Annotated in this window: 49 protein-coding genes, 3 tRNA genes and 1 pseudogene (1 of these 53 cut by a window edge); 25 read left to right on the forward strand and 28 right to left on the reverse strand. The window is 69.7% G+C overall.

Annotated elements, in window-relative coordinates:
* Nucleotides 1–711: 711 nt before the first annotated feature.
* Nucleotides 712–966: a hypothetical protein gene (locus ABZU43_RS00005; RefSeq protein WP_355004402.1), complete on the reverse strand. Its 255-nt coding sequence runs from the start codon at nt 964–966 to the stop codon at nt 712–714.
* A gap of 168 nt (nt 967–1,134) precedes the next feature.
* Here ABZU43_RS00005 and ABZU43_RS00010 point away from each other — a divergent pair, with 168 nt between their 5' ends.
* The 6 genes from ABZU43_RS00010 to ABZU43_RS00035 all read left to right on the forward strand — a co-directional run bounded on the left by ABZU43_RS00010 (nt 1,135) and on the right by ABZU43_RS00035 (nt 6,533).
* Nucleotides 1,135–1,605: a PRC-barrel domain-containing protein gene (locus ABZU43_RS00010; RefSeq protein WP_355004403.1), complete on the forward strand. Its 471-nt coding sequence runs from the start codon at nt 1,135–1,137 to the stop codon at nt 1,603–1,605.
* A gap of 269 nt (nt 1,606–1,874) precedes the next feature.
* Complete coding sequence (gene trpS, locus ABZU43_RS00015; protein WP_355004404.1) at nt 1,875–2,933, forward strand: tryptophan--tRNA ligase; 1,059 nt, start codon at nt 1,875–1,877, stop codon at nt 2,931–2,933.
* 103 nt (nt 2,934–3,036) lie between these two features.
* Nucleotides 3,037–4,233 carry a low temperature requirement protein A gene (locus ABZU43_RS00020; protein ID WP_355004405.1) on the forward strand — a complete coding sequence of 399 codons (1,197 nt, stop codon included), beginning with the start codon at nt 3,037–3,039 and terminating at the stop codon, nt 4,231–4,233.
* Between the two features lie 86 nt (nt 4,234–4,319).
* Nucleotides 4,320–4,667 carry a YciI family protein gene (locus tag ABZU43_RS00025; protein ID WP_355005149.1) on the forward strand — a complete coding sequence of 116 codons (348 nt, stop codon included), beginning with the start codon at nt 4,320–4,322 and terminating at the stop codon, nt 4,665–4,667.
* 2 nt (nt 4,668–4,669) lie between these two features.
* A complete protein-coding gene (locus ABZU43_RS00030; protein ID WP_355004406.1) occupies nt 4,670–5,926 on the forward strand; it encodes a sigma-70 family RNA polymerase sigma factor in 1,257 nt (418 codons plus the stop codon).
* Nucleotides 5,927–5,942: 16 nt separating this feature from the next.
* A complete protein-coding gene (locus tag ABZU43_RS00035) occupies nt 5,943–6,533 on the forward strand; it encodes an HAD-IA family hydrolase (RefSeq protein WP_355004407.1) in 591 nt (196 codons plus the stop codon).
* Nucleotides 6,534–6,537: 4 nt separating this feature from the next.
* Here ABZU43_RS00035 and ABZU43_RS00040 read toward each other — a convergent pair whose 3' ends face one another.
* The 4 genes from ABZU43_RS00040 to ABZU43_RS00055 form a co-directional block, all read right to left on the reverse strand.
* Nucleotides 6,538–7,509: an NADP-dependent oxidoreductase gene (locus ABZU43_RS00040; protein WP_355004408.1), complete on the reverse strand. Its 972-nt coding sequence runs from the start codon at nt 7,507–7,509 to the stop codon at nt 6,538–6,540.
* Between the two features lie 166 nt (nt 7,510–7,675).
* Entirely contained in the window at nt 7,676–8,743 is a 1,068-nt protein-coding gene (locus ABZU43_RS00045; protein ID WP_355004409.1) for a DUF916 domain-containing protein, read from the reverse strand.
* Nucleotides 8,744–8,832: 89 nt separating this feature from the next.
* On the reverse strand, nt 8,833–10,812 hold the full coding sequence (locus tag ABZU43_RS00050; RefSeq protein WP_355004410.1) for a metallophosphoesterase family protein: 1,980 nt from the start codon (nt 10,810–10,812) through the stop codon (nt 8,833–8,835).
* Nucleotides 10,813–10,956: 144 nt separating this feature from the next.
* On the reverse strand, nt 10,957–12,015 hold the full coding sequence (locus ABZU43_RS00055) for a HupE/UreJ family protein (RefSeq protein WP_355004411.1): 1,059 nt from the start codon (nt 12,013–12,015) through the stop codon (nt 10,957–10,959).
* Nucleotides 12,016–12,355: 340 nt separating this feature from the next.
* Between ABZU43_RS00055 and ABZU43_RS00060 the strand changes: the two genes are divergently transcribed.
* On the forward strand, nt 12,356–13,018 hold the full coding sequence (locus tag ABZU43_RS00060) for a hypothetical protein (protein ID WP_355004412.1): 663 nt from the start codon (nt 12,356–12,358) through the stop codon (nt 13,016–13,018).
* 64 nt (nt 13,019–13,082) lie between these two features.
* Here the strand turns inward: ABZU43_RS00060 and ABZU43_RS00065 are convergent, their stop codons facing one another.
* Entirely contained in the window at nt 13,083–13,778 is a 696-nt protein-coding gene (locus ABZU43_RS00065; RefSeq protein WP_355004413.1) for a hypothetical protein, read from the reverse strand.
* Nucleotides 13,771–14,271: a sigma-70 family RNA polymerase sigma factor gene (locus tag ABZU43_RS00070; RefSeq protein WP_091396991.1), complete on the reverse strand. Its 501-nt coding sequence runs from the start codon at nt 14,269–14,271 to the stop codon at nt 13,771–13,773. Before ABZU43_RS00070 ends, ABZU43_RS00065 begins: the two co-directional genes overlap by 8 nt.
* A gap of 181 nt (nt 14,272–14,452) precedes the next feature.
* Between ABZU43_RS00070 and ABZU43_RS00075 the strand changes: the two genes are divergently transcribed.
* Together ABZU43_RS00075 and ABZU43_RS00080 are read left to right on the forward strand one after the other, a co-directional pair.
* On the forward strand, nt 14,453–17,683 hold the full coding sequence (locus ABZU43_RS00075; protein ID WP_355004414.1) for a S8 family serine peptidase: 3,231 nt from the start codon (nt 14,453–14,455) through the stop codon (nt 17,681–17,683).
* Nucleotides 17,684–17,855: 172 nt separating this feature from the next.
* Nucleotides 17,856–18,455, forward strand: a complete 600-nt coding sequence (locus ABZU43_RS00080; RefSeq protein WP_355004415.1) for a methyltransferase domain-containing protein — start codon at nt 17,856–17,858, stop codon at nt 18,453–18,455.
* Between the two features lie 94 nt (nt 18,456–18,549).
* Here ABZU43_RS00080 and ABZU43_RS00085 read toward each other — a convergent pair whose 3' ends face one another.
* The 5 genes from ABZU43_RS00085 to ABZU43_RS00105 form a co-directional block, all read right to left on the reverse strand.
* Complete coding sequence (locus tag ABZU43_RS00085) at nt 18,550–20,094, reverse strand: non-reducing end alpha-L-arabinofuranosidase family hydrolase (protein WP_355004416.1); 1,545 nt, start codon at nt 20,092–20,094, stop codon at nt 18,550–18,552.
* A 526-nt stretch (nt 20,095–20,620) separates the two neighbouring features.
* Nucleotides 20,621–22,231, reverse strand: coding sequence for a serine/threonine-protein kinase (locus tag ABZU43_RS00090; RefSeq protein WP_355004417.1), 1,611 nt, complete (start codon nt 22,229–22,231; stop codon nt 20,621–20,623).
* Between the two features lie 168 nt (nt 22,232–22,399).
* Nucleotides 22,400–22,783, reverse strand: a complete 384-nt coding sequence (locus tag ABZU43_RS00095; RefSeq protein WP_355004418.1) for a DUF3455 domain-containing protein — start codon at nt 22,781–22,783, stop codon at nt 22,400–22,402.
* A gap of 174 nt (nt 22,784–22,957) precedes the next feature.
* Entirely contained in the window at nt 22,958–24,073 is a 1,116-nt protein-coding gene (locus ABZU43_RS00100; protein ID WP_355004419.1) for a ricin-type beta-trefoil lectin domain protein, read from the reverse strand.
* Between the two features lie 358 nt (nt 24,074–24,431).
* A complete protein-coding gene (locus ABZU43_RS00105; RefSeq protein ID WP_355004420.1) occupies nt 24,432–24,713 on the reverse strand; it encodes a hypothetical protein in 282 nt (93 codons plus the stop codon).
* Nucleotides 24,714–25,250: 537 nt separating this feature from the next.
* Here ABZU43_RS00105 and ABZU43_RS00110 point away from each other — a divergent pair.
* The gene (locus tag ABZU43_RS00110) at nt 25,251–27,035 is read left to right on the forward strand and encodes an AIPR family protein (RefSeq protein ID WP_355004421.1); all 1,785 of its coding nucleotides are present in this window, start codon (nt 25,251–25,253) and stop codon (nt 27,033–27,035) included.
* A gap of 1,223 nt (nt 27,036–28,258) precedes the next feature.
* Here ABZU43_RS00110 and ABZU43_RS00115 read toward each other — a convergent pair.
* A tRNA-Arg gene (locus ABZU43_RS00115) sits at nt 28,259–28,331 on the reverse strand.
* Nucleotides 28,332–28,366: 35 nt separating this feature from the next.
* A tRNA-Ser gene (locus ABZU43_RS00120) sits at nt 28,367–28,457 on the reverse strand.
* A gap of 239 nt (nt 28,458–28,696) precedes the next feature.
* Here ABZU43_RS00120 and ABZU43_RS00125 point away from each other — a divergent pair.
* Nucleotides 28,697–29,998 (forward strand): hypothetical protein, encoded by a 1,302-nt coding sequence (locus ABZU43_RS00125; RefSeq protein WP_355004422.1) that lies wholly within the window; start codon nt 28,697–28,699, stop codon nt 29,996–29,998.
* Nucleotides 29,999–30,002: 4 nt separating this feature from the next.
* On the opposite strand, the gene ABZU43_RS00130 is transcribed toward ABZU43_RS00125, so the two are convergent.
* On the reverse strand, nt 30,003–30,773 hold the full coding sequence (locus ABZU43_RS00130) for a CPBP family intramembrane glutamic endopeptidase (protein WP_355004423.1): 771 nt from the start codon (nt 30,771–30,773) through the stop codon (nt 30,003–30,005).
* A gap of 144 nt (nt 30,774–30,917) precedes the next feature.
* On the opposite strand from ABZU43_RS00130, the gene ABZU43_RS00135 reads away from it, so the two are divergent.
* Nucleotides 30,918–32,033, forward strand: coding sequence for a globin domain-containing protein (locus ABZU43_RS00135; protein ID WP_355004424.1), 1,116 nt, complete (start codon nt 30,918–30,920; stop codon nt 32,031–32,033).
* A gap of 68 nt (nt 32,034–32,101) precedes the next feature.
* Here ABZU43_RS00135 and ABZU43_RS00140 read toward each other — a convergent pair whose 3' ends face one another.
* Nucleotides 32,102–33,631: a peptide deformylase gene (locus ABZU43_RS00140; protein WP_355004425.1), complete on the reverse strand. Its 1,530-nt coding sequence runs from the start codon at nt 33,629–33,631 to the stop codon at nt 32,102–32,104.
* 328 nt (nt 33,632–33,959) lie between these two features.
* On the opposite strand from ABZU43_RS00140, the gene ABZU43_RS00145 reads away from it, so the two are divergent.
* Complete coding sequence (locus ABZU43_RS00145) at nt 33,960–34,736, forward strand: hypothetical protein (protein WP_355004426.1); 777 nt, start codon at nt 33,960–33,962, stop codon at nt 34,734–34,736.
* A 21-nt stretch (nt 34,737–34,757) separates the two neighbouring features.
* On the opposite strand, the gene ABZU43_RS00150 is transcribed toward ABZU43_RS00145, so the two are convergent.
* Nucleotides 34,758–36,491 (reverse strand): hypothetical protein, encoded by a 1,734-nt coding sequence (locus tag ABZU43_RS00150; RefSeq protein WP_355004427.1) that lies wholly within the window; start codon nt 36,489–36,491, stop codon nt 34,758–34,760.
* A gap of 314 nt (nt 36,492–36,805) precedes the next feature.
* Between ABZU43_RS00150 and ABZU43_RS00155 the strand changes: the two genes are divergently transcribed.
* On the forward strand, nt 36,806–37,516 hold the full coding sequence (locus ABZU43_RS00155; RefSeq protein ID WP_355004428.1) for a class I SAM-dependent methyltransferase: 711 nt from the start codon (nt 36,806–36,808) through the stop codon (nt 37,514–37,516).
* A 137-nt stretch (nt 37,517–37,653) separates the two neighbouring features.
* Here ABZU43_RS00155 and ABZU43_RS00160 read toward each other — a convergent pair whose 3' ends face one another.
* Entirely contained in the window at nt 37,654–38,196 is a 543-nt protein-coding gene (locus ABZU43_RS00160; RefSeq protein WP_354943924.1) for a YbhB/YbcL family Raf kinase inhibitor-like protein, read from the reverse strand.
* A gap of 109 nt (nt 38,197–38,305) precedes the next feature.
* On the opposite strand from ABZU43_RS00160, the gene ABZU43_RS00165 reads away from it, so the two are divergent.
* Together ABZU43_RS00165 and ABZU43_RS00170 are read left to right on the forward strand one after the other, a co-directional pair.
* A complete protein-coding gene (locus ABZU43_RS00165) occupies nt 38,306–38,494 on the forward strand; it encodes a hypothetical protein (RefSeq protein WP_355004429.1) in 189 nt (62 codons plus the stop codon).
* Nucleotides 38,495–38,545: 51 nt separating this feature from the next.
* Entirely contained in the window at nt 38,546–39,730 is a 1,185-nt protein-coding gene (locus ABZU43_RS00170) for a low temperature requirement protein A (protein ID WP_355004430.1), read from the forward strand.
* Between the two features lie 9 nt (nt 39,731–39,739).
* On the opposite strand, the gene ABZU43_RS00175 is transcribed toward ABZU43_RS00170, so the two are convergent.
* Both ABZU43_RS00175 and ABZU43_RS00180 read right to left on the reverse strand, forming a co-directional pair.
* The gene (locus ABZU43_RS00175; protein ID WP_355004431.1) at nt 39,740–39,880 is read right to left on the reverse strand and encodes a hypothetical protein; all 141 of its coding nucleotides are present in this window, start codon (nt 39,878–39,880) and stop codon (nt 39,740–39,742) included.
* Nucleotides 39,881–40,372: 492 nt separating this feature from the next.
* Entirely contained in the window at nt 40,373–41,584 is a 1,212-nt protein-coding gene (locus ABZU43_RS00180; RefSeq protein WP_355004432.1) for a helix-turn-helix transcriptional regulator, read from the reverse strand.
* A 433-nt stretch (nt 41,585–42,017) separates the two neighbouring features.
* Between ABZU43_RS00180 and ABZU43_RS00185 the strand changes: the two genes are divergently transcribed.
* Nucleotides 42,018–42,239 carry a hypothetical protein gene (locus ABZU43_RS00185; RefSeq protein WP_355004433.1) on the forward strand — a complete coding sequence of 74 codons (222 nt, stop codon included), beginning with the start codon at nt 42,018–42,020 and terminating at the stop codon, nt 42,237–42,239.
* A 2-nt stretch (nt 42,240–42,241) separates the two neighbouring features.
* Complete coding sequence (locus ABZU43_RS00190; protein ID WP_355004434.1) at nt 42,242–42,556, forward strand: hypothetical protein; 315 nt, start codon at nt 42,242–42,244, stop codon at nt 42,554–42,556.
* Nucleotides 42,557–42,793: 237 nt separating this feature from the next.
* Here ABZU43_RS00190 and ABZU43_RS00195 read toward each other — a convergent pair.
* Nucleotides 42,794–42,880, reverse strand: a tRNA-Ser gene (locus tag ABZU43_RS00195).
* Between the two features lie 161 nt (nt 42,881–43,041).
* Here ABZU43_RS00195 and ABZU43_RS00200 point away from each other — a divergent pair.
* Entirely contained in the window at nt 43,042–44,040 is a 999-nt protein-coding gene (locus ABZU43_RS00200) for an NAD(P)H-quinone oxidoreductase (protein ID WP_355004435.1), read from the forward strand.
* A 48-nt stretch (nt 44,041–44,088) separates the two neighbouring features.
* Here ABZU43_RS00200 and soxR read toward each other — a convergent pair whose 3' ends face one another.
* Nucleotides 44,089–44,562 carry a redox-sensitive transcriptional activator SoxR gene (gene soxR, locus ABZU43_RS00205; protein WP_355004436.1) on the reverse strand — a complete coding sequence of 158 codons (474 nt, stop codon included), beginning with the start codon at nt 44,560–44,562 and terminating at the stop codon, nt 44,089–44,091.
* Between the two features lie 47 nt (nt 44,563–44,609).
* On the opposite strand from soxR, the gene ABZU43_RS00210 reads away from it, so the two are divergent.
* Both ABZU43_RS00210 and ABZU43_RS00215 read left to right on the forward strand, forming a co-directional pair.
* A complete protein-coding gene (locus ABZU43_RS00210) occupies nt 44,610–45,305 on the forward strand; it encodes a transketolase (protein ID WP_355004437.1) in 696 nt (231 codons plus the stop codon).
* A gap of 5 nt (nt 45,306–45,310) precedes the next feature.
* Nucleotides 45,311–46,204, forward strand: a pseudogene (locus ABZU43_RS00215) (transketolase).
* On the opposite strand, the gene ABZU43_RS00220 reads toward ABZU43_RS00215, so the two are convergent.
* Entirely contained in the window at nt 46,190–46,897 is a 708-nt protein-coding gene (locus ABZU43_RS00220; RefSeq protein ID WP_091397575.1) for a glycosyltransferase family 2 protein, read from the reverse strand. The pseudogene ABZU43_RS00215 and the gene ABZU43_RS00220 sit on opposite strands and share 15 nt — an antisense overlap.
* A 192-nt stretch (nt 46,898–47,089) precedes the next feature.
* Between ABZU43_RS00220 and ABZU43_RS00225 the strand changes: the two genes are divergently transcribed.
* Nucleotides 47,090–49,240, forward strand: a complete 2,151-nt coding sequence (locus tag ABZU43_RS00225) for a glycosyltransferase family 39 protein (protein ID WP_355004438.1) — start codon at nt 47,090–47,092, stop codon at nt 49,238–49,240.
* 147 nt (nt 49,241–49,387) lie between these two features.
* Nucleotides 49,388–50,989, forward strand: a complete 1,602-nt coding sequence (locus tag ABZU43_RS00230; protein WP_355004439.1) for a ricin-type beta-trefoil lectin domain protein — start codon at nt 49,388–49,390, stop codon at nt 50,987–50,989.
* 45 nt (nt 50,990–51,034) lie between these two features.
* On the opposite strand, the gene ABZU43_RS00235 is transcribed toward ABZU43_RS00230, so the two are convergent.
* From ABZU43_RS00235 to ABZU43_RS00255, 5 genes are all read right to left on the reverse strand, one after another.
* Complete coding sequence (locus tag ABZU43_RS00235; protein ID WP_355004440.1) at nt 51,035–51,634, reverse strand: hypothetical protein; 600 nt, start codon at nt 51,632–51,634, stop codon at nt 51,035–51,037.
* 57 nt (nt 51,635–51,691) lie between these two features.
* Nucleotides 51,692–53,155, reverse strand: a complete 1,464-nt coding sequence (locus tag ABZU43_RS00240; protein ID WP_355004441.1) for a HAMP domain-containing sensor histidine kinase — start codon at nt 53,153–53,155, stop codon at nt 51,692–51,694.
* Nucleotides 53,148–53,840 carry a response regulator transcription factor gene (locus ABZU43_RS00245; protein WP_328651712.1) on the reverse strand — a complete coding sequence of 231 codons (693 nt, stop codon included), beginning with the start codon at nt 53,838–53,840 and terminating at the stop codon, nt 53,148–53,150. The genes ABZU43_RS00240 and ABZU43_RS00245 overlap by 8 nt, the downstream gene beginning before the upstream one ends.
* A gap of 73 nt (nt 53,841–53,913) precedes the next feature.
* Entirely contained in the window at nt 53,914–54,420 is a 507-nt protein-coding gene (locus tag ABZU43_RS00250) for a hypothetical protein (protein ID WP_355004442.1), read from the reverse strand.
* 111 nt (nt 54,421–54,531) lie between these two features.
* Nucleotides 54,532–55,545 carry an aminoglycoside phosphotransferase family protein gene (locus ABZU43_RS00255; RefSeq protein WP_355004443.1) on the reverse strand — a complete coding sequence of 338 codons (1,014 nt, stop codon included), beginning with the start codon at nt 55,543–55,545 and terminating at the stop codon, nt 54,532–54,534.
* Between the two features lie 181 nt (nt 55,546–55,726).
* Here ABZU43_RS00255 and ABZU43_RS00260 point away from each other — a divergent pair, with 181 nt between their 5' ends.
* Nucleotides 55,727–56,665, forward strand: coding sequence for a hypothetical protein (locus ABZU43_RS00260; protein ID WP_355004444.1), 939 nt, complete (start codon nt 55,727–55,729; stop codon nt 56,663–56,665).
* 81 nt (nt 56,666–56,746) lie between these two features.
* Nucleotides 56,747–56,962, forward strand: partial view of a maleylpyruvate isomerase N-terminal domain-containing protein gene (locus ABZU43_RS00265; protein WP_355004445.1) — the start only. 669 nt of this gene lie beyond the right edge of the window; 216 of the gene's 885 nt are visible here — the first part of the coding sequence; it begins with the start codon at nt 56,747–56,749; its stop codon lies beyond the right edge, outside the window.

Consider the following 56,962-nt stretch of genomic DNA (forward strand, 5'->3'; position numbering starts at 1 on the left):
AGCCAGCAAAAACTGACCAGTCCGGGGTATAAATCATAATTGGCACTGGCTTTACAAGCACCCTGTTGAGTTCTCAAAGAACAACCACACACCGACCAGAAGCCCCACCTCAGTGGAACCCCAACCGGGGCTTTTCGTACCGCGTCCCCGTCGCTCTCGCGCCGGGCACTTTTACTACGTTACCTCACCGTCTTCGCCGTGTCAAACCGTGTGTCCCGGTCTGTCATGCTTCGTACGGGTCAGCGCCGGCGCACTCACGCAGCAGCGAACCGCTGCGTCAGGTCGTCGGATTCGGCAGACCGGCCGCTGCGGTTTCCCGCAGTCTCGCCCGGTTCCCTGCCGGTCGTGAACCTTACCCGGTCGGCTTCGCCGCACCAAATCCGCCTCGCGGCCGATCCGGCGAGCCCCGCCCGGACCGCGTCTCCCAGGAGCGAACCCCTGCTTGACCCGGCTTGCCATCCCGTTTCGGCGCTCTAGGACTTTCGTCCCGTTTGCCCCGTTCCGCGCTGGCAGAGAGAAAGTTACGCGTCTGCGGGTTTGATCGTCAAATCCACGGGTAGCGGCGCGCGTCACATTCGTTCGTCTGAGGAGTTTCCCCAGGTCAGGCCCGTTCCGCAGAAACCGGGGCTCGGCGACCATCCGTAGTGGGGGGCTCGCGCGGCCTGATCCGCAGGAGCGGCGGCGATCAGGACGGCCGCCGGGAAGCGGCGATCAGGACGGCTGCCGCCGCCGAGCGGCGAGCCAGGCCCGGACGCCGAGAACACCGGCGGTGGTGCCGATCGCCAGGGACGCAGCGATCAGCAGCGCGTGCACCCACAGGAAGCTGGTGGCCGCACCCTCGGCCACCGTGCCGGACGCCCAGGACCGCGGGTCCTGCCAGATGGCCACCGCGAACCTCGGCCAGATCACCCAGGTCCAGACGCCGACTCCGACCAGGAAGAGACTCCACCCTCGCGACAGCACCATGGCAGCCGAGTATGCCAGCGCACCTGCTCACCGGGCCGGCGACGCGGACGCGGCGCTCTGCCGCACGCGGGCAGGAGCACCCCCGCGTCGAGTGCCCGCTGTTTCCGGCGTCAGCGGGATGGGCACTGCGAAGGGGGACAGCTGAGGACCGTCCTTCGGAGGTGCCCCATGCAAACCTCGATCTTCAACCCCTGGGCCTGGCGTGATCCGTCCGCCCTGGCCGGCGGGTACACGCAGACCACCCCCTCGGTCACCCCTCCGGAGGGTCAGGAGGGTGGACACGACGGCCCGGACGCCCCCGGCCCGGGTACGCCCGTCGACCTGGTGGGTTATCAGGTGCAGGCGAGCGACGGGCGCATCGGCGCCATCGACGAGACGAGCGACGAGGCGGACGCCGGGCACCTGGTGGTGGACACCGGGCCCTGGATCTTCGGCCAGAAGGTGTTGCTGCCGGCCGGAACGGTCGACCGGGTGGATCACCAGGAGCGCGTCGTGCACGTCGACCGGACCCGCCAGCAGATCAAGGACGCGCCACCGTTCGATCCGGCAGCCGCCGACCAGGAGTACCGGGAACGCGTCGGCGCCTACTACGCCGACAGCTACCTTCCGCCTCCCGGCGCCATCCCGCGGGTAATCTGAGGCCGTGGTCCGGACGGGCAACTGCGCATCCGAGGCGGTCGACCTGGTCGACGGCCGCTCCCTCGGTGCCGTGTCCGAGATCCCGCCCAGCTCCGGCGATGGCCGTGAGCAACTTCTGAACGTCCTCCGTGCCGGTGGTCTGCGGTTTCGCGCCGGCGCGCGATGGCGGGCGACTCGCTGAGTCGATCCCGCTGACCGAGCAGGGCTGAGCCAGCCCTGCTCGGCGCGCGCCCACGCGTGACCCACCTTCGGATACGAGAGGCACCACCATGTCCGTCGCACGAATGCTCACCGGGGACCGGCCCACCGGCCGTCTGCACCTCGGCCACTACGTCGGCAGCATCGCCAACCGGGTACGGCTGCACCGGCGCTACGAGAGCTTCTTCATCATCGCCGACCTGCACATGCTCACCACCCGCAACCGCCGCGAGGACATCGACCAGGTCGCCGGCAACGCCCGCGAGATGGTGACCGACATCCTCGCCGCCGGCGTCGACCCGGACCGGGCCACCTTCTACCTCCAGTCGGCCATCCCCGAGGTCGGCGACCTCAACACCCTCCTCCAGAACCTGGTGACAGTCCCCCGGCTGGAACGGGTGCCCTCGCTCAAGGACATGGCCCGCGACGCCGGCAAGGAGGAGATGCCGTACGGGCTGCTGGGTTATCCGGTGCTCCAGGCCGCGGACATCCTCTGCGTGAAGGGGGAGGTGGTTCCGGTCGGCCGGGACAACGCCGCACACGTCGAGGTGACCAGGGAGATCGCCCGGCGGTTCAACCACCTGTACGGCCCCGTCTTCCCGGTGCCGGAGTTGATCCCGGCGGACACACCGAGCCTGGTGGGGACCGATGGCGCCGCCAAGATGAGCAAGAGCCGGGGCAACTCGATCGCGCTCTCCGACGACGCGGCGACTGTGCGTCGCAAGGTGCTCGGCATGTACACCGACCCGAACCGGGTGCGGGCCGACGTGCCGGGCACTGTGGAGGGGAACCCGGTCTTCGCGTACCACGAGGTTTTCAATCCGGACCGCGACGAGGTGGCCGACCTGGCCCGGCGTTACCGGGCCGGGCGGGTGGGCGACGTGGAGGTCAAGGAACGGCTGATCGTCGCGCTGGAGGGGTTCCTGGCGCCGATCCGGCAGCGGCGGGCCGAGATCGAAGCCGACCGGGGCCTGGTCGACCGACTGATCGTGGAGGGTACGGAACGGACCCGCCAGGAGGTACGCCAGACGGTGCTCGAGGTACGCCGGGCGATGGGGCTGACCGGCGCGTACCAGCAGGTGCGGCGGCGGGCTGAGCGGAGCCGACGTCGGACGGACGCCTCGACCTGAGACCGGGGCGTCCGGTAGGCGGCGTGGCGCCGGGTCCGCTGCGACACCGTCGGGGTCTCAGCGGATCCGGGCGTCAGCCAGGTCCAGGGCGCAGAATGCGAGGGTGAGGAGGATTTTCGACATTCGTCCGGTGCCGGCGGGGCTGACGCACCGGACCACGATGTTCGAGATCTTCTTCGACCTGGTCTTCGTCTTCGCGCTCACCCGGGTCATCACGTTCATGGCGGGTTCCCCGGGCGCGCTCACCCTGGCCCAGGGGCTGCTCCTCCTGCTCCTGCTGCTGTACTCCTGGTCGCCGTACATCTGGGTGGGAAACCTGGTGCGGCCGGACGTCGGCCCGGTCCGCGCGGTCACCCTGGTCGCGATGGCGGCGATCTTCGTGGCCGCGCTGGTGTTGCCGGACGCCTGGCAGCAGAGCCCGAAACTGTTCGACGCGCCGCTGACTCTCGCCCTGGCCTACGTGGTCGGCCGGGCCGTGCAGCTCGTGATCCTGTTCTGGGCGAGCGCGACGAACCCGCCACTGCGCTCGACGCTGCGGTTCTTCACAGTGCCGGTGGTGCTGGGCTGGGTGCCGCTGATCATCGGTGCCCTGCTCGGCGGTGCAGCCCAGACGGCGCTCTGGACGGTCGCGTTTCTGCTGAACATCGGCGGCGCCCGGATCGCGTCCACCTTCCGGCCGTGGCAACTGCGCAGCGTGGACCACTTCAGCGAGCGGTTCGGCCTGGTGCTCATCATCGCGCTGGGTGAGTCCCTGATCTCCGCCGGCGCAGGCCCGAGGGCGATGGCACCGGTCGGCCCCGCCCTACTGGCCGCTCTGCTCGGCCTCACCAGCACGGTCTGCCTGTGGTGGCTCTACTTCGATCGGCTGGCGTCCGCCGCCCGAGAGGCGGTCGGCACCGTGCCGGATGAGCGACGGGCCCGCGTCGCCGGCGACGCGTACGGCCTCGGGCACTCCACGCTGATCATCGGCGCCATCTACGTCGCGCTCGGTATCGAGGAGGTGATCGCCCAGCTCACCGAGGAGTCCGCGCACCCCGGCCGGCTCGGCTGGGAGGCCGCGACCGCGCTCCACGGCGGTGCCGCCCTCTACCTGCTCAGCAGGTTGGTCTTCCGCCGGCTGACCGTCGGCGTGGTGTACCCGCCGCAGGTCGTCGCCGCGCTGCTGCCGCTGGCCCTGCTGCCGATCGGCCGGTACCTGCCGCCACTGGTGGCGCTCACCCTGCTGACCGCTCTCCTGATCGGGGTGACCTGGTTCGAGCGACGAATGGACCGACGCGACGAACGCCCAGGAAAGAGCTGATGCGCCGTGTCGATATCCCCGTCCCGCGTTCGTCGTCATGCTGTACGGCGACCCGCCGCACCGAGAGGAGCCGAAACGTGAAGTACATGCTGCTGTTCATGAGCCCCATGGTTGACGGGGAGGTCGTCGACAACGGGTGCAGCTTCGAGGACTGGATCCGCTACGACCGGGAGATGAAGGACGCCGGGGTCTGGGTCTCCGGGCATCCCCTGCAGGACCTGACCACCTGCACCACCGTGCAGGTCAACCCGGACGGCGAGCGCACGATCACCGACGGGCCGTTCGCCGAGACCCGGGAGCTGCTCGGCGGGTACGACGTCATCGACGTGCCGGACCTCGACGCCGCGCTGGAGTGGGCGGCCCGCAGCCCCGGAGCCGTCGGCACCGGATCGGTCCAGGTCCGTCCGATCTTCGAGATCGACATGCAGGTGTGACAGTGCCGGGTGAGGGGGCAGCCGTCGGGTCGTCGGTGGAGGCGGTGTTCCGGGAGGAACGCGGCCGGCTGCTCGCCTCGCTCGTGCGCCGCTTCGGTGACCTCGACCTGGCCGAGGAGGTCACCTCCGAGGCCATCGAGGCGGCGCTGACGCACTGGCCGACCGACGGCGTCCCGAGCCGGCCGGGCGCCTGGCTGCTCACCACGGCTCGGCGTCGGGCAGTGGACCGGCTGCGTCGCGACCGGGTGTTGGCGACCCGGCTCGCCGTACTGCAGGCGGAGGCCGAGCGGGCCGATCCCGCGCCGCCCGCCGACGCGGACCGCGACCTGCCCGACGACCGCTTGGCGCTCTTCTTCACCTGTGCGCACCCGGCGCTGGCCGCGCAGGATCGGGGCGCGCTCACCCTGCGGTTCCTGGCCGGCCTCACGACCACCGAGGTCGCGCGGGCCTTCCTGGTGCCGCCGGCCACCATGGCCCAGCGACTCGTCCGCGCCAAACGGAAGATCCGCGACGCGCGCATCCCGTTCCGGGTGCCGGGGCCCGACGAGCTGCCCGGTCGTCTGCCCACGGTGCTCCAGGCCGTGTACTCGGTCTTCACCGAGGGGTACGCGGCCAGCTCCGGCCCGGATCTGCAACGGATCGACCTGGCCGAGGAGGCCATCCGGCTGGGCCGGATCCTGCGTCGGCTGCTGCCGGCCGAGCGGGAGGTCGCCGGGCTGCTCGGTCTGATGCTGCTGGTCCACGCCCGCCGGGACGCGCGTACCGGACCGGACGGCACCATGATCCTTCTCGACGACCAGGACCGTGGACGCTGGGACGGTCAGCTGATCGAGGAGGGGCGGGGCCTGGTGGTGGTCGCGCTGACCGGCCGAGCGCCCGGCCCGTACGGCGTGCAGGCCGCCATCGCCGCTCTGCACGACGAGGCCGCCGACGTGGCCAGCACCGACTGGCCGCAGGTGGTGGCCCTCTACGACGTGTTGCTCGGCCTGGTGCCCTCACCGATCGTGGCGCTCAACCGGGCCGCCGCGGTCGCCATGCGGGACGGGCCGGCGGCGGGGCTCGCGCTGCTCGACGAGTTGGCCGACGAGCCTCGGCTGCGCGGCTACCACCCCTATCCGGCGGCGCGGGCCGCCCTGCTGCGCCGGCTCGGCCGGTACGACGAGGCCGCGGCCGCGTACCGCAGCGCGTTGACGCTGGTCGGCACCGAACCGGAGCGCGCGTACCTGCTCAGCCAGCTGAGAGCCGTCACGAACGAGTGAGCTGTACCCTTCCCGGGTGAGTCTGCCGCTGCCCCCCGGGCCGTTCGCCGCGTACCTGTTCGACTGCGACGGCACCATCGTCGACTCGATGCCGCTGCACTACCTGGCCTGGCAGCGGGCCCTTGAGGAGTGGGGCTGCGAGTTCCCCGAGGACCTCTTCTACGCCTGGGGTGGGCGGCCCACCGCCGACATCATCGTCGCCCTGAACGAGCAGCAGGGTCTCACCATGCCGGTGGAGGCCGTCGTCGAGCGCCGGGAGAGCTACTACCAGGAGTTGCTACCGCAGCTCGCCGCCGTGCCCGAGGTGCTGGCGCACATCCACGACGCGCACCGGCGGGTCCCGTTCGCCGTCGTCTCCGGCAGCACCCGCGCGTCGGTCACCGCCTCCCTGGACGCGCTCGGTCTGCTGGACCGGTTCGACGTGCTGGTCTGCGCCGACGACTACACCCGGGCCAAGCCCGACCCGGAGGCGTTCCTGCTCGCGGCGGAGCAGCTCGGCGTACCCCCGGAGTCCTGCCTGGTCTTCGAGGACACCGACCTGGGCATCCAGGCCGCGACGGCGGCCGGCATGGCGTCGGTACGCGTGCCGCAACAGCGCACGCCCTGACGTCTCAGGCCACCGTCAGCAGGAGCTTGCCGGCGTACGACGTCTGTAGGCGCTGGTGCGCGTCGCGCACCTTGCCCAGCGGGAACTTCTCCGCGACGTGCACCACGAACGGCCCCGCCTCGATGAGTTCGTTGAGGCGTTGCAACTGTCGAGGGCTCGATTCGCCGTCGTACGCGCGGACCATGACGCCCGGCCGTTCCTGCGGCTCCGGCCGCACCCCGTGGGCGAACGCGACCACCCCGCCGTCGGCCAGCGCTTCGGTGAGCTGGTCCAGCGTCGCGCCACCGGCCATCGCCAGGATGGCGTTCACCCCGCCCGGCGCCGCGTCCCGGATCCGGGCCAGCACGTCGGTCATGTCGCCGTGGCCGTCGAGGGACACGTCGGCGCCGAGCCGGGTGACCAGCGCGACGCCGTCCGCCCCGGACGCCACCGCGATCACGTTCAGCCCCTGCCGCTTCGCCAACTGCACGGCCAGGTGGCCCTGACCGCCGCTCGCACCGAAGATCAGCAGCCAGGCACCGGCCGACAGGCTGATCGCGTCGAGCCCGGCCAGCGCGGTCAGCGCGTCGGTGGGCATGGCACCCGCGTGCTGGGCGGGCACACCATCGGGCACCTTCGCCACGTACTCCGCCTTGACCGACGCGTACTCGGCGTAGAGGCCGCCCTTCGGCCGCGTGGTGGCGGAGACGTAGACCAGGTCACCCGCGGCCAGGCCGGTCACCTTGCTGCCGGCCGCGACGACGGTTCCGGCGCCGTCGGAGCCGGGCACGATCGGGAGCGCCGAGCCCTCCGGCACCAGCATGCCCTGCCGCTCGTACGCGTCCCACACCCCGACACCGGCGCTCAAGACCTTGATCAGCACCTCGTCGTCGGCGACCTGCGGGATCGGCAGCTTTCGCAGGGTGATCACCTCCGGCCCGCCGAACTCGTCGAAGGCCGCTGCCTGCATCCGCTCTGGCAGATCTCCGTCAACCATGTGGATTCCCTCTCCGTGCCGGCGTCACCGTCGCAGCATGCCGGCTGGAGAACAGGCGTGGCCCGGAGCTGAGCGCCGTTCACCCACAAGGACGAACGCCCACGCCCTGGCCCAGCGGGCGAGAACCGCCGCCGGCCGACGCCAGCCGAGGTGGCCGGTGCCGTGATCAGGAGGTCTGCGGCTCCGGGCCCCGAAGCGCCTGCTCGACGGCGTCGCGTACGCGGGCGTCCTCGCGCGCCTTGCTCTGCGCCCGGTTGCGGCGTCGGTACACGTACGCCCCGACGAGCACGGCGATCAGCACGACGAGCACCAGCAACAGCATCCAGGGCAGGGCCCAGCCGTGCGCGGTGACCTGGACCGGCTTGAGCGAGGTGGTGGAGCCCGAGGCGTCGGTGAGCAGGGGTGCCACTGTCGCTGTAGCGGCCAGCGAGATGGCGGGAGCCACCCCGTGTACGGGCACCGACACGTCCCAGCTCTCACCCGGAAGCAGCTCCGGCGGCGCGGCGACATCCTCGGCCCGTACCCGCAGCAGGCCGAACGGGCCCGAGACGGTCACCGACTGCTTCCCGGACAGGGCCGCGTTGCCGACGTTGTGGACCTGGTAGGTGATGGTGGCGTCACCCTTGCTGAACGGGTTGGTCGGTCCGGCGTACGTGACCTGGAGGTTCTCGATCGCGAGGTTCGGCTTCAGCTCGCCGCCCACCCGCAACTTGATCCGGATGCCGAGGCGCCGGTCGACGTTGATCCCCTCAGCCTGGTCGGCCTGGGTCAGCGTGGTGAGGATGCCGCCGACGTAGTCCCCGGGCGTGGCGTTCTGCGGAACGTCGACAGTGAAGGGGACCTGGGCGGTCTTTCCGGGCTGGATCACGACGCTGCCGGCGTTCGGCTTCACCCAGGCGCCGATCGCGATCGACTTCTTGTCCCTGGTGAGCAGGTCGAGCTGGCCGGCGTCGGTGGTGAAGCCGTCGGCCGCGTACACGGTGAGGGTGAGCGGCGCCGGGCCGCGGTTGGCCACGACCATGGCGTCCTCGACGGCACCGCCCGGGTTGACGTTGTAGCTGTAGCTGGACCTGGCCTCGCCGTAGCCGTTGGAGGCCGTCCGGACCGTCCAGGCGACGTTACCGTCCGCCGCCAGGGCGGGACCGGCACCGACACCGACGGCCGCGACGACGGCGAACAGGGACAGTGCTGTCGTACGGAGGCGTGTCTTCCAGCGCGTTACGGGCGGGTACATGTCAGTTCCTTGAGGTGATCTTGGGAGGGGTGCAATGGGTGGCGGGGTAGGCCCCGAAGGTGCCTACCCCGCCGCATGGATCCGTTCGGTCAGCTGCTCAGCGCAGTGATCGTGAGGGTGGTGCGGTAGCTGCCCTTCGCGATGCTGTCCGGGATCTTCAGATCCAGGTCAGCGCCGAGCTTGGCGCCGCCACGCGGGTGACCCTGCGCGGCCGCGGCGAGCGCGCTGGAGACCGAGAGGCCCTTGCCCTGGTCGTCGAGCGACGACAGGACCGGGGCACCGGCCTCGGCACCCGCGCCGGCGTCGAGCACGTACGGGTTCCAGCCGAGGTAGGAGCCGGAGAACTTCTTGTCGGCGTCGGAGAAGTCGCCGACGTTGGCCGAGATCGACCACGGGGCGAGCGACCGGCGGCTGTCCGACACGAGGATCGGGTTGATCTTGCCGTTGGCCTGGAAGTAGGTGCCGTTGCGCTCCTGCGCGGTGCCCAGGTCGACCAGACCGTTGTAGCCGTCGATCGTCCAGCCGAACTCGCCCGGGGCCGGGTTCGGCACGTTGACCTGGATGGCCTGACCGTCACCGTGGAACGGGTGCACCGTCACGTTGTCGACGATCGAGCCGACCGGCTGACCCTCGGGGGTGTTGACGCAGGAGAGGCCGGCCTCGACCGACGCGTTCGGTGCCGCGCAGGTGCCGCTGCGCACGTTCGCCAGGACCAGCTTGTCGCCGCGCACCTGCACCTTGACGTAGCTGCGGACGTGCTCCTGGTTCTGCACCGAGTTGTACCAGTACTTGTCCGGGTCCAGCGGGTCCGGACCGTTGCCCTTGATGCCGGTGCCGGTGGCGTCCGGCTTCTTGATGTCGTAGTACTTCGAGCCGGAGGCCGAGTTGGCGGTCACGTAGATGACGCCGCCCGGGCCGGGGAAGACATCGGCGGCACCCGGCTTCTCGGCCGGGTTCTCCTTCTGGCCGTTCTTGATGGAGTAGCTGCGCGAGTAGCTGTGGTCGTGACCCTGGAGCACCATGTCGATGCCGAGGTTCGAGAAGGCCGTGGTGAAGTCTTCCCGGCGCTGCTTGTTGTCGGTGTCCGTCGCGTGGCTGGCCGGCGAGTAGATGGAGTGGTGGTAGACCAGCACCTTCCACTTGGCCTCGGAGCCGTGCTTGTTCACCACGTCGGTGATGTACGAGACGTGCGCGGCGTCGCCGGCGTTGCTGCCGTCGGTCGGCAGCTTGTAGCTGTTGCTGTTGATGTCGATGAACAGCACGTCCTTGTAGACGAACCAGTAGTCACCACCGGACTTGGTGCCCGCCGGGTTCCCGTTGTCGTAGTACGGGGCCGTGCGGTCGGTGTTCGGGGTGAAGTGGTGCTGCTCGTAGGACTTGCCGCCGACGTCGTGGTTACCGATGGTGGCGACCACGGGGTACTGACGCAGCTGGTCGGGGGCCATGAACGAGGTCCACTGACCCTCGTCGTTGGCGGACTCGACGTGGTCGCCGCCGGAGACCAGCAGTTCCGCGTTCGGGTTGGCCGCGGTGGCGACCTTCAGGGTGTCCTCCCAGCCGGCCTGGTCCTTGAGCCGGTCGCCGGACGAGCCGATCTGCGGGTCACCGAAGAAGAGGAAGTCGTAGTCGCCCTCGAAGTCCTGCGTCTTGAAGGCGTACGTCGGGGACCAGCTGCCCTCGGCGCCGACCCGGTACGAGTACGCCGTCTTCTCACGCAGGTTGCTGATCGTGGCGTGCCGGTTGAACCCGGTGGTGGAGGTGTTCGCCGCGCCGACGGCGTCGAAGCTGACCGCGCCGGCCGGGAACTCGCCGTTGACGATCTCGGCGGTCGGGGCGAGCTGGATCTTCTGCGCGGTGTCGGCCGAGGAGTACCAGGTCACGATGCGCTGGGTCTCGTTGGCGCCGACGCCGAGGATCACGCTGCTGATCGTGGTGGACTCGGCCGCGCTCGCGGTGGCCATCAGGCCACTGCCGAGGGCCGCGCCCAGACCGAGGAACCCGGCTGCGACCCCGGCGACCAGGCGCCGCCGCACGAGCGCGGAGGCCCGTGTCGAGGTGCTCAATGTCATCGACATTGTTCCCTTTTCAAATAGAGAAATGGATTGTGCCTTCACCCGACGCTGGGGAAGCAATTCCACCCTTTCGCCGTCCGATGAACCGATCATGAACGTGATCTTGCGAAAGACTGCACTTCACGAACTACTTAGCCCTGCTCATGATCCAGAAACGCGCTGCACAAACCAGATCAACCCCATAATGGACACGCCCGCAGAAACGACTCCGGTCACCCAGAGGCCGGCTTTCGGCGCACGACGGCGCAGCACGAACAGCAGCGGGAAGACGACAGCGATAATTGTCAACTGAACGACCTCGATGCCGACGTTGAACACCAGCAGCGACCACAACAGGGTCCACGACCACGCCTCGTCGATACCCAGGGCGCCCGCGAAGCCGAGGCCGTGCACGAGGCCGAAGCAGAACACCACGCCGAGGCGGATCCAGCCGGCCCGATCCAGGCTGAAGTGACCGCGCCCGGCCGTCTCCAGGTCAGCCGCGTGCTCACCACGCCGCCAGATCCCCCACAGGTGCCAACCGGCGACGACGGCGATCGACAGCGCGATGATCGGCTCCACGATCACCGCCGGCACCTCGACCAGGCCGAGCGCGGCGAGCATGAACGTCACCGAGTGCGCCAGCGTGAAGCTGGTGGCCGCGAGCACGATCTCCCGAAGCCGCCGGGACCCGGCGATGAGCGCCAGCAGGAACAGGATGTGGTCGATCCCGGTCAGCAGATGCTCGGCGCCCAGGAGGAAGAACTCGCCGAACCGCTCGTACCAGGTCTGCGCCGTCGAGAAGGACGGGTTGGCGGCGTCGAGCGCGGCACTGCCCGAGCGGCCGTCGATCTCGTACGTGACGATCGTCTTCGTGCCCTTGACGTAGCCCTCACCGTCCGGGAAGAGGCCGCTGCGCACCACGTGCTCGTCGACCCGCTCCGGGCAGGTCCAGTCGAGCAGCAGATCGGCGTACGGCACGCCCTCGCGCTCGCCGATCGTCGCGTCACCCACCTGGGCAGGCCGGCAGTCCGCACCCCGGGAAGTCACAGCGAACCGGTCGGAGACGTACCGGAGAACCGCCGGCGCGTGACCCTTCAGCGCGGCGGCCTGGGCGGCCGTGTCGCCCGTCTCGAACGCGGCGGTTCCCGCCTGGAAGAGCGGGTCGTCGTCGCCGGCATCCGCGGCGGACGCGACGAGGAGGTCGTATTCGAGCTCCACACCGGTCCGAATGTGACCCTCATCTCCCGCTGCAATTTTCGCGTACACAGTCGACGAGAAACCGTGCGCGGACGCCGGTTCGGCGCCCAGAAACGGAACCACCGCTGCGGCGAATCCGACAGCGGCGACGATAACGGTACGGCGGATGCGGCCTGACATTCGACTCCCTCGGTTGGCCAGTGCACGTTGCATGTCGCGGGTGAACGCCAACCCGCGCACCGACAAACCGCCGGAGAACAACTTCCCCGAACGACCGCCCACGGATCACCGGTGAACGGAATTGAGATAGGAATACGAAGAAGTACGCGCACTTTCCGCCACCACCCGGAGGACGATCACCTTGCGCCCCCCGCTTCGGGCCGTCGCCATGCTGGCCGCGACCGCCGCGCTGGTCTCCGCCTGCAACTCCAGCGCCGACTGGTCCGAGCCACGTCCGGCGCCCAGCGCCCTCGGCACTCTCGGCCCGGGGTTCGTCGACCCCTCCACGAAACCCGCGCCGGAGGCGACGATCACCCCGCGGCCCGGCTCGTGGGCCGACGTCCACCCGCCGAAGGACTACCGGGTCGTCCTGCTGACCAGCGGTGCGGACAACCCGACCAAGGCCCTCGTGACGGCGGTCGAGGAGTGGGCCGACGACGAGCACGTCGACCTGAGGACCATCGACGTCGGCAGTGCGCACGAAACCGTTCCCAGCATCGCCAAGGCGATGGAGATGGGCCCGGACCTCATCGTCAGCGCGGGCAACGACCTCATCGACGGGCTCGCGCTGGTCACCCCGAACCACCTGGACGAGAAGTTCCTCGTGGTCGGCGCGGAACTCGCCGAGCCCACCCACAACGTCACGGCTGTCGACTGGGACGGCGCGTCGTTCCGGGGCGAAGGGCTGGGGATGTCCTCCACGTACGACCCGAACTCGTTCACCGCGGACCGGTGCGCGTCGGCCATCCGGGCGGGCGTGGCCGCGGTCCTCAACGACCTGACCGGGCTCGTGGTCTGGCTCTGACGGCCGGGCTGGCCGTCCCCGATCCGGCCCCGTGCACGCTCGCCCCGCGTCGGCGCAGGCGGGTTCAGCGCGGGGCGGGGCCGCGATCCAGGAACTCGTACGTGGTGGTCAGGCCCTCAGGCAGGTCAGGAACCAGGGCGTTGGTGCCGTCGACCACCTGGACGTAACGCTTGCCCTGGAAGACCGAGTAGCTGCCGTCCGGCACCTGATCGATCCGGAAGAGCTGCGTCGAGGCGGCGGCGTCACACGCCCGCCCGCGTACGCTGCCCGGCGCGGCGTCGTGCACGACGGTCATGCAGATCGCCTCGGCACCGGCGGCCAGGAGGATCCGGTACCTGTCGCCCTCGGGGCGCAGCACCCACAGCGCCCGATCGTCGATGCCCTGTTCGGTGGTGGCCCGAACCTGATCGCCGTCGCGGTCGATCGCCAACGTGGCCCCGCGCATGCCGGGCAGCACGATCTGGACCTGCCGCCGGCCAGCGAGGATCTCCTGCGGTCCCGCCGGGGCGGTCGCGGACGGGACCACTGGCGGCGCGGCCTGGGTGGCCGGGCCGACGCCGGGCGTCTCGACGGTGTCGCGCACCTGCATCAGGGCGGTGCCGGCGGCGAGGGCCACCACGGCCAGCCCCGCTGCGCCGACGGCCGTCCGACGCCGCCGACGCCGGTCGCTGCGGTGCCGCAACGTCTGTGCCCCCGGCATGGTGGTGACTCGCCGGACCTCGTCCACGATCGCGGTGAGATCGTCGCGCGGATCAGCCATGGGAGGTCTCCTCCTGGTGCGCATCGGTCAGCAACCCGGCCATCGCTCTCCGACCACGGGCGAGGTACGTCTTCACGGTTCCCACGGGGGCCTGCATCTCGGCTGCCACCTCCGCGACGCTGAGGTCGTTGAGGTGGTGCAGCACGACGGCCCGGCGCTCGTTGGCGCTCAGCCGTTGCAGCGCCTGCAACAGCGCGACGTGGTCCTCGTTCAGTCCGGGCACGCCCTGGTCGACAGCGGCCCGGCGGTGTGCGCGTACCCGGTTGAACGCCTTGCGCCAACTGCTCACCGCGATCCGGGAGGCCACCCGGCGGACCCACGCCTCCGGACTGTCCGTCTCCCGCACCGTCGCCCACCGCTGCCAGGCCCGCATGAACGCCTCGGCGACGGCGTCCTCGGCCTCGGCGCGGTTGCCGGTGAGCGCGTACACGTGACCCACGACCCGACCCGCACAGGCCGCGTAGAGGGCGTCGAACTCTTCGGCGTCACGCATCCGACCGGTGCCCTCCCCTGCCTCGTCCCCTGGTCACCGCCGCATGGAACTCGCAAGGGTGGACCGGTCACGTCGGCGCGGGGCGCGATTGTGGGCTGCGTCACACCACTGTGATCAACCTGACGACCTGGTCAGGCGTCATCGTGCCGACCCGGGAGACGCCCGTGGCGGAGAGGACGATGTGCGACGACGGCAACGACGCGCCCTGACAGCCGGCGTACTCGCGACCGCGCTGGTTGCGGCGGGCCTGATCGCCCAACCGGCGAACGCGCAGGAGACGCCGGCGGCCACGGCCCCCGGCACCCACGGAACCTTCACCCTGATCACCGGTGACCGGGTTTCGCTGGACACGGCGGGGCGTCCGCAGATCCAGCGCGGGCCGGGTCGGGCCGGCATGCGGTTCGTGAGCAGCCGGGAGGACGGTCACCAGTACGTCATCCCGGTGGACGCGATGCCGCTGGTGCGGGACGGGCGGCTCGATCGACGCCTGTTCGACCTCAGCACGCTCGGCGAGTTCGGCTACGACGACCGGGCAGCCGAATTGCCGCTGCTGGTCGCGTACCCCGAGAACATGGCGGCGCGGGCACGGACCGCGACCACCGGGGGTGCCGGCCGTGTGCGGGCCGATCTCCCGGCCGCGCACGCGCTCGCGGTCCGGGCGGACCCTGACGACCGGGTGAAGCTCTGGACGTCGCTGACCAGTGGTACGCCGTCCGCGCGCACCCTCACCACCGGAATCACCCACATCTGGCTGGACGGCAAGCGCAAGGTCTCCCTCGATCGCAGCGTGCCGCAGATCGGTGCCCCGGCGGCGTGGCAGGCAGGTTTCGACGGCACCGGCGTCACCGTCGGCGTGCTGGACACCGGGATCGACGCCAGCCACCCCGACTTCGCCGGCCACCTCGCCGAGGTCCGGGACTTCACCGGCGGCAACGACCCCGGCGACTCCGTCGGCCACGGCACCCACGTGGCATCGACCATCGTCGGTAGCGGCGCCGCCTCCGGCGGGAGGTATCGCGGGGTCGCGCCGGGGGCGAAGCTGCTCGTCGGCAAGGTCTGCGCCACCACCGAATGCCAGGACTCGGACATCATCACCGGCATGCAGTGGCTCGCGCCGCAGACCCGGGTGGTCAACCTGAGCGTGGGTGGCGACGACGCACCCGGCCTCGACCCGCTGGAGACCGCCGTCCAGGAGCTGAGCCACCGGTACGGCACCCTGTTCGTGGTCGCGGCCGGCAACGAGGGGAAGCCGAAGTCGGTCTCCTCGCCGGCCTCCGCCGACGACGCTCTCGCCGTCGCCGCGGTGGACGCCGACGACCAGCGGGCCTACTTCTCCAGCCGGGGCCCACGCGTCGGCGACAACCACATCAAGCCCGAGATCAGCGCTCCGGGCGTCGACATCGTGGCTGCCGCCCCCGGCGGCGACTACGCCACCATGTCGGGTACGTCGATGGCGACCCCGCACGTTGCCGGCACCGCCGCGATTCTCGCCGGCCAGCACCCGGACTGGACCGGGCCGCAGCTCAAGGCCGCCCTGATGGACTCGGCCAAGCCGACCGGCGAGGACACCATCTACGAGCAGGGCGCCGGCCGGGTGGACATCGCACGCGCGGTCGCCCAACCGGTCGCCACCGACATCGCCGCCATCGACTTTCCGGTGCAGCGCTGGCCGCACGCCGACGACAGCCGGATCACCCAGGTCGTCGGCTACCGCAACACGGGCACCGCACCGGTGACCCTGACGCTGGCCATCGCTCCGGCCCCGGCCGGCATGCTCACCGTCAGCCCGGCCACGCTGGTGGTGCCGGCCGGTGGCCGGGCCGAGGCGACGATCACGGTGGACACCCGCGTGGACGCCCCGGACGGCGTCTACCAGGGTGCGCTGACCGCGACCGGCGCCGGAGACCTGCGGGTACGGACGCCCTTCGTGTTGAACCGTGAGATCGAGAGCTACGACGTACGGCTCAACCACACCGGACGCGACGGCAGACCGGCCACCGAGTACACGACAGTGGCGGCGAACCTGACCACCGGCGAGTTCAGCACCCTCCCCGCGACACCGGGCGGCGGCGTCCTGCGGCTGCCCAAGGGGCGGTACGCGTTGTACAGCACCATCCACGAGGGTGCCGTGTCGACACTGCTCGCGCAGCCGGTCCTGGACGTACGCGGCCCGATCACCGAGGCGGTCGACGCCCGCAACGCCAAGCCCGTCGCGTTGACAGTGCCGCAGCACGACGCCGCGCCGATCTCGATCAACGTGAGCGCCAACTGGGACGACGGCATGCGCTACCCGGGCGTCCAACTCAGCGGAGTCTCCCTCACCGACGTCTTCTTCGGCCGGCTCGGGCCCGCCGTCGCGGCACCCGAGTTCACCTCGACGCTGGGCGTCGGGCTCGCCCGACCGGGCAGGGACGGCACCTTCCGCAACAGCCCCTACACCTACGACCTGGCGTACGTCGGCAGGGGCGACATGTTCACCGGTCTGACCAGGAAGCTGTCACCGAAGAACCTCGCCACGGTCAGGACGACCTACCGCAGCCAGTCCACGGCGGCGACGGCCACCCGTTTCCACCGCGCGTCGGCTCCCGGAGGCTCGGGCCCGATCGGGTCGAACACACCTGTCGACCTGCCGTTCACGGGCACCGAGTACTACAACACCGACGGCGGCATCGTCTGGACGTCCACGTTCGTCGAGGGGGACAACCTCACGACGCAGGATTCGACCTTCAGGTCGGGGCGTACGTACAGCCAGACCTGGAACGCGGCACCCTTCGGGCCTTCCGTGACCCAGGCACCGACCCTGTCACCCCTGGGGTACGCGGGCCGCGACGGCGACACCATCTCGATCGCGTCGGTGCCCCTGTTCGGCGACGCGACCGGTCGCCCCGCGAGCCGCGACGACCAGCCGGTGCGGTTCCGGCTGCTGCGCGACGGTAAGGAGATCGGCACCTCGGACAGCCCGTGGGCCGAGTTCGCGGTGCCCGCCGGAAAGGCGACCTACCGGCTGGAGGCGACCGCCACCCGAGGCGCACCGGACACCCTGTCGACGTCGGTCTCGGTGGCCTGGACCTTCACCTCGGCGCACACCACGTCGCCGGAGCGCCTGCCTCTGACCACGGCCCGCCCGACGCCCGTGCTCGACGACACCAACACGGCACGGACCGGCCGGATCATGACGATCCCGGTGGCGCTGGACCGGCAGGCCGGTTCGAAGGCAGCGCCGAACCGCACCCTCGGCGTGTCCGCGTCGTTCGACGACGGCCGGACGTGGGTCGCCCTCCGGGTGATCCGGAACGTCGCGCTGATCAGTCACCCACGACGGGCCGGTTTCGTCTCGCTGCGGCTGACCGCCACCGACACCGCCGGCAACACGGTCACCCAGACGATCCAGCGGGCCTACCGGATCGCCTGACGCGTTGCCCGGTCCGGGGTGGCGGCTGGAGCCGCCGCCCCGGACCTTCAGTAGCTGCACTGATCGCTTGTCGCGGCTGTCGTTCCGGCGCGGTGACCGAGGACACGGTGCACTGACTCCGCTGACAGGGTGGAATCAGAGGTGTGAGCAGAAGGCACCGGCGAGTGACGTCGTGAGGTCCACTCTGTCGACCCGCGAGCCGGGTTGGTCCAGCGGCGACACGACGCCCGCGGCGAACGAACCGAGTCGGGTGACGCCCGCCCGTCGGCAGCGCTGGGCGGTGCAGACAATGGCCGTCACGCCCGACGACCAGGTGCTGGAGATCGGTTGTGGTCGGGGAGCAGCCGTCTCGCTGGTCGCCGGCCAACTCACCACCGGACGGATCGTCGCCATCGACCGCGCCGCGACGATGGTGCGGCTCGCGACCGAACGGAACCTGGGCCACATCGACGCTGGTAGGGCCGAGATCCGGCGAGCAGGGTTCGAGTCGGCCGACCTGCCGACCGGCCACTTCACCAAGATCTTCGCGGTGAACGTCAGCCTCTTCTGGTTGGGCGAGGCGGCGCAGCAGATCGCTCGGATACGCAGCCTGCTGGCGCCGGGAGGACGGCTCTACGTCTTCGGCGAGCGACCCACCGAAGCGCACGCCACCGCGAACCTCACCGCGACCGAAGCACTGCTCCAAACCCACGGTTTCGCCACGACCACGTCGAGCGCCACCCGTGGTCAGGGTCAGGTGCTCACCTGTGTCACCGGCACACCGATCCGGTGAGCCTGGGCTGATCGCAGCGTTGACATGAGCCGGGCGGGCTCGGCGTGACGCCGAGCCCGCCCGTTCCGGGTCAGTAGAGCTTGATCAGACAGGGTCAGCGCTGCAGGGTCAGCAGACCCGGCCGGTACGGCAGCAGGCCGTAGTCGACGCCGTCGGAGCTGGGGGAACGCCCCTGGTAGAGCAGTTGCAGGTTGCAGGCGTCGACGGTCATCGTCTGGTCGGCGTTGGTGCGCAGCAGCTCACCGTGGCTGATGTCGTTGGTCCAGGTGGCACCGCTGTTGACCTTGCCCGCGAACGGGTTGCTCTGGGACGCGGCCTGCGGGGTCCACGAACCGTTCAGGCTGGTGGCCGTGAACGAGCGGAAGTAGCGGCCCGTCGAGCCGATCGCCTCGACGATCATGAGGTACTTGTTCAGACCCTGGAGCTTGTAGACCTGAACCGCCTCGAACAGGTTGTTCGTGGTGTCGCTCATGATGGTGGTGTAGCTGCTGCCGAAGTTGCCCGGGAAGTTCCCGATCGGCATGCTGGCCCGGTAGATCTTGCCGTTGTCACCGGCGAAGAAGAGGTACATGTTCGTGCTGTCACCGATGATCGTCTGATCGATCGGGCCGGTGCCGGAGCCGGTGATGCTTCCGGTGAACAGCGGCTGCGCCGCGGACCAGCCGTTCGCGTTGGTGGGGTTGGTCGAGGTCCGGTACGAGAACGCCGTGCCGCCCCACTGGTAGGTGAGCACCCAGATGTTCTTCGGCGCGAAGTAGAACAGCGACGGCGCGACAGTCCCGGAGTTCATCGTGTTCTGGGTGGCCGAGGCCATCTGCGAGTAGTTCGAGAAGAGGCTGAAGTTCATCGAGCCCCAGCTGCTACCGAAGTCGTGCGTGGTGGCGTAGACCAGCTGCTGGCCGTTGTACGGGGCGACGGTGAAGTCCTTCAGCGACACCCAGCCCGACTTCGGGGTCGCCAACACCCCGGTGGAGGACCAGCGGTACGTCGAGGGAAGGTCGCACGTGCCGCCCGGCGGCGGAGTCGTCGGCGGCGGCGTGGTGGGGTCGGTCCCACCGCCGACGCGGACGAACTGCCACTGCTGGTTGCTGCCGTTCCAGTCGTCGTACTGCACGATGTTGCCACCGTCGGCGGTCGAGGCGCCCTGCACCTCCATCACCTTGTTGCTGTTCCGGTTGATCAACCGGACGTAGCCGCTGTCCGAGTCGGCCAGCCGGAACTGCTGGTTGGTGCCGTTGAGGTCACTCCACTGCACGATGCTGCCACCGTTGGCGGTCGAGAAGCCCGAGACGTCCAGCACCTTGCCGGAGAGCCGCGACTTCACCCGGTAGTAGCCACCACCGGAGTCGACGAACTGCCACTGCTGCTGGTTGCCGCTGTTGCGGGCCCACTGGGTGATCCGGGCACCGTCATTCGTGGCCAGGTTGTAGACATCCAGGGCCTTGCCGCTGTTGCGGTTCACCAACACGTACCACGCGTTCGTGTCGACCGATGCCGCGGCGGCGGGTGACGACACCACCGCTACGGCGGCGCCACCGACCATCAGCGCCGCCGCGCTGGCGGCGACAAGGCGGGGCAACCACCAACGTCGCCGTCGCGACGGCGTGGCGATCGATGGAGACCTATCGAGGGCAGACATGATTCTCCTCCAGTGACCAAGAGCCGAACGGCCTGCCCGAGGGTGGGCGTACCGCGACGCGTGGCCGAGCACGCCGGCGTCAGAGAGTTAGCGTTAACAAGACGCCGGCAAGCAATAGCGCACGCCTGATTCGAGGTCGACGAAGCAAGGCTTGCCCGGAAAGCCGAGGTGTCGTCGTCCTTAGGCATCGACTGTGAGCGATAACATGCCGTTCGTCAAGACGTAACGTGCTGGGAACATCTACCGCTGTCGACCTGCGGATCTTGAGGTGAGGCGACTTGAACCGCATTCCCGCAGGCATCGCCCCAGCTCCCCGGCCAGGACCACCGCCAGGCCCTTGAGGAGGCCTCGCGAGCGCGTTAACATCGACAACTGCCCATTGCCGAGGGCTCGCTGACGGTGCCAGTGAATTCAGCCTGACGGGTCGACCGGCAGGAGCGATGGCGCGGCGACGGTCAGGACCGATCGCCATGCGAGTCAAGGCCCACCGGGTGGGCCGGTCCGCGGGGGCCAGGGGACCCGGGAGTCAGACCGCGCCCCGATCGACCAGGCTGAACGTCGTGTTCAGCGGGGCGTCGCCGAGGAACTCGACGAAGATCTCGCTCTTGGTCGGGCTCCACTGCACCGGGCCGTGCTCGTCGTTGACGATGCCGTAGGCGGGGCGCCCCTTGTCGTCGTTGCCCTCACGGTACAACGTGAACAACGTTGCCTTGCTGGGCCGACAGTCGGCTCCGACCAGCGCCGAGTACCCTTCCGAATCGACCTTGACCCCGAGGCACGGTCGGTGGGCGATCTCCGGGTTGACCGATTTGATCATGTAGTCGACACCGACCGGTACGAGTACGAAGAGCGCATCCTTGCCGGTTCCTTTGCCGACCTCGACCTCGCCGTGAGACGGCAGCGACAGGTCACGGTCGATCTCCACCACGTGCAGCAGGACTCGCCGCTGACCGGCCAGCATGGCCTGGGCCGGGTCCACGCTGGCCGACGGTGAGGCGGACGGCTTGCCCGACGCGGGCGTGGACGGCGTCGCCGCCGGCCCGGTCGTCGCCGGGCTACCGCTCGGCGTCGAGCCGGCCCGGTCCTGTTTGGACTGCCCACTCAACAGTTGCGGACCGAACAGGAATGCGGGCACCAGCACGGCGACCACCGCGGCGGTCGCCCCAAACGCGGTGAGCCATCCGCGCCGGCGTGGATCCGCGCGGCCGGCCTTGGCCGGACCCGATGTCGTCGACCGCGCGCCTTGATCACCACCGGCAGCGGGCGACACCCGTGGCGGCGTCGCGCCCAGGAGTTGGGCCGGCTCGCCGGCACCCACCGGAGACGCGGTCAACAACCCGTCGAGCAACTCCCGGGACGTGGGCCGGGCAGCCGGGTCCTTCTCCAACGCGCGGGAGACCAACTCCCGCAACGGCCCACCGAGCCCGGTCAGGTCCGGTGGTTGAGTGAGGATCCGCATCGCGGTCGCGGTAGGGGAGTCGCCCCCGAACGGGCTGCGGCCGGTCGCGGCGTAGGCGACCAGGGCCCCCCAGGCGAAGATGTCCGCGGCCGGGCCCGCCGGACGGCCGGAAGCCGTGTCGAACCGCTCCGGAGCCATGTACGAGACGGTCCCGACCATCTGGTTCGTCCGGGTGTGCTGGCTCGTCGCCTCGAAGGCTCGGGCGATGCCGAAGTCGATGACCTTGATCCCGCCCGGAGCGACCAGGACGTTCGCCGGCTTGAGATCGCGGTGGATCACCCCGGCGCCGTGGATGGCGGTGAGCGCGGTGGCCACCCCGACCGCGATGCCGTGCAGGTGCGCCCCTCCCAGCGGGCCCTGCTCCCGAACCACCTGGGCCAGACTGGGGCCCTCGACGTACTCCACCACCAGGTAGGGCGGGTCATGGTCCGGGTCGGCGTCCAGAACCTCGGCCGTGCAGAACGGTGGAACCTGGCGGGCGCGGTTCACCTCACTACGGAACCGACCCCGGAACTCCTCGTCGTGCGAGAGGTCCGCACGGACGACCTTGACCGCCACCCGCCGCCCTTGCGGCGAACGGGCCAGGAAGACACTGCCCATGCCCCCGTCACCGAGCCGGTCGAGCACCTCGTACCCACCGAGGCGTGCCGGGTCACCAAGACGGAGCCCGCCGCTCACGCCGGATGCCCGCAGACCGCGACCACCGCGCGAACCGATCCGCCCATCACCCGTCCCCCTAGGTCACTCCGACGCCGGCCGCAGCCTATCGTCCGCCCACCGAATCCCGTCGATGCCGTCCGTCAGTCGGCCGCGACCGGGGCTGCCGCCTCGTCGCGGCTGGGCCCCCTACCGCTTCGAGGCCCAGAAGACGTAGACAGCGCCGTACGGCACGGCCACCGTTGCGCCGTCGGTGCAGGCGCCGGCCGGTGCGACGCCGCCCGACGTCAGCAGACGGCTGACGTACGCGACGTTGCTGAGAATGCCGGCGCCGGCACTCGTCGGATCGAGCGACGCTACTGGAGCTATTCTTCGACGTCTTCTACGTCGCCGTGTTCGCGCAACTGTCGATGCCGTTGGCCACGAAGCCCCTTGGGGCGGACTGGGACAGAGCGTCATCCGGCTGCTGGCCGCGTGGTGGACCTGGGCGGGCACCGCCATCGACACCGGGTACCAGGACCCCGACCACGGCGAGCGTGATGCCCCTGAGGCATCAATATGACTCACAGACATCACGGTCGTTCGGGCGTTGCCCTCCGCACACCAGAGTCTGCGGCAGGCGGTGCGCCTGGTCGGATCACACTCACGGACACCTGGCGCCTTCGACGCTCGACGGCCAAGAGGCAGCGCAGGCGACGGTGGTCGGATCGCCCGCGATCCGACCACCACCCGCCGCGACCGTACGAGCTATCGACGGCTCCACTGCTGGTTGGCCTGGCCGGTGCAGGTCCAGAGGACGAGCTTGGTGCCGTTGCCCGTACCCACGTTGTACGGGTCGAGGCAGAGGCCGGACTGCACCCCGGTGATGGTGCCGTTGGCGTTGACGTTCCACTGCTGGTTCGTTCCGCCGTGGCAGTCGTAGATGGTGACCAGGGTGCCCGGCGAGGTGCCGTAGCCGGCGGCGTCGAGGCACTTGTTGCCGTACACGGTCAGCGTCTTGCTGCTCGTGTAGGTCCACTGCTGGTTGGTGCGGCCGTGACAGTCCCACAACTGCACCTGGGTGCCGTTGGTGGTGGAAGAGCCGGGGACGTCGACGCAGCGGCCGGACAGGGCACCCACGATCGCAGTGGTCTGCTGCCCGCCGCCGCTTCCCGGGTCGCCGATGCTGCCGGGCACCGCCTGCAGCGCGCTGTACCAGCGGGCAGCCATCTTGTCGTAACCGCCGGCCGTGGGGTGGACACCGTCGATCAGGTCGGCGGTGGTGAGTGCGCTGTACATGTCGACCAGGCGTACCCGCTTGCCAGCGTTCACCTTGCTCTGCACGATGCCCGGGATCGCCGCGTTGAAGGTGCGGGCCGCCGCATTCTGGTTGCTGTTGGAGAGCGGGATGATCTGCGCGACGAACACCTCAGCGTTGGGAGCTGTGGTGGTGATCCGGTCGATCAGGGTGGAGAGCCGGTTCGGCGCGGTGCTCACGTTGTAGTTCTGCAGGATGTCGTTGGTGCCGATGTGCAGCAGAACTGTCTGCGGCCGCTGGGTGTTCAGCCAGCCGACGATGTTCGCGTCGATCTGGTCGATGCGCCAGCCGGGATGCCCCTGGTGGTCGTGGTCACCCAGGCTGGCAGGCCCGTTGAACTGCGACCCGACGAAGTCCACTGTGTACCGCCCGTTGACGAGGCGCTGCCAGAGCCCGATGCGGTACCCGCCCGGCACCTGCGTGCCCTCGGTGATGGAGTCGCCGAGAGGCATCACCCGCACCCCGCCGTTGGATTCGGCGTAGGCCGGGCCGGTCGAGGTCAGCACCCCGGCGAGGACGACACCGAGCGCGGCGGTCGCCGCGAGCCATCTTGCCCTGGTTCGCATGGATTTCTCCCCTGCAGTGGCAGTGCTGACCGAGGGGTCAGGTCGTCGCGACAGTCGCCGCATCGACATGACGAGGCCGCCGCAGCACTGGGACGGATTGTTAACGCTAACAGCGATTCCTGTAAATTCTTGTCGCTGATCCGGCCCACGTCAAGCGCCAGCAACCGCGCCCCAAAGATGCCGCGACTTCACGAAAGACGAGTGGATCATGTCCGCTGGGGTCACCGTGGACCAGAAGACCGCCATCAGCGGCAACCGGCCCACGAACCGCACCCCCAGCTCACCGCCGGTGCCCAACTGCTTCGGCTGATCATTCGATCACCCCGGCAGTCGGGTAGTACGAGATAGGCAATCCGGTTCAGGTATCGATGATGTTGTTGTTTTCATCGATGCCGTGGCTGCGCCAATAGACGTCCCACTCATCGTCGACGTGCTGCGGGATCTTGCCCTCCGGATAGCGGACGTACGGCGGGGTCGGCTCCTGCCCATCCGGGAAGCAGGCGCTGCCGCCCTGCCCGCCCACCGCGATCGCCGGATACTCACCACTAGCGCAGATGTCCTCCCGGAACGAGCAACCGGTGGTGGCCATCAGCCCACCCAGGCCGACTGCGGCCAGAGCGATCATGATTCGCGTTCGCATGGAGGGAATTCTGGTCGCAGCGGCAGCGCCTGCCATGCGCACGCGTACTCATCTCGCGCCGGGCGTCACGATTCCTCGCCCGGACCGACCAGGCCGACGGGGCGAGCAGAACAACCGCGTCCGACACGTACGCCCATACGAAAGCAGGGAATATAGCCTATTGGCTATATTCCCTGCTCAAGTGGTGCGCCCGAAGGGACTCGAACCCCTAACCTTCTGATCCGTAGTCAACGCAAAGGAGTTGCCGTGACCTGCATGTATATAGTTTTGCCCTGATTTGATATGTAGCAGCGTAGACGGAACGTGACGCCCGAACACGCTTCACTCCTGCAAGGTGCCACTCAAGTGGCACGCCTGACTCGTGTCGAAGTACTGCCGGGTCGCACGCCCCGATGACCGGCCGGCACACTCTCTGCCCGGAGGGCGCAACAGCCCTCTCGGTTAGGTTGAGATTTCCACTAATCGGTCGGATAGCAGGCAAAAGACAGATGCCCGCTCAGGATCGCGGGGACGAGAGGCTTCCCCTACACTTCGTGCGTGGCCGACAACGAACAGGTGCTGCTCGATCAAGTTCTGGTCCAGCGACAGGCCGAACGATCGGTCCCGATCCGCGACGATGAAGCCTTCGAACTGTTCGCAGCGGAACAGGCGCTCGTAACCCGGCAACTATCCGCAGAGGAAGTCGCCGAGGGAGTCATCGGAGGCAGCAACGACGGCGCCATCGACGCGATCTACGTATTCGTCGATGGAATGCTCCTCTCCGAGGATAGCGATGTGCTGCAGGCCGGATTCTCATCGAGCAAGCTGCCACGGGGCGTCAAGCTGCAACTCTGGTTGGTACAGGCCAAGCGGGAGACCTCGTTCACCGAGACGGCCATCGACAAGGCTGCAGCTGCGCTCGCGCGGTTACTGAGCCTCGCGGAGAACGAAGATGATCTCCTCAAGCTCTACTCCTCAGGCACCGTCTCGCGAACCGGATTCTTCCGAAAGGCCCTCCGGGCCCTAGCCACACGGCATCCCCAGGTGGAAATCCACTTCGTGTATGCCACCCGTGGTCGGGCCACCGGCCAAAACTCGATCAACACCAAGGTCGAGATCAAGGCACGCGACCTGGAGACCCAACTCGCTAGCGTCATATCCGGCGCGAAGGGCCACGTCGAGTTCCTCGGGGCGGCCGAGCTATGGCGACGGGCGAATACCGTCGCGTCATACACGACCGAGCTGACCTACCAGGAAAACGCGACCAGCGGCAACAGCCACGTTGCTCTGGTTAAGCTCCGCGATTACATGGCCTTCCTTAAGGATGAGGACGGCCAACTCCGACGGCACATCTTCGACTGGAACGTCCGCGACTATCAAGGCGACGTTGAGGTAAACCGGGAGATCCGGGCCTCGCTGGAAGACCCCGAAGGCCCTGAATTTTGGTGGCTCAACAACGGAGTAACTATCGTCTGCTCCAAGGCAACCGCAGTCGGCAAGACTTATTCTTTAGACGATGTCCAGGTAGTCAACGGGCTGCAGTCTTCGCACACCATCTTCAACTTCTTGCGCACGGCATCTGAAAGTCATCCTGCCCTCGACCGCTCAGTGCTAGTCCGCATCCTGGTGACGGGCGACGACCTGGCTACCCGGGATCTCGTCATCCGCGCCACCAACCGCCAAACGTCGGTGCCAGCCGCCTCGCTGCGGGCCACCGACAACATCCAGCGCGACATTGAGGCGTACTTCCTCGGACACGACTGGTACTACGACCGCCGGAAGAATTTTTACCGCAACAGCGGCCGCAGCGCCGAACGGATCGTGAGCATCTCCCTGCTTGCGCAGGCGGTTATGGCCATGGGGCTGAGCCGCCCCGACAACTCCCGTGCCCGACCTTCTAGCCTGCTGAAGCGTGACGAAGAGTACAAGCGGATCTTCTCCAAGGAAATCCCGGTGGAGATCTATCTCTGGGTCGCCCGGGCTCAGAAGGAGATCGACGCTTTCCTGGCGTCGGAGACTGCCGGCGTAAGCGTGCCTGAGCGCAATAACTACCGCTTCCATTTGGCTATGGTGGCAACGGCGAAGCTCGTGGGCCAGCCCGTACGGTCTCCGAAGCAGCTCAGCCGCTTGGCCTCGGCTGGCACCCCGCTGGCAGACGCAGACCTACCGGCGACCTTGGCCTTCCTTCGCGGCGAGTTTGCTGCACACGAACGCCGCACGGGGAACTCGCTCGACAAGATCGCCAAGGGGCCTGACTTCGTCGAGCACCTGCTGGGGATATCGCACGACAGGACTACCAAGGGGCCTGACTTCGTCGAGCGCCTGCTCAAGCGTTTTTCGTAGGGCAAGGGAGCTTCAGACGACCGACGCCCGCGAGCTCCTGGACACGGCGGACTCGCGCTGATCTTCCGATCTAGCCTCGTTGCCAGATAACCCAACTCGGGCACGCCGGCCCGCTGACCATCCCGGACCGTTGCCCTGCTTGGCGATCCCAGGCGGTCCGAAGCCGGTGGCTCACCAGGGCGACGATCACCCCCGCTGCTTGGACAGCATGGCGGTCGGCCTCGTCGAATACCCACGCAAGGTGGGCAGGGCTCAGCCGCACCGAGAGCACCGTCGTCGACGGTTGGGGCTTGTACTCCACCTCGGCCTGGTCGATCCAGTTGGTTATCGGCTCATCTAACGTCATGATCCGACACCCACCTGCCTCGTGGTGCTCAGGTTGGTCGCAAGGTGATTCGGAGGCTTCGACACTTCGGGCACTGACCTGGAACGCCGAATCCGGCGCGAGACACCCAGTGGTGGTTGCAGTCGAGACAGTCCGCGATGTAGGTCTGCGGAGGCTTGGCAGGACGAGCCATCGTCCCCCCTCTTCTAGAGGTGAGTTTCTCGACAGACTATGTGCAACATAGACAGCTGCACACGCCGCGGTCATGTCAAGATCGCGACTCAGCCAGTGGGAAGGACGGCGCCTCCGCGTGTAGTTAGGCCACCGCCGTCGCCGAAGTGGCGGTGTCGCGGACCGAGTGAAGGATCGTGATCAGGCGGTCTACTCGGAGGACGGGAAGATCGAGTCCGGCCCGTGCGGGGCGATGTCGCTGAACGGAGAATCGTAGAGCCGCTCGGGCTCAATGGCCCCCGTTTTGGGTCAGGTGAGCGATGATCAGGTTCACGAAGTTGATCTGGTTCGCGTCGATCGTCCGGCTGCTCAGGAATCGGCGAACACCTCCGTGGCGGCCTCCCTATCGAGTCCGACCAGTGAGCGGATGAACAAGCCGAGCCCATGGGCCGAGCGGCGGGCCTGGTCGAAGTCCTCGGTGCCGCCACCGCGGCCGCCAGCATCCGTTCTAGCTCGTCAAGATCCGTCGGGGAAAGCTGCTAGGAGCCCGCGCGTCGCCGTGAGTCAAGCCCCAGACCTGGAAGACCAGGCGGTCACCATCGCCAGACGCACCTTCGGTCAACTGTATGTGACGGTCCACTGACCCCAGCGTCAGGCGTGCCATCCAAGTGGCACGCAAAAATGCCCCCCGGTCGATATCCGGAGGGCATTTTCCCTGCTCAGCGTGTGCGCCCGAAGGGACTCGAACCCCTAACCTTCTGATCCGTAGTCAGATGCTCTATCCATTGAGCTACGGGCGCTCGTGCTCAGCCAGCATACACACCTGGCTTTCGCGCGGAGACTCCGGGATTCGAACCCGGGAGGGGCTTTAAGACCCCAACCGCATTAGCAGTGCGGCGCCATAGACCAGACTAGGCGAAGTCTCCCCGGTGATCCTCAGACCACCGCGCCCGAGGATACAGGTCACCACCCACCGGGAGCAAAACGACTTCCGGGGTACGCCCACCGGGGTCCGTCCGCCCCCGTGTTTCCACGCTGTGCGGCGGCGTGATCGGGACTACGCTCCATCGATATGCAGGAGCAGCCGCCCAGCGAGTCGACCCGTCGAGAGCCTGCTGAACGAGCGCGTAGCCGCTCTCCACGGGCCACGTTCACGCCGCCGGTCGTGGCCGAGGAGCCCACCGGGACGGTGGAACCGGTCCCGCCGGCTGCGGCTCCGGCGAGCCAGCGTCCTCGCCGGGCCAAGGCCGCCCCGGCGGTGCTCTTCCAACCGCCCGAGCCGGACCGCCCGCTGCCTCGACAGCCTCGGCGAGCGCCGGCCGAACTGACCACCGACACCAACGCCGAGCAGCCGGAGCACTCGGAGCAGCCGACCGGCGACCAACCGAGCCCAGCAACCGGCCTCGCATCGACACCGCCGAAGGCTCGGAGCGCCCCTGTTCGCAGGGCTGACCATCGACAGGCAGCCGACACGCCCGCCGAGGTGACCCCGGCCACGCCGACGCCCCGCAAGCGCGCCGCAAAACCCACAAAGGCCGCGAGTACCACCAACGCGGCGAGCACCACCGAGACCGCGAGCACCACCCAACCGCAGACCTCCACCGAAGCGCAGACCACCACCGCGAGCACCACCACGCCAGCGGCCCCGGCCAGACCCGCGAAGACCACCAGGCGCGCGGCCACCCCACGAAAGAGCACCCCGCCGACCAAGAGCATCCCGCCGACAACGCCCGCCCCCGAACCCGTGGTCAGGCCGCAGACGGCACCCACCGAGCAGCAGCTGACCCCGGCAGACCCCGCCGTGCGGCAGGTTGAGCCGGCTCTGGGGCGTACCCCCGAATCGGAGCTGCGCGCGGTCGCCGCGCGCGTGCTCGACCACCCTGGCTTCGCACCGGAGCTGTTGGCTCTTGCCGCGGTGCGGACCTTCGGGCCCGGCGCGGCCGGATGGGCCGCTGGGTTGCGCGACAGGTACCCGGATGCCTCGGCGGACGGCCTGGCCCGGTTGGCGGCCCGACGGTTCGTCCGCTCGGCGGGTGCGGGTGGGGCCACCGCCGCGCTGGCCGGCTTCTTCGCGCCGCTGGCCGAATTGGCGGCGGTGCTGTGGACGCACTCGGAGCTGGTGCTGCACCTGGCCGCGGCGTACGGCAAGGATCCGACGCATCCCGACCGGGCCGTCGACCTGCTGGTGCTGACCCAGGTGCACCCGGATCGGGCGAGCGCGGTGGCGGCTCTGGCCGCCGCCGAAAGCGCTGGTGACCCGGTCGAGGGGGCGTGGCCGCGGGCGGCGGAGGCGGCCTGGCGGTTGGCCGCGCCGCTCACGGCTCAGGCCGGTGGTTGGGTGGCGTTGCGGCTGGTGGCCCGGTTGCTGCCGGGCGCGGCGGTGCTCGCGGCGGCATTGGGTGACGCGGCGGCGGCCGACCGGCTCGCGGCCCGGACGGTGGCCGTCTACCGACCCGACCGGCGCTGACGGGTCAGAGCCAGTCGAACCACTCCCGGGGCAGCAGCGCGTAGCCGACGAACGCGAACACGTCGAGCAGTGTGTGCGCGATGATCAACGGCATCACCCGCCGGGTGCGCAGGTAGAAGAGGCTGAACACGACGCCCATGATCGCGTTGCCGACGAACGCGCCGAAGCCCTGGTAGAGGTGGTACGAGCCGCGCAGCAGCGCGCTGGCCGCGATGATCGCGGCCAGCCGCCACTGGAGCTGACGCAGCCGGGTGACCAGGTAACCGACCACGATCACCTCTTCCAGCACGGCGTTCTGCACGGCGGCGAGGATCAGCACCGGAACCGTCCACCAGATGTCCGGCAGCGCGGCCGGCACCAGCGTGGCGTTGAGGCCCAGGTGGGCCGCCACCCAGAACAGCGCCAACCCGGGTAGGCCGATGAGCGCCGCCAGGCCGGCGCCGCGCGCCACGTCCTGGCCGGGCCGCCGTGCGTCCAGGCCGAGGGTCCGCGCCGGGTCGCCGGGGTCACGGGTGAGCAGGTGTACGGCGAGAAGCACCGGCAGCAGCGCGAACACGATGCCGAGCAGTTGGTAGGTGAGGTCCAGCCAGGGGCGGGCCGACGCCGAGGTGTTCAGCGAGGCGGTCTGCTTGGAGAGCGGACCGTCGGCGGTCAACTTCGCGATGATCGAGACCACCGCGTAGATCGCGGACTGGCCGAGGGAGAGGCCGAGGACCAGCAGCGTCTCGGTGCCCAGCAGTCGGCGGGACACCGGGCGGGTCAGCTCAACGGTCACCGCACCACTCTGCCCGACGTACGGCACCCGTGACATGGCCGACCGGCCACCGTGAGCCGATCGCACATTCTGTGCGACCAGTCGACACGCTCCGTGGAGATTCTATGAGCGCCCGATCCGTTGCCGTCTGGAGAAGGAGCGTCAGTGGACAACCTCGCGCGGTTGCTGAAGGAGAGCTGGGCCCTGGTCGAGGACGACCGGGTCCGGCTGAGCGGTCACTTCTACGCTCGGCTGTTCCTGCTCGACCCCGCCCTGCGGCAACTCTTCCCGGTGCAGATGACCGGCCAGGGCGACCGCCTACTCGAAGCGATCATCACGGCGATCCACACTGTGGACGACCCGGAGAGCTTCGACGAGTTCCTCCGGGCGCTGGGCCGCGACCACCGCAAGTACCACGTCGACGAGCGGCACTACGCCACGATGGGCGTCGCGCTGCTGGACGCGCTGCGCAGCACCGCCGGCGACGGCTGGAACCTGGAGTACGACCAGGCGTGGCGGGAGGCGTACGCGGCGATCGCCGCCCTGATGGTGGCCGGTGCCGCCTCCGACGACGACCCGCCGTTCTGGCACGCCGAGGTGCTGACCCACGAGCGGTACGGCCCGGACACCGCCGTGCTGACCTGCCGGGCGTTGCAGCATCCGCTGCGCTGGCAGGCGGGGCAGTACGTGAGCCTGGAGGTGCCGCGCTACCACCCCCGGGTGTGGCGCAACTACTCGGTGGCGAACGCCCCGAACGACGACAACGTGCTGGAGTTCCACGTGCGGTCTCCGGGGGCCGGCTGGGTGTCCGGTGCCCTGGTGCGGCGGGTGCGGCCGGGTGACCTGCTCCGCCTGGCGGCGCCGATGGGGTCGATGACAGTGGACCGCGCCTCGGAACGGGACATCCTCTGCGTGGCCGGCGGCGTCGGGCTGGCGCCGATCAAGGCGCTGGTGGAGGAGTTGGCCACCTTCAACCGGACCCGGTGGGTGCACGTCTTCTACGGTGCCCGGCAGGCGGCCGACCTGTACGGCCTGGACGGGTTGCAGGAGTTGGTGGCCGCACACCCGTGGTTGTCGGTCACCGCGGCGTGCAGTGAGGATCCGGACTTCGACGGCGAGCAGGGCGAGATCCCGGAGGTGGTGGCCCGGTACGGCCCGTGGACCACGCACGACTGCTTCGTCTCCGGTGCCGCCCGGATGGTCCGGTCCACCCTGCGGGTGCTGGCCGCCGACAACGTGCCGCCGCCGAACATCCGCTACGACACCTTCGGCGACCTCTAGACGTTCCTCCCCCCACACCGGGGCGCGTGCCCCTGCCCCCTGGGGCACGCGCCCCGGTGCCTTCCTGGTCAGTAGCGCCAGGGACGCCCGGCCTCGCGGTACTCCTCGACCGGCACCAGGGGCACGCCCGGCGCCATCCGGTCGACGTAGAGCCTGCCTTCCAGGTGGTCGATCTCGTGTGCGACCAGCCGGGCCATGCCGAATTCGAACGACGTGATGATCCGGCTGCCGTCCCACTGGGCGTGTTCCACGTCCAGGCGTAGCGGCCGGGGCACCAGACCTCGGTGGTCGAAGAAGGAGAGGCAGCCCTCGTACTGCTCGTCCGTCTCCGGGTCGGCGTCGACCACGCGCGGGTTGAGCAGCACGACCGGCTCCGCCGACCGGTCGGGCGGCCGTACCACGGCCGCCGCGCGGCCGATGCCGAACTGCGGGGCGGCGACACCAACACCCTTGCTGAACGGGTGCAGCTCGTCGAGCCGGGCCAGGGCCATGACGAGCCGGTCGACCACGTCCCGGGCGACATGTTCCTCAGCGGGCAGGTCGAACGGGCGGGCCCGCTGGCGGAGCAGGTCGTCTCCGCGTTGCACGATGCCGAGGCCGCGCATCCGGTCGCTGGGTCGGACCCGGGCGGCGCCGGGGCCGATGTCCGGTTCGGTCTCCGGACGGGCACGGAACCGCCACTGCATCCGGTAGCGGGCGTTCAACGGGGGGTCGTCGGTCTGCCAGTCGTAGATCACCCGGTCGCCCTCGTCGTGACGCTGCGGCGCCGTCCGCAGCGGGCCCTCCTCCGCGCTGAGCGAGGTCTCCACGCCCCAGACCTGCGGGTCGAGGGCAGCGGGCAGATCCAGGCGTACGGCGAGCTGGCGGGTGGGCAGTCGGACGGCCCGCTGGAACCAGGGGCCCCACTTCTCGTGGCCGACGCTGTACGCGTACTCGATGGTGGCCCGGTCGCCCGGGTAGAGGGGGAAGCGTCGCTCCCCGTTCTCGAAGAGCAGCCAGATCTCCTTGAACGCGTCCCGATCGTGCTTGGCTCGCCAGTGCATCGGCTCCGGGTCTCCGCCACCGTCGTCTCGACGGGCCTGTATCTGCAACTCGGCGAAGGTGAGGGGGTGCTCCCGGTGGTGCCGGTTGGAGCGGCCGGGGTCGTTCGGGTAGCGGTCGACGGCGACCCGGACCAGGTAGCGGGTGACCGGCTCGGTGCCGGCGTTGTAGAGCTCACGGTGGATGACGCACCGGTAGCCGTCGTCGGTGTGGGTGAGGGTGGCCAGCTCCCGTTCCACGACCAGCCCGGTGCCCGGTGGCAGCCACTGGCCTGGCAGGTACGACTCGCGGTGCGGATGACCCGCCCGGGCGTGCCGAAGGTCGTCGTACTCCCGGAAGCGCTGCCAGATCGCGCCGCTCGCCTCCAGGACGGCCTCCGCGCGGCGGGCGAAGTCCTCGGTCGGGCGGTGCCGGCGCCCCTCGACGTGGCTCACGTAGGACGGGTCGAACCCCATCAGGACGGCCAGTTGCTTCTTGGACAGCCCTCGCCCGGTCCGTTGCCGGGCGAGTTCGGCCGCGAAGGAGTCGGCAGCCCGTTCGAGGGGTGAGGTAGTCATCAGCTTCCTCGTGGCCGGGGCTATAAGTTTTCACGTTCCGTGCGCGGGCACACACGCAAGTGGCATGTTTTCGACACACCGCTTGACAATTCACCGATGGCCGTCGATCGTGCGGCGGCGTTTCCCAGCAGGGACTCCGGGTAGTAGCCGAAGCACTACTCCCGCCGAACACGGGGGTGACCTGGACGTCCGGGATGTGACCAAGGTGAGGCTTCCCTTACGGCCACGGGCTTGGTTAGGCTAGCCTTAGCTCAGGACGGCACTGGTTCGTCCGCCGGGGCGCACTCCTCGGTCAGACAGACAGGGGACGACTCAGGTGACAGCGGTGATGCCACGGCGCGAGACCGCCACCACGCCGCTCGCCCCCGTCACCGCTGCGCTCCGGGCCATGTTCGGCACCGATGACCTGCCCGGCCTCGCCCGGGGCCTGCTGGTCGACGACGAGCTCGGCTGGGCGCCCGCCACCACCCTGATCGATGGCAGCCGACTGCCCGAGTTGCTGAACGGCGCGGCCGTCCGCTGGGGCGGCACCCCGCACGCCTGCGCGGCGCTCGCCTGGAAGTCCTACAGCTACTGGGCCGCCCTGCCGGTCGTGCTCGGCTGGGCCTCCGCCCGCCGGGTGCCACTGCTCGACCCGGCCGACCTGCTGATCCATTTCGAGGACCATCGGCAGCTGCTCACCATGGGCCTGCGCCGGGGCACCACGGTGGCGGTGCTGCCGAACGACCCGCTGGCGCTGACCGGCCTGCCGGAGGTGCGGGTCGTCGCCGACGAGGCGGAGCTGCTGGCCGCGCTGCGCGCGTCCCTGCTCGACGCCCACCTGGCGCCGCTCATCACGGCGATCCAGTCCGAGGTCCGCGTGGGCACCCGGACGCTGCTCGGCTCGGTCGCCTCCGGCATCGCGCACGGCATCCTGCGGGCTGCGGACGCCCTGCCCGGCTCCTCAGTCCAGAGCATCGACACCCTGCTGGGCGCACTCGACCTGGCCGACCTGATCGAGCTGGTGCCGGGGCCGACCGGTGAGCCGACAGTGCAGCGCCACACCTGCTGCCTCGCCTTCACCCTGCCCCGCCCGAAGGTCTGCCAGGGCTGCTGCGTCCGCTAGGCCGGACCGGGGCGGTATCGCTCAGTCGGTCAACGGCCGGACGTCCCACACCCACACGCCGCCGGCGAAGACCGGTTCGATCCCGGTCAGCTCGGTCATGCCCCGGCGCAGCGCGGTCTCGTGCTCGTGTGGCCCGAGGATGACCACCCCGGCCCGCCAGTAGCGCAGGTCGTCGACCGCTCGGACCCGGCTCTGCGGCGTGATCGGCGGCACCGCCCCGGTGCGCCGGATGGTGGTGAAGAAGCTGCTGGTGGGGCGGGGGGTCGCACCGAACAACGCGACCTTCGGCGGATCGGCGTCCGGACGCGTGTCCGGGCCGAGGAAGTAGCCACGGGCCAACGGCATGTCCAGCCGGGTCGTCGCGGACCAGCGCAGCGGCTCGGCGTAGGTGGTGTCCGGCAGCGGCAGGGTCACCACACTGCGCCCACCGGCCACGTACGGCCGCCACGCCCCACTGGTCACGAAGCTGGGGACCGGATCGGGGCGGGCCACGGGCAGCGGGGTGGGGACGATCGGCAACAGGGCCATCGTGAGCACTGTGGCGGTGACGAAGCGGATCTGCCCCCGAGCGGCCGGGTGCGCATGGGCCAACTCGCGGGCACGTTCGGCGCCGTAGGCGAGCAGCAGCCCGATGATCGGAGTGATCGCCAACGCCCAGCGTGTCGGCACCACCGAGTGCAGGATGGGCAGGTTCTCCAGCGCCGCCCAGGGGCCCGGCACACCCGTACCCCGGTTGTCGAAGCGGACCTCCCGCCCCAGCGAGAGTACCGCGAAGAGCAACCCGAGCGCGGCCAGCGCGAGCACCACGATCGACCGGCGCAGCCACCAGACCAGGGCGATCACCAGCACCACAAGGCCCCACCCGAAGAAGCTGTTCTCCTCGGTCGGGTTCTTGGCCAGGCCCGCGGCGGTGCGCGCGCTACCGGCCAGCGACTCCCGGGAGTACGCGAGGAACGAGGCCACGTCGCTGGAGTAGCCGCGGATCAGGCGGGACAGCCCGGAGTACGCGCCCGGTCCGAAGAACTGGACGTACAGGGGGTACGCGAGCAGGAGCCCGGCGACCCCGGCCGCGACGGCCAGCCCGGCGAGGAAGGATCGGGCCCGCGGCCGTAGATCCGCGCGGCCGAGGGCGAGCACGCCGACGACCACGCCGAGCCCGATCGCGGTCATCAGCAGGATTTCCAGGTTGAGGAACGCCTGCCAGACGATGACCAGCGCGAGAAGGATCCCGTTGCGCAGCCAGCGACCCGGTTCACCGAGTCGTAGCGTGCGCCAAATGATCAACGGGACGACGAACTGCGACACGATGTTCGGGTGCCCATTGGCGTGGGACACCATGGCCGGCGCGAACGCGCAGAAGCCGGCGGCGAGCCACGCCGGCCCCCGACTGCCGATCAGGACCCGGGAGAGCAGGAAATACCAGGCCGTGGCGGTGGCAATCATGCCGGCGGTCAGGAAGACCAGAAATGACGCTCGCGGCCCGAACAGCAGGGTGATCGGCGTCATTGGCAATGAAATGGATAATACGGACGTATTGGCCATCAGATTGACGCCGTCGGGCACGTTCATCTGATTGGAATGAAACGGATACGCAAAGTGCGTGACTACTCGCGCACCGTGCGCCATCATCCATTCAAACTGCGACTGATCCGACTGGTTGTCCCGCACATCGCTGTCCGGGTCCAGCCAGAGTCGACAGGTGACCCAGAAGCCGAGCACCACGAAGCTCAGCACGGCGGTCAGATCGGCCCACATCCCCCTACGGGTAGGCCGATCGGCACCGGAAGCCCCCTCCGCCGACGGCGCGGCGGCCGGGCTGCGGTCGCCGCTGGGCACGTCCGGTTCGGGAGTAGTCATGACAATTCATAGGGTAGTCAGCGCCTGGCAGCGCCGTGACATGTTTCGGGGTACTGCCGTACTATGTGCCGGGTTCGCCGACCGCCGATCACGAACCCACCCCCCGACCACAATTCGGCCACCCCGATGCCCCGATTCTTTCGCCGTCCCAGCGGATGATTCACTCTGTCGGTCCAGGCACGGGTCGAGTTCATACCGTGAGGAATCGACGCATGGCAGAAATCACTGGGGACCAGCGCGTGCAGTCCGAGGTGCTGGAAGGCCTGGCAACCGCTGTCAACCACCGTCGCTGGTTCATCGAACTGGCCGTGCCGTACCTCGGCGACGACCCGATCGAAATCGGCAGCGGTCTCGGTGACTACGCGCTGGAATGGTCCGAGCGGCTGCCACGGTTCACCGCCACCGAGGCCGACCCGGACCGGCTGCTGCAGCTCAAGGAGCGCCTCGCCGACCGTCCGAACGTCGACGTCCGGCAGATGCTGCTGCCGCACAACGACCGGGGCGACTACAGCGCGGCCGTCTCGTACAACGTCCTGGAGCACATCGAGGACCACGTGGGCGCGCTACAGAGCATGCGCGACCTGGTCCGACCCGGCGGCGCCGTGATCATCATCGTGCCCGCGTTCCAGTTCGCGATGGGCCCGGCCGACATCGCCACCGGGCACGTCCGCCGCTACACGAAGAAGACGCTCGGGGCGGCGATGACCGAGGCCGGTCTGACCATCGAGAAGATGCACTACGCCAACGCGCTCGGGCTGATCGGCTACTTCATGGCCACCAAGGTCTTCCGGCTGATGCCGAAGGAGGGCCCGATGGTCAAGGTGTACGACACCCTCGTCCTGCCCGCCACCAAGGCCGCCGAGCAGCTCGTCCTCCCGCCGTTCGGCCAGTCCGTCTTCGCCGTAGCCCGCGTCCCAGCCTGACCCAGCCCCCGCGCTGGTCCTGCAGCAGGACCAGCCTGCCCAGTCGATCATGGACTTGTGGTGCCCGGCTTGGTGCTTGCCGGGCGTTTTGTCACCCACCACAACTCCATGATCGACGAGACTCGGCGGCTCCGGGGTTAGTCCTTGATCTGGTACGTCGGGCGGATCACCGCTCGGGCCAGGGTGTGGAACGTCAGGTTGAAGCCGACGTAGGCGGGGGTGGCGTCCGGGGTCAGGTCCAGGCGGTCGACGTCCAGGGCGTGCACCGCGAAGACGTACCGGTGCGGGCGGTCGCCGGCCGGCGGAGCCGCCCCGCCGTACCCCTGCTCGCCGTAGTCGTTGCGGACCGAGAACGCCCCGCCGAGGTCGGTGCCCGCCGCGCCACCAGCGCCGGTGGGCAGTTGGGTGACGTCGACCGGCACGTTCACCAGCACCCAGTGCCAGAAACCGCTGCCCGTCGGCGCGTCCGGGTCGTAGCAGGTCACCGTGAAGCTCTTCGTCTCGGCGGGAAAGTCCGACCAGGCCAGCTGCGGTGAGACATTGTCACCCCCGGTGCTGCCATGCGCGTGCCGGGCGTCCATCGGCTCGCCGTTCTGCACGTCGTCGCTCGTCAGCGTGAACGAGGGCAGCGTCGGCAGCAGCTCGTACGGGTCCGGGGCGATCGGTCGTTCCAGGGTCATGGGGACGCGTCCTTCCGATGTGCGGAGATACCACCCCTTCTTACCCCGCCGCGGCCCTCCCGACGACCGGAAGCACGCGCTGACCGACTGTGGTTTCGCAGAGCTACGGTTGAGTTCGGGCAACGTTCCGCAGGGGGACATCGTGGCCGGCATCTGGCGGGACTTCGCGGTAGCCGTCCTCACCGCGTTCCGCCGCCGGGACGAACGAGCCATCGCCGACGACCGCCGACGCGCGGTGGAGCGACTGGCCGAGGAGACGATCCGCCGGGAGCGGCGAACCATCGACCCGCCGGAGTGACCGGGAGGCCGGACGCCGGAACCCTCCGGGACGAACAGACAAGATGATCTGATGTGGCGGATCTTCCGGTCCCGGCCGGTGGTCACCGCGGAGACTCATCGACCGACGCTGTTCGAGGTCTTCTTCGACCTGGTGCTCGTCTTCGGGCTCATCCGGGTCACCACGTTCATGAGCGAGCGACAGTCGTCGGTGACCCTGGTGCAGGGCCTGCTCGTCCTCATGCTGCTGTGGAACTCCTGGCTCGTCTATGCCTGGCTGGGCAACTACGTCCGGCTCGACGTCGGGTTGATCCGGGTCGGCATCGCCGTGGCGATGGCAGCCGTCTTCCTCATCGCGTTGGTCCTCCCCGAAGCCTGGGAAACCGGCAGGGGTACGAGGACACCGCGGCTGATCCTGGTGCTGGCGTACCTCGTGGTGCGGTCGACCCAGTTCGTTCTCTTCTACTGGGTGTCGGTGGACGACCCCCGGCGACTCAGAACCGTTCGGCTCTACGCCCTCACCACAGCGCTGTCCTGGATCCCGCTCGTCCTCGGCGCGGTGTTCGGCGGCACCGCGCAGATCCTGCTCTGGGCGGCGGCGCTCATCATCGACATGGGCGGTGGGGTGCTCGCCCTGCTGGTCGGCGGGTGGCCGGTACGCAGCCCCGGCCACTTCGCGGAGCGGCACGGCCTGGTGGTGATCATCGCGCTCGGAGAGTCCCTGATCTCGGTCGGCGCCGGCGTCGGGACTCAGATGATCCACTGGCCGAGCCTCCTGGCGGCGCTGCTCACGCTCACCGTCACTGGTTGCCTGTACTGGCTGTACTTCCCCAGCGCGTCGAGCGCCGGGAACGCACTGACGACGGACTCCGGACTGCACCGGGGCTTCGTGGCCGGCAACGCCTACAGCGTCGCCCACCTCCCGCTGCTGGCGGGAACCATCTACGTGGCGCTGGGAGTCGAAGAGGTGCTCGCCGGCATGGCGCACGGGAAGTCGCACGAAACCCTGCACTGGATCCCGGCTGTCGCACTGTTCGGCGGGACCGCCCTGTACCTCGCGGGCCGGGCGACGTTCCTGGCACTCAGCGTCCGGTGCGTACGACCCGAGCAGTTTCTCGCCCCCGCTGTGGCGCTGCTGCTACTTCCCGTCGGCCGTTACCTGCCCGGTCTGGCCGCTCTGGGCCTGCTCACCGGGTTCCTCGTCATCCTGCTCAGCTACGAGGCGTGGACCAGGCGATCCGCATCGACCAGCGCCTGACGGTGCTGTTCAACGCGCCCAGCTCACGAAACGCTCGAACAGTTCACCAGCGGGGATGGCGGGCAACTCCATGACCACGACCGCGTGCAGACTGCCCAGGTACATAGACAGCCCGATCCGATCCCGGCCGTACGCCTCGGACAGGCGCACCCGGGCTGGAGCGCAGGGCCACGGAGTGTCCTGCTCGCAACTACCGCAGACCCATTCGGGCCGTCGGGGGATGTGTTGGTCGGCCAGGCGGCTCGGCAAGACAGCGGCTGCCCGTTGACCCTGCGCCGATCGGGCTTGCACAGCCGCTCTTGCGGTGGTGGGGACCTCACCCATCATCGGCCGGCCCCGTCATCACCATGCTCGGTGGATCGGTGGCGGGCTTGAGCCAGCAACCGTGCCCGGGCGGCTTCCTGCTCTGCCCGTTGTATCGCCGGACCGGTGGCACTCAGCGGCGCACAAACCGCCGGTCGCTTGCCTCGCCGACGGAGCAGGTTGAACGGCCACATCATCGCGGTGCCCTCCCGTCTCAGGGGGTAGCGGTCATCGCCCAAATTCGGGCGAGGCCGCACACCCACTGCATTCGTGAGGACACGCTAGGCAGCAACGACGTGCGCGAAGGGTACGCAGCGTACCCAGCGACAGGAGGTACCCCTACAGGTCTGGCACCGCGATCCGGCTCTCCAACTGGACCGCCTCGGCGCGGATTGCCGCCGGTGCCTCCCGGGCCAACCGGCCTGCCAACTCCTGAGCTGCCGGCGAGTATCGGACCGTCTCGGGAGAGGTGGACTCCGCGAGGCCCAGCAGGTGAAGCGTCGCCTCCCGCGCCCCTTCCAGGTCGGCAGAGCGGGCAAGCTCGACGTAATGCCGGCCCCGCCGTTCGGTCGACGGGATCGACGCCGGATCAAGGGAGTGCGCCCGCCGTTGCGCCTCGTCGGGATCGCCCAGGTCGACCGCGCACATCACCGCATACACGTCTACCAACGGCCGCGAAACCCGGGTGCGCAGGCCGACGAAGCCGGCCGGCAGGGCCTGCTCGACCACCCGGCGAGCGGCGTCCCAGTCCGACCAGGCACCCTGATCACCGGTACGGGCCCGGGTAAGCGCGGTGCACAGGTGCAGGTCGGCCAGCATCTCGGCCCACTCACTCCCGCCATCGGCGACTCGGGGCTCGATCAGACCGCGAGCCTCCTGCAACCGCTCCAACGCCTCGTCGCCGCGACCGACGGCCCGCAGCAGATGAGCCGCGTACCAGGTGGACTGGGCGATGGCGAGAGGATCGTCGGCGTCGAGGGCCGCGGTCATGCCACGGTCGACGGTCAGCCAACACAGCTCGCGGTCGCCGTGCCAGGCAAGGTAAGCCTGCGCGAGGTGATGCGCCTGGGCGAGCAAAGCGAGGCTGGCACGCCGGTCGTCGCCGGTGTGCAGCCGGGCCGCTCGCTGAGTCGCATCGAGCAGACCGGGCAGGAGAACGCTCACCTCGGTGCGTTGGTGCCGAGAGGTGTGCCAGGTCTGCCACGCCGAGTCGACGGCACCGCGCAAGTAGTCGGGGGACTCTGGTTCACCGGAGACGGTGATGTGCCAGGCGGTCAGCGCGCGACGGACATCGCCGATGGCGGGGTGACTAGGTCGGCCGTCCAATGACAGGGTCACCTGTGGCCCGAACAGATCACCGAGGTCACGCACGCCGAGGTGCGGAGCGATCTGCTGGGCGGCTCGCAAGGTCAGGCTTCGGCGTCCGTTCTCGACGAACTTGATGGTCGTCGGTGACAGAGCGGCAAGGCCGGCGAGTTGCTCGCGAGAAAGGCCGGCGGCTCGACGAAGCCGCTCGACGCGCTGGCCAGGGGTGGGTTGCTGATCCGCCATGAGGCACCTCGCCGTATTGGGTACATCGTGTACCCCGACCGTACGCCGCGAGGAGGCACTCGTCGATGCCTACTCGCTGCGGTAGTTGATTCACTCGCATTCACTGGTGTCGGCGTATTCCTGAGCACCGAACACCCCGGCTTCCGGGAAGCCGAGTGGATCAAGCTCGGCGTTCGGATTGGCGGAGGGTGCGGGAGGTGACCGCCACCAACGACACACGGAAGCGCCCCCGGTCATACCGGCCGGGGGCGCTTCGCGCTATGCCTACGAACTCCTGGACTGTCGCATTGACGACCCGAGTGGGGCGTTTCGCCGCAGCTGTCCCATACCGTGCTCAGTCTCGGCCTGATCCCGTTGATGTGGCTGTGACCGAGCGCGCCTGTTAGTCGATCTTCTGGGTATGTAACCTCAAGAGGCAAGGAGCGTTTACCAAGTGTCACGCCCCAAGCACAGGTACAAAGAACTTGAGGACGTTCTCCAGGACGCCGAGCGCAAGGACTGGAGAATCACCGGCGGTGGGAAGAGCTACTTCAAGATGTACTGCCCCTGTCCGGAGAAGCACTGGAAGACCGTGAAGTGCACCCCCTCGGGGGCGAACTACTTGAGAGACCTGATCGGGCAGCTCAAGCGGGCTACATGCTGGGAGAAAGGTTGATCATGCGGCAGCATCGCATCGCGATCCAGATGACGCTCGAAAGCGACCCTCACGGGACTGACGCGCAGTATGAAGACTTCCTCGACGCCGTCCAAGAGCACCTGGACGAACTGGAGCACGAGGTGCAAATGGCCGCGAGTCTCGCTGACCGCACGGTCGAGTTCGCCACGAGCATCGAGGCCCCTGACTTCGAGAGCGCCGCCAACGCCCTGCTGGTCCAGATCCGTACAGCTCTACACGCGGCCGAGTGCCACACTGACGACTGGCCGCAGTACGTAGCGACCGACCGCAACCTGCGGGAGCTGCAAGAGGCATGATCTAACGCCCAACTATGCGCCCTCGGCTGTGATGGCTGGGGGCGCTTCGTCGTCTACCGACACATCGGGTGGTGCTACGGCCGTCCTCCCGCTGAGACCAACGCACACGATGAGCAGACCCAGCCATCGCCGCGCTTCGATCCATCAATGGCAACGGCGCAGAGTAGTACCCCCACCAGCATTCAGCCCCCGTCGGGAAACGAGGGCTGAGCTGCGTCAACGTAGATCACCAGCAGGCGGAGGGTGTGGGATTCGAACCCACGAAGACATCGCTGCCTTACCGGTTTTCAAGACCAGCGCCATCGGCCACTAGGCGAACCCTCCTTGACCGTCACCCGTGGGCGTACGGCCACGCATAGTCTGCCACGGCTCGCTCCGGGCGGCCCGGCGTCCCTCCCCGGTACGCCGGCCAGGCGGTCTGCCGTGTCCACTGTGGGCTGGACGGTGCGCCTGCGGCACCCGGGAAGATCGGGAAGACTGGGCCCATGCGAGCCATCACGATTCCGGAGCCCGGTGGACCTGACGCGCTGGTGTGGGCCGAGGTGCCCGACCCGGAGCCGGGCCCGGACGAGGTGATCGTGGACGTGCGGGCCAGTGGGGTGAACCGCGCTGACCTGCTGCAACGGCAGGGGCACTACCCGCCGCCGCCGGGCGTGCCCGCGTACCCCGGGTTGGAATGCTCTGGGGTGATCACGGAGGTTGGCGCGGAGGTCGCCGGGTGGGCGGTCGGGCAGCAGGTCTGCGCGCTGCTGGCCGGCGGCGGGTACGCGGAGCGGGTCGCGGTCCCCGCCGGGCAGTTGCTGCCGGTGCCGGCCTGCGACCCGGTCGACGCGGCGGCGCTGCCCGAGGTGGCCTGCACGGTCTGGTCGAACCTGGTCCAGGTGGCGCGGCTCGGCGGGGGCGACACGCTGCTGGTGCACGGTGGCGGCAGCGGGATCGGCACCTTCGCCATCCAGTTCGGGGCGGCCCTCGGCGTGACAGTGCTGACCACCGCGCGGGAGGCCAAGCACACCCGGCTGCGTGAGCTGGGCGCGGCGCACGTCATCGACTACCGGGAGCAGGACTTCGTCGAGGAGGTCCGGCGGATCACCGACGGGCGCGGTGTCGACGTCATCCTCGACATCATGGGTGGGTCCTACCTGGGGCGGAACGTCTCCGCGCTGGCCACCGGCGGTCGGCTCGTGGTGATCGGGATGCAGGGCGGGCGCAAGGCCGAGCTGGATCTCGGCGCGCTGCTGGCCAGGCGGGCCAGCGTCGCCGCGACGTCGCTACGGTCCCGTCCGCTCGCCGAGAAGGCGGAGATCGTCCAGGGCGTACGGGACGAGGTGTGGCCATTGGTCGAGGCGGGCCGGATCCGGCCGATCGTGGACCGGCGGCTGCCGATGACCGAGGCGGCGCAGGCGCACCGGCTCGTCGAGTCGAACGACCACTTCGGCAAGGTGCTGCTCACCCGCCCGCCGGGCGGAGGGTCGGCCGTCAGCTGAGCGGGCCGGCCGGGTCGGCGCGCCTCAGCGACCTGACCGGCCCGGCCGTCAGTTGAGCGAGCTGGCCGGCGTCGGGTCGACGGTCGGTCGGGGCAGCACCAGTCGGGCGCCCGGGCCCTCGCCGGCCAGCGCGTCCTCCGGGTTGTTCAACGTGCAGCGCTGCAGGGACAGGCAGCCGCAGCCGATGCAGCCGTCCAGGTCGTCGCGGAGCCTGGTGAGCAGCCGGATCCGCTCGTCCAGCCGGCTGCGCCAGCTCGCCGACAGCCGCGCCCAGTCCTGCGGGCTCGGCGTGCGGGCCTCGGGGAGCGAGTCGAGTGCCTCCCGGATCTCGTCGAGCGAGACGCCGACCTGCTGGGAGATCCGGATGAAGGCGACCCGCCGCAGCTCTGCGCGGGCGTACCGGCGCTGGTTGCCGCCGGTGCGGTCGGCGCGGATCAGCCCGAGTCGCTCGTAGTAGCGCAGCGCCGACGGCGCCACCCCGGAGCGGGCGGACAGCTCACCGATCGTCAATGAATCCGGCATCCCCAGGTCCTTGAGTTGAAGTCCACTTCAACTAACACAGTAGTGGCATGGCCACCACACTGACCACCGACAGCAGCGCCCGACTGCCCGGGCTGATCCGACGACTGACCGGCGACGAGAAACACGCGCCGAGCGCGCACTCCACCGTTGACGTGCTCCAGGTGCTCTACGACCGGGTGCTGCGGGTCACCCCCGACACCGCCGACGACCCGGAGCGGGACCGATTCCTGCTCTCCAAGGGCCACGGACCGGCCGCCTACTACGCGGTGCTCGCCGCGCACGGCTTCATCCCGGACGCCTGGCTCGACGACCTGGCCGGACCGGAGAGCCGGCTCGGCCACCACCCGGACCGACTCCTGGTGCCCGGGGTCGAAATCGGCTCCGGCTCCCTCGGGCACGGCCTCGGGCTGGCCGTCGGCACCGCGCTCGGCCTGCGCGCCCAGGGGCTGCTCAACCCCCGGGTGTACGTGCTGCTCGGCGACGCCGAACTGGACGAGGGATCCAACCACGAGGCGATCGCGTACGCCGGAGCGACCGGCCTCGAGAGCCTCACCGCTGTCGTGGTCGACAACGCGTCGGCCAGCCACGGGTGGGCCGGTGGCATCGCCGGCCGGTTCACCGTCAACGGTTGGACAGCCGACACCGTCGACGGCCGGAACCACGAAGCCCTGTACACGGCACTGACCGGGCACCGACCACGACACCCGCACCTGGTGGTCGCCCGCATCGGGAGCAAGGGATGACCGACATGCGTACCGCCTTCATCGACACCGCCACAGCGCTCCTCGACGAGGACCCGCGTACCGCGCTGGTGCTGGCCGACATCTCGGCGAGCCAGTTCGCCCCAGCCGGCCACCGCCACCCGGACCGGGTGCTCAATGTCGGGATCCGGGAGCAACTGATGATCGGGGTGGCCGGCGGGCTGGCCCTGACCGGGCTGCGTCCGATCGCGCACTCGTAGGCGACGTTCCTGGTGGACCGGGCGTACGAGCAGATCAAGTTGGATCTGGACCACCAGGGCGTGGGCGCCGTCCTGGTCAGCATCGGCGCGTCGTACGACGGGTCGGCTGAGGGTCGCACCCATCAGTCGCCCGGAGACGTGGCGCTCTTCGACTCCCTCGGTGACGGCTGGACCGTCCGGGTGCCCGGCCACCCGGACGAGGTGGGGCCGCTGCTGCGCAACGCCGCGACCACCGACGATCCGATCTACCTGCGGCTCTGCGAGCAGCGCAACGCCGAGGCGTACCCGGACGCCACCCGGCTACGGGTGCTCCGGCGGGGCCCGACGAATGCGCCCCTCGTGGTGGCGGTCGGACCGATGCTCGACCCCACAGTGGCGGCGACGGAGGGAATGGACGTGACAGTGGCGTACACCCACACACCCCGGCCGCTCGACACGCCCGGGCTGCGGGCGCTCGCCAACACCGACGTGGTGTTGGTCGAGCCGTACCTGGCGGGAACGTCGAGCTCTCTCGTCAGCCGGGCCCTGGCGGACGTGCCGCACCGGCTGCTCGCCCTCGGGGTGGGTCAGACCGACCTGCGACGGTACGGCGATCCGGCCGACCACGCCCGGTGGCACGGGCTGGACGCCGACGGCCTGCGGCGGTCGATCAGCGCGTTCCTGGGGTCAGTTGGCGGCTGAGACGGCGGGGCGGCGGCGAGCGCGCTCGCGCCCGAGGATCCAGATCGCCTCGACGCCGTCCTTCCAGGTGATCTTCTTGCCCTCTTCCCGGCCGCGTGCCCGGTAGCTGATCGGCACCTCGTACGGCCGGATCCGGCGACGCAGCAGCTTGCCGGTCACCTCGGCCTCCATGCCGAAGCCGCGCGAGCGCACCCCGAGCGACCGGTAGAGCGCCACCGGCATCAGCTTGAAGCAGGTCTCCAGGTCGCCGATGTACGAGTTGAACAGCACGTTGGCCGCCATCGTGACGCCCTTGTTGCCCATCACGTACCAGAAGCTGTAGGCGCTGTGGCTGCCGAAGGTGCGATTGCCGTAGACCACAGTGGCCCGGCCGTCGAGCACCGGGTCGAGCAGCTTGGGGATGTCCTGCGGGTCGTACTCCAGGTCGGCGTCGAGGATGACCATGTAGTCACCCTCCGCGCTGTCGACCGCCGTCTTGATGGCGGCACCCTTGCCGGCGTTGCGCTGGTGGGTGATGACCCGAAGGCGCGCGTCGTCGGCGCGACCGAGGACCTCGCCGGTGCCGTCGCGGCTGCCGTCGTCGACGACGACCAACTCGATCTCACACGGATAGTCAACCGCCAATGCCTGCTTGAGGGCATCCGCGATGCGTTCTTCCTCGTTGTAGACCGGCATGAGGATCGAGAGCTTCACGGGGATCTCCACGGTGGCGGCAACACGTCGGCCATAGCCTAACCTGGTTGGTTTGTTTACCGCGTACCGCTACCGCTGGGCAGTCGACGCGGCGGCCTCAGATCAATGGTGTTTACTTCCGCCATGTCGGCTGCCGGCTCCCTGCTCGCGGTGGTTCCTGCCGCCGCGGTGCTTTTGCTCATCGTCGCGGCGATGCCACGAGAGGCTGGCGCGGTGGCACCGCTGCGGCTCGCCGTGGTGCGCGCCGTTCTGCTCAGCGGGGCGTACGCGGTGCTCGTCGTCGAGGTGCTCGGCGCGTCGCATGCGCTGACCCGAGGCGCTTTCACAGTTGCCTGGCTGCTTCTGCTGGTCGCAGCCGCGGCGGCGGTCGGTCTGCGCTGGCGACGGGCGACCCGCCCCGGGCAGCCGAGCGCCGCCGCACCGGTGCCGGTCAGCGCTGCGCCGGCAGTCAGCACCGCACCGCAGCCGGTCCCGGTCGGCGCTGTGGTGTCCGGTGGCGGACCCGACGTGTCCGCCCCGGCCGCCGAGCGCGGTGAGCCCGGCCCCGCGCCGATCCGGGCTGCTCGGGGGTTCGCTGACCTTCGTGGTGCAGCGGTCGAGGCGTGGCGTACGGCCCGGCCGGGTGAGCGGCTCCTCGCCGGCACGGTCGGCGGGCTGGTCCTGGTGGAGCTGCTGGTCGCGCTGCTGGCCGAGCCGAACAACTTCGACTCGCAGACGTACCACCTGCCGAAGGTGGAGCACTGGGTGGCCCAGGGCGACCTGGACTTCTGGCCCACCGCCATCCACCGGCAGGTGACCATTCCGCCCGGAGCCGAGTACCTGCTGCTGCACCTGCGCCTGCTCACCGGCGGGGACCACCTGCACAACCTGGTGCAGTGGGCGGCCGGAGTGGTCTGCCTCCTGGTGGCCGCACGGATCACCGCGCAGCTCGGCGGCGGCCGGCGGGCCCAGTTGCTCACCACGTTCGTGCTGGCGACCACGCCGATGGTCGTGCTCCAGGCGACCAGCACCCAGACCGACCTGATCTGCGCGGCGTGGGTGGCCTGCGCGGCGACCCTGACGCTGGACGGGCTGAGTCGACGGACCGGCTGGGGCACGCTGCTCGGGCTGGGGGCGGCCACCGGGTTGACCGCGGTGACCAAGACCAGCGGCCTGATCGCGGTCGGCCCGCTGCTGGTGCTCTGGGGCCTGGCTCAGTTGAGGCTGGCCCGAGCCGATCGATCGGCGCTGGCAGGCCCGACAGCGCCTGCCGGGGGTCGGCGGGCCTGGCCGATCGGTGGGTTGGCCCGCACTGTCGGCGGTTCGGTGCTGATCCTGGTGGTCGCTGCCGTGGTGGTCGGCCCCTTCCTGGCCCGGGTGACCGCCGAGTTCGGGCACCCGCTGGGGCCGCCCCGGCTGCGCGAGTCCATCCCCATGGAACGGCACGACCCGGCGTCGATAGTGGTCAACGCGCTGCGGATCGGGCACACCGCATTCGACACGCCGCTGGCACCGCTGCGTCGGGCCGGAGCCGAAGTGATCATCAGCGGCGCCGAGGCGATCGGGGTCGACCCGCAGGACCGCGCGATCACCTTCGGGCGGGAGCTGTTCCCGGAGCCGGCCTGGTATCCGGACGAGGACCGGGTGGCGTTCCCGCTGGCCGGGGCGTTGGCGGTGATCGGTGCGGTGATCGCGCTCGCCCGACCACGGCGGATCACTTCCGAGCGGGCGGGGTCGCTGCGGGCGTACGCCGTGGTGGTGCTGACCGCCGTGCTGCTGCACACCGCGATGATCAAGTGGCAGCCGTGGGGCAACCGGCTGCTGCTCTACGCCGTCGTGCTCGCCACGCCCCTCGCCGGCCTCTGGCTGGACGCTCTCCTGCGCAACCGCGCGGGTGGGCGTCGAACTGTTGCCGCCGTGGCGGCCGTCACCGTGCTGGCCACCTCGGCGCTGGCCGGAGTGCTCGCACTGTCGTACGGCTTCCCGCGCCGGCTGGTCGGTTCCGGCTCGGTGTTCACCACCTCGGACTGGGACACCCGGTTCCTGCGCCGCCCCCAGTGGGCCGACGAGTTCCGCTGGGCGGCGACAGCGGTCCAGGACAGTGGTGCGCGACGGATCGGGCTGGTGCAGCAGAACGACAACTGGGAGTACCCGTGGTGGCTGCTGCTGCGGCAGCCCGACGGCGGCTCACCGGACCTGGTGGCGTTGCAGTCGGTGTTGCCGGAACGACCGCCGGCCGATCCCGCCTCGGTCGACGCGATCGTCTGCACCGGCAACAAGGCGGCCTGCGCCAAACTCGTCCCGGCCGGCTGGCGGCTGGAGTTCCGCAGCTACGTCGGCTACGCCCTGCCGCCGGGCCGCTAAAGCCGCCGTGGGGGGTCGGATAGTCCGATCCGGGCGGTTCTGCATTCCGCGCGCAAGGATCTGAAGCGCATTCACATCTGTTGATTCGCACGTTACCGTCTGGTAACTCAATCGACGTCCCGCGATTGAGCCGAAAGGAGTGCGTCGATGCCTGCAATCCCCGCCAGGCCCGAACGCGCGACCCGACGACGGGCCATCACCGTCGCCGTCGCCGTCGCCGCTCTCGTCCTACCGATGCTCGCCGGACCGGCCACCCCCGCCACCGCAGCCGACCGACCAACCGTCCAACCACTCCCCGCCAACCTCGAAGCCATCCGGGCCGCCGAGGCGACCGCCCTCTACGGCAGCCCGGCGATCCGTCCGATCGAACAACGGCGTACCGCGCTGATCACCATGGGCGACAGTCAGATCTCCGGTGAGGGCGTCGGCAACTACGTCCCCGGCACCCACCAGGACGGCAACTGGTGCGACCGCTCGTACGACCAGGCGGTGTTCCGCACCGGCATCCCGTCGGACGCGCGCTACAACATCGCCTGCTCCGGTGCCACCCCGTGGAACCTCATCGCCGGCGGCCCCACCCAGCACAACGAGCTCAACCAGGGCGACTACCTGGGGATCAAAGCGCGCAACACGCACGTGAAGCTGATCTGGGTGGTGGTCGGCGCGAACGGCGACGGCACCATCCAGTTCGGTCCGGTCGCCACCGACTGCGCTGTCAGCCGGGTCTTCCTCCAGGGCAACTGCTACCCCGACTACACCGACCAGTGGACGATCCGCACCGACGGCAGCCGCCGGGCGGTTGCGGACGCCCTCACCGACATCCGGCAGACCATGACCAGGGCCGGCTACCTGCGTACGGACTACGAGCTGGTGCTCATGTCGTACCCGAGCCCGGCCAGCCCGGACGTGGAGGACAACCCGAACTTCCCCGGCTGGTACTCCGGCGGCTGCCTGCTCTACCTGGCCGACGCCGCGTTCGCCCGGAACAAGGCGGTGCCGCTGTTCGAGTCGGCGCTGCGGGCGGCGGCCGCGCAGACCGGCACCCGTTATCTGGACGCCAGCCGGCTCTTCCACGGCCACGAGGTGTGCACCGACAACACCTCGGTACGCGGCCTCAACATCGAGATCGGGATCTGGAACGAGAACGCCGCCCGGCAGTCGTTCCACCCCAACGCGCGCGGGCACGGCATGTTCGCCCAGTGCATCACCCAGTTCTGGAACTCCGGGCAGAACCAGGCCACCTGCGTCGACCCGGCCAGCACCGGCAGCGGCGTGCTCTACTCCGGCCTGATGCAGTTCAAGCAGTTGCGCAACCTGGCGACCAGCACCTGCGTCGACGGTAAGGGGTACGACTCCCGCAACGGCACCGCCCAACAGTCGTACGGCTGCCACGGCGGGCGCAACCAGGGCTTCTGGTACGACTCGGCCAAGCGGTCGCTGCACTCGGAGCTTTCCCACGACCGTTGCCTCGATGTCGCCGGCGGATCGATGACGGCCGGCACCGCGGTCAACATCTACGACTGCAACGGCACTGCCGCCCAGCAGTTCGCCTTCGTCGGCAACCAGATCAGGCCGGCCGCCGCCAGCAACCTCTGCGTGGCGTTCGACAGCCCGTCGTCGGGCGCTCCCCGGCTGCGGTTGGCCACCTGCTCCACCAGCAACAGGCAGCAGTGGTCGTTCGAGGCACGTACCGCCGCCAACCCGGTCGGCTACGGTCACGACGACTTCATCGGCTCCCGCGTCTACTGAAACCGGGAAAGGGGGGCCTGGCGTCGGCCAGGGCCCCCCTTTCGCTCACTTGGCTCGGGGGATGAGGATGAGCCGGGCCACGCCCTTGTCGCCGTCCTTCGCGCCGGCGACGCCGAGCGTCGCGCCGACCTTCACCTCGCTCGGCTGCACCGTGGCCCGCCGCTCGACCACCCGCAGGTCGTCGCCGAAGGTCCAGGTCATTGTGAAGCCGTCGGTGGACTTGACGGTCATCGAGTCGCCGTCGATCGCTGTCACCTCGCCGCGCTGCACGGCGACGGTCTGCGTACCGCCGTCCTTCGTCTTCACCACCGCCTCACCGTGCAGGGTGTTCTTACGCAGCAGCACGCGGGCCTGGCGGCGCTTGCGCCACTCCTCACCGCGCTTCTCCCGGGCCTTCTCCTTGGCGCTGGGGGACGTACCCGGCGTCGGCGTGGCCGGTGCGGCGACGGTCAGCACGTCCAGGTCGTCGGCGTCGAAGCCCATCGCGGCCAGCGCCTGCCCCTCGACTCCCATGGCTGCGGCGACCTCGACGGCGACATCCCGGGCGGGCTGGCTGGCCACCTCGGCCGCGCCGCAGCCGCTGACGCCGAGCGCGACCGCCGCGAGCAGTGCCGTGGTGCCGGTGGCGATACCCCAACGTGGCATGACTCTCCCTCTCGGTCAGTGGAGCCCTCAGCCTTCCCCGGAACGACGAGCGGAGCGTCAGGACGATGTTCGGGTCAGGTAAGGATCACCGGGCAGCCGGACGGTGAAGGCGGCACCGCCCTCCGGCGCGTGCCCGGCGACGATCTCCCCGCCCAACCGGCGGACCAGCCCGGCGGCCAGCGCCAACCCCAGCCCGCTGCCCACCTTGCGCACCCCCCGGTAACGCTCGTGCAGCGCACCGCGTTCGAAGGCCACCGCCAGGTCGTCGTCGGTGAAGCCGGGCCCGCCGTCGCGGACCTCGAACACGCCGCCGTGCGCCGGGTCCGCGCCGGCCGGCCGGACCGCGAGCACCACCGGCGACCCCGGGGGTACGACCCGCAGCGCGTTCTCCAGCAGCCCGTCCAGGACCTGCCGGATCCTCCCCGGATCGGTGTACGCGGGCACCGGCTGACCGGGCGTCTCCACCCGGAACGGCACGCCCACCGCCGCGCACCGACCGGACCAGGTCGGCTCCGCGTCAACTGCCAGTTGGGTCAGGTCCACCGGTACCGGTTCCAGGGGAAAGTCGGCGGCCTCCAGCCGGGCCAGTGCCAACAGGTCGCCGATCAGCCGGTCCAGGTGCTGGGCCTCGGCCAGCATCGTCCGACCGGTGTCCACCGTGTCGTCGGCGCCGAGCACCCCGTCGGCGAGCGCCTCGGCGTACCCCCGGATCGCGGTCAGCGGAGTGCGTAGCTCGTGCGAGACGGAGAGCAGGAACTCCCGCTGTCGGCCCTCGCTGGTGGCCAGAGCGGCAGCCAGACCGTTCAACGCCTCGGCCAGGTCGGCGACCTCGTCCGGTGACTCGACCGGCACCCGGACGGCCCGGTCACCGGCGCGCAGCCGGGCGGCGGCGGTGGCCGCGACCCGGATCGGCCGGGCCAGCCGACGGGCCAGCAGCAGCCCGGCCACCACACCGGAGGTCAACCCGGCCAGCAGCGGCAACCAGAGACTGAGCAGCACCCGGGCCCACAGCCCGTCGGCCAGCGGACGGGAGAGCACCACCCCGTTGCCGCCGGGCAGGGCCCGACCCTCGACCAGGGCCCGCTCACCGTTGACGGAGCGGCGGGCCGACAGGTTGCGGCCCTGCCCGATCCGCTGCACCACCCGGGGTGGCAGACCCGCCCGGTCGACCGCCCCACGGCGGATCAGGTACGCGTCGATGCCCTGGTCGCGCAGTTGTTGGATGAGCCGTTCCTCGTCGGCGCTGCGTCCCCGGTCGAGGCGGGTCCGCAGCACCTCGGCGGCGAGTCGGGCCTGGGCGGCGAGCGCTTCCTGCTCGCTCCGCTCCGCGCCACGGATCGCCAACGGCACCGCGACGATGGCGGTGACCAGCACCGACACCAGCGCCACCGCGCAGGTGACGAGCACCGCGCGGGCGGTCAGCGTACGGCCGGGTCGGCCTCGTCGGGGTGCGGTGGGTGGGGCGCCGACCACCGGCAGTGCCATGGTCGGCGACTCGACGTGCCGGGGGTGGTCAGGCATCTACCGCGTACCCGACGCCGCGATGGGTCCGGATCACGCTCGCCGGGCCGAGCTTCGCCCGCACCTGGGCGACGTGCACGTCCACCGTCCGGGTGCCGGCGTGCGCCGCGTAGCCCCAGACTCCGGCCAGCAGCTCCTCCCGGGTGAAGACCCGGCCGGGCCGGGCCATCAGGTGGGCCAGCAGGTCGAACTCGGTGGAGGTGAGCTGCACCGGGGCACCGGCGGCGGTGACAGTGCGGCGGGCCGGGTCGAGGGTCACCGGGCCGACGACACGTGGGCGGTCCGCGCCCTCCGGGCCGCCGGCGGACCGTCGCAGCACCGCGCGGACGCGGGCGACCAGTTCCCGAGGGCTGAACGGCTTGGTGACGTAGTCGTCGGCACCCAACTCCAGGCCGACGATCCGGTCCACCTCGTCGTCACGGGCGGTGAGGAAGATGACAGGGGTCCAGTCGCCGGCCTCGCGCAGCCGGCGGCAGATCTCGGTGCCGGGCAGACCCGGCAGCGCGATGTCCAGGACGCAGGCCACCGGGCGCATCCGGCGGGCCGCGCTCAGACCGGCCTCGCCGTCACGTTCCAGGTGGACGCCGAACCCGTCCCGGGTCAGGTAGAGCCGGACCAGGTCGGCGATGGCCGGCTCGTCCTCCACGACGAGGACGAGCCCGCGATGCGGTGGTTCGACGGTCACCGGCCCATGATTGCCGACCGCGCAGGCTCGGCGCGATCGGTGTGTGTTCGAGTTAGGTAAAGGCGGGGTCAGCTCACCAGGACGGAGCGAACAGCCCGGGTCGGGCGGCGGCCGGCGCGTCACCGATGCTGGCGACGACCCGCGCGCCGGGCGGCCGCAGGCGGGTCCGGAACGCCTGGTTGAGCAACGCGTCGAGCTGCCAGACCTGCTTCGGGTGACTGGTCCGGATCAGGAACCGCTCACGGATCCCGTCGATCGCGGTGGCCGCCATCTCGACCGACTGCAGCCGCGGGTCCGGGCTCCAGGTGACGTTGCTCAGCTCGCGCAACTCGGTGTTGAGGTGCAGGCGTAGTCGGTGCAGGACGCGGGTCTGCTGGGTCACCACCAGGCGGCGGTGCGTGAGTAGCAACAGGTAGTCGCCGGTGACCGGGCGGTCGGGGCGGCTGCAACGGGTGACCAGGATGGTGGCGTCACCGGAGCCGACGCAGCGCCGGAAGACCGGCATGTGCCGGCTCACCGTCTGCACGGCCAGGCCAGCCTCAGCGGCGGCCGGGAGGAACGTTCGGGAGAAGACGTCCATGACCTGCCCAACGACGTCCCCAGCAGGGTGACGTGGGTCACCTGGAATTTTTGGAAGTTCCACGCCGCCTGTCGCACTGCCTGTCCGACTTCCGACTCGGACGGATCATGGTCAGGAGTTCGGCTGAAGTGGACTGGCGGCGAACAGCTCCTCCAGCCACCCCGGGACCGCGTCGGCGTACTCGGCGCGGGACTCCTCGGCGGTGTCCAGCGCCCGACGCCAGGACAGCGACCGGCTCACCGGACCCAGGCCGATAGCGAGGTCGGCGGCCTCCACGAGGGTCCGCCGGTCGTACCGGTCGGTCCACACCTCCAGGTACGCGTCGCGCAACCGCACCAGCTGGGCGTCGTGGGGGGCAAGCTTCCCGGCGTGCCCGACGGTGCGCAGGGTCACCAGCAGCGTGCCGAACGGGTGCGCCACGGAGGCGTCGCCCCAGTCGAAGTACCGGTACCCGGCCGCGCCGGCGAAGACGTTGCCGTCGTGCAGGTCGTCGTGTTGCACGGTCGCCGGAATGCCGAGGTCGGCGAGCCGGCGGCACCGCTGCGCGTACGCCGGCAGTTCGGCCCGCAACCGCTCGTGCATTTCCGGACGGAGCCCACCCTCGGCGCCGATCAGCAGCGCCTCGTGATCGTCGAGCAGCTCGGCGAAGAGACCGGCCAGCACCTCCGGACGCTGATCCGGCACGCCCGAGGCGACCAGCTCGTCGGCGCGCGACGCGCTCGCCAGTTGCAGCGCGGCGTACCCGGGCAGCGCCCGCTCCCAGTGCGCCAGGTCGGGGTCGCGCGCCAGCACCTCGCGCAACAACTCGCCGCCGTCGGGCAGCAGCGACCAGCCCTGCGCCGGGTCCACCGCGATCGGCGTGAGCACCCGGTCGGGCGTCAACTCGGCGAGCGCCGCGATCAGGACGGCCTCGTGCACGGTGCCCGGGTTGTTGGCCTTGAACCAGACCGGACCGTCGTCGGTGGGCACCCGCCACACCAGCGACCAGGGCCGCAGCCTCGGCTCCACCGGCCCGGTCACCCGTCGGCCGGCCCGGCTGAGCTGCGCGTCGAGCCAGGACCGGGCCCGCACCTGCCACTGCTTGCTGGACCAGTCGGGGGCACGCTCACCGGCGATCGTCGTCACGCTGGGCACCCTAGGCCGTCTGCCCGACGTTGGGGACCGCTTTTCCGGCCGGCACGTCGCGGCGTCCCACCGAAGGCCCGCACCTCTGCCGATTGAGCACTCTGCGAGATGCGCCGGGGCAACCCTGAGCGACATCATCGCTGCGCATAGTCACGCGCGAATCGGCCCGGGGAGTAGAGCTATGACGGAAACGCCGACCACAGGCACCCGAGACTTCGCGAGACCCTTCGTCGCCGAGCGTCCACACCGCAACGGGCTCATCATCGCGGTGAGCGTGGCGGCCGGAGTCCTGCTTGCCGTGCTCTGGTCCTACGAGTTCGTCGACTCGGTCATCGGTGACAGTGTCGCCAGCGGGCTCCTCGGTCACGACGCGAAGGCGACGGCGATCTCCGGTACCGCCGCCGGCCTGGTGTTCGCGTTCGTGTCGGGCCTCGCTGGCACCTTCACCGCGTGCAACATCGCGATGCTCGCGTCCATCGGGCCGCTCGGCGCGGCAAGCGGTGGCAACGGCGACCGGCTCCGGCTGCTGTTGCGGCCGGTCGGCTACCTCACCCTGGGCATGGTCGCTGTCGCTGCGGCGTACGGGTTCGTCGGAGTCCTCCTGGGCGACCGGCTCCCCCAGCTGTCCACCGAGACCGCCGGTGGGGTGCCGGTACGCATCATCCAGTCGTCAGTGGTGTTCGGTGTCATCGGACTGGCCCTCATCTACCTCGGCCTGGCCGCGATCGGGACGGTGCGGGACGTGTTCGCCGATCGACCGGTCGCGCGGGTGATCACTCTCGGCGCGCTCATCGGCGGTTTCCTCATCGGCCGGCCGTACCCGCTGTTCAACAAGTTGTTCCACTGGGCGGTCGACAGCGGCAACCCGCTGTACGGTTCGGCCGCGTTCATCCTGCAGTCCCTCGGCAACATCGTCGTGGTCACCGCGCTGTTCGCACTGCTGATCATGCTCACCCGCGGCCGGTTCATCGGCTGGCTCGCCGCCGACGTACGGCGCAGCATGGTGCTCAGCGGCGCCCTGCTCATCGCCCTCGGGGTCTTCACAGTCGTGTACTGGGACGTCCGGGTGCCCTCGATCTTCGGCTTCGGCTGGTTCCCCACCATGTTCTACAACCACTGACGCCGATCCGGACCTGCCGCCTGTGGCGAAGACGGCACGTTCGAAGATGCTCCGGCACGTCAGGTCCCCGATGCTGTTCGGATGACTGGCGTGGCAGACCCGGGCCGGTGGAGTGTGGCCAACACGGCACTGCGAACGGCAACCGACCGGTTCACCGACCTGGTGGCCGCCGCGCCCTCGCCCGTCGTCATGGCGACCGCCGACTGGACAGTGGCCGACACGCTGGCACACGTGGTGTCGATCGCGATGTTGTACGTGTCGAGACTGGAGGGCACCGAGGTCCCCATCCGGGTGCCG

This window comes from Micromonospora sp. NPDC005205 (assembly GCF_040608275.1).
In the GTDB taxonomy this organism is placed as follows: Bacteria; Actinomycetota; Actinomycetes; order Mycobacteriales; family Micromonosporaceae; genus Micromonospora.

What these genes read in the sequence shown, in the direction of transcription:
- ABZU43_RS00005 (WP_355004402.1), bottom strand. Translation starts at nt 966, where the DNA reads ATGGTGCTGTCGCGAGGGTGGAGTCTCTTCCTGGTCGGAGTCGGCGTC.
- ABZU43_RS00010 (WP_355004403.1), top strand. Translation starts at nt 1,135, where the DNA reads ATGCAAACCTCGATCTTCAACCCCTGGGCCTGGCGTGATCCGTCCGCC.
- trpS (WP_355004404.1), top strand. Translation starts at nt 1,875, where the DNA reads ATGTCCGTCGCACGAATGCTCACCGGGGACCGGCCCACCGGCCGTCTG.
- ABZU43_RS00025 (WP_355005149.1), top strand. Translation starts at nt 4,320, where the DNA reads ATGCTGCTGTTCATGAGCCCCATGGTTGACGGGGAGGTCGTCGACAAC.
- ABZU43_RS00040 (WP_355004408.1), bottom strand. Translation starts at nt 7,509, where the DNA reads ATGGTTGACGGAGATCTGCCAGAGCGGATGCAGGCAGCGGCCTTCGAC.
- ABZU43_RS00045 (WP_355004409.1), bottom strand. Translation starts at nt 8,743, where the DNA reads ATGTACCCGCCCGTAACGCGCTGGAAGACACGCCTCCGTACGACAGCA.
- ABZU43_RS00050 (WP_355004410.1), bottom strand. Translation starts at nt 10,812, where the DNA reads ATGACATTGAGCACCTCGACACGGGCCTCCGCGCTCGTGCGGCGGCGC.
- ABZU43_RS00065 (WP_355004413.1), bottom strand. Translation starts at nt 13,778, where the DNA reads ATGGCTGATCCGCGCGACGATCTCACCGCGATCGTGGACGAGGTCCGG.
- ABZU43_RS00070 (WP_091396991.1), bottom strand. Translation starts at nt 14,271, where the DNA reads ATGCGTGACGCCGAAGAGTTCGACGCCCTCTACGCGGCCTGTGCGGGT.
- ABZU43_RS00085 (WP_355004416.1), bottom strand. Translation starts at nt 20,094, where the DNA reads ATGTCTGCCCTCGATAGGTCTCCATCGATCGCCACGCCGTCGCGACGG.
- ABZU43_RS00095 (WP_355004418.1), bottom strand. Translation starts at nt 22,783, where the DNA reads ATGTCTGTGAGTCATATTGATGCCTCAGGGGCATCACGCTCGCCGTGG.
- ABZU43_RS00100 (WP_355004419.1), bottom strand. Translation starts at nt 24,073, where the DNA reads ATGCGAACCAGGGCAAGATGGCTCGCGGCGACCGCCGCGCTCGGTGTC.
- ABZU43_RS00105 (WP_355004420.1), bottom strand. Translation starts at nt 24,713, where the DNA reads ATGCGAACGCGAATCATGATCGCTCTGGCCGCAGTCGGCCTGGGTGGG.
- ABZU43_RS00140 (WP_355004425.1), bottom strand. Translation starts at nt 33,631, where the DNA reads ATGACTACCTCACCCCTCGAACGGGCTGCCGACTCCTTCGCGGCCGAA.
- ABZU43_RS00145 (WP_355004426.1), top strand. Translation starts at nt 33,960, where the DNA reads ATGCCACGGCGCGAGACCGCCACCACGCCGCTCGCCCCCGTCACCGCT.
- ABZU43_RS00150 (WP_355004427.1), bottom strand. Translation starts at nt 36,491, where the DNA reads ATGTGGGCCGATCTGACCGCCGTGCTGAGCTTCGTGGTGCTCGGCTTC.
- ABZU43_RS00155 (WP_355004428.1), top strand. Translation starts at nt 36,806, where the DNA reads ATGGCAGAAATCACTGGGGACCAGCGCGTGCAGTCCGAGGTGCTGGAA.
- ABZU43_RS00160 (WP_354943924.1), bottom strand. Translation starts at nt 38,196, where the DNA reads ATGACCCTGGAACGACCGATCGCCCCGGACCCGTACGAGCTGCTGCCG.
- ABZU43_RS00170 (WP_355004430.1), top strand. Translation starts at nt 38,546, where the DNA reads ATGTGGCGGATCTTCCGGTCCCGGCCGGTGGTCACCGCGGAGACTCAT.
- ABZU43_RS00180 (WP_355004432.1), bottom strand. Translation starts at nt 41,584, where the DNA reads ATGGCGGATCAGCAACCCACCCCTGGCCAGCGCGTCGAGCGGCTTCGT.
- ABZU43_RS00190 (WP_355004434.1), top strand. Translation starts at nt 42,242, where the DNA reads ATGCGGCAGCATCGCATCGCGATCCAGATGACGCTCGAAAGCGACCCT.
- ABZU43_RS00200 (WP_355004435.1), top strand. Translation starts at nt 43,042, where the DNA reads ATGCGAGCCATCACGATTCCGGAGCCCGGTGGACCTGACGCGCTGGTG.
- soxR (WP_355004436.1), bottom strand. Translation starts at nt 44,562, where the DNA reads ATGCCGGATTCATTGACGATCGGTGAGCTGTCCGCCCGCTCCGGGGTG.
- ABZU43_RS00210 (WP_355004437.1), top strand. Translation starts at nt 44,610, where the DNA reads ATGGCCACCACACTGACCACCGACAGCAGCGCCCGACTGCCCGGGCTG.
- ABZU43_RS00225 (WP_355004438.1), top strand. Translation starts at nt 47,090, where the DNA reads ATGCCACGAGAGGCTGGCGCGGTGGCACCGCTGCGGCTCGCCGTGGTG.
- ABZU43_RS00230 (WP_355004439.1), top strand. Translation starts at nt 49,388, where the DNA reads ATGCCTGCAATCCCCGCCAGGCCCGAACGCGCGACCCGACGACGGGCC.
- ABZU43_RS00235 (WP_355004440.1), bottom strand. Translation starts at nt 51,634, where the DNA reads ATGCCACGTTGGGGTATCGCCACCGGCACCACGGCACTGCTCGCGGCG.
- ABZU43_RS00240 (WP_355004441.1), bottom strand. Translation starts at nt 53,155, where the DNA reads ATGCCTGACCACCCCCGGCACGTCGAGTCGCCGACCATGGCACTGCCG.
- ABZU43_RS00250 (WP_355004442.1), bottom strand. Translation starts at nt 54,420, where the DNA reads ATGGACGTCTTCTCCCGAACGTTCCTCCCGGCCGCCGCTGAGGCTGGC.
- ABZU43_RS00260 (WP_355004444.1), top strand. Translation starts at nt 55,727, where the DNA reads ATGACGGAAACGCCGACCACAGGCACCCGAGACTTCGCGAGACCCTTC.